The sequence below is a fragment of the Actinomyces sp. 594 genome, assembly GCF_019325145.1.
GTDB lineage: Bacteria > Actinomycetota > Actinomycetes > Actinomycetales > Actinomycetaceae > Actinomyces.
Genome location: NZ_PIZC01000021.1, coordinates 1 through 47715, shown reverse-complemented (window position 1 = coordinate 47715; position 47715 = coordinate 1). Strand labels below are relative to the sequence as shown.

General features: G+C 69.4%; 31 protein-coding genes, 1 tRNA gene and 1 pseudogene. 19 read left to right on the top strand and 14 right to left on the bottom strand.

Annotation, left to right across the window (positions count from 1 at the left end; translation table 11 throughout):
- Window positions 1-236: 236 nt before the first annotated feature.
- Together GZ998_RS03035 and GZ998_RS03030 are read left to right on the top strand one after the other, a co-directional pair.
- Complete coding sequence (locus GZ998_RS03035) at window positions 237-3332, top strand: alpha-L-rhamnosidase (protein ID WP_219108919.1); 3096 nt, start codon at window positions 237-239, stop codon at window positions 3330-3332.
- Between the two features lie 159 nt (window positions 3333-3491).
- Entirely contained in the window at window positions 3492-5066 is a 1575-nt protein-coding gene (locus GZ998_RS03030; protein WP_219108917.1) for a glycoside hydrolase family 43 protein, read from the top strand.
- A 270-nt stretch (window positions 5067-5336) separates the two neighbouring features.
- Here the strand turns inward: GZ998_RS03030 and GZ998_RS13460 are convergent.
- Window positions 5337-5441 (bottom strand): annotated as a pseudogene (locus GZ998_RS13460) (DUF5605 domain-containing protein); the annotation flags it as partial.
- Between the two features lie 259 nt (window positions 5442-5700).
- On the opposite strand from GZ998_RS13460, the gene GZ998_RS03020 reads away from it, so the two are divergent.
- The 4 genes from GZ998_RS03020 (at window position 5701) to GZ998_RS03005 (ending at window position 13702) form a co-directional block, all read left to right on the top strand.
- Window positions 5701-6735, top strand: a complete 1035-nt coding sequence (locus GZ998_RS03020; protein ID WP_219108911.1) for an endonuclease domain-containing protein — start codon at window positions 5701-5703, stop codon at window positions 6733-6735.
- A 691-nt stretch (window positions 6736-7426) separates the two neighbouring features.
- A complete protein-coding gene (locus tag GZ998_RS03015; RefSeq protein WP_219108908.1) occupies window positions 7427-10288 on the top strand; it encodes an alpha-L-rhamnosidase in 2862 nt (953 codons plus the stop codon).
- A gap of 94 nt (window positions 10289-10382) precedes the next feature.
- A complete protein-coding gene (locus GZ998_RS03010) occupies window positions 10383-12332 on the top strand; it encodes a CocE/NonD family hydrolase (RefSeq protein WP_219108905.1) in 1950 nt (649 codons plus the stop codon).
- A gap of 95 nt (window positions 12333-12427) precedes the next feature.
- Window positions 12428-13702, top strand: a complete 1275-nt coding sequence (locus GZ998_RS03005) for a glycoside hydrolase family 1 protein (RefSeq protein WP_219108902.1) — start codon at window positions 12428-12430, stop codon at window positions 13700-13702.
- Window positions 13703-13710: 8 nt separating this feature from the next.
- Here the strand turns inward: GZ998_RS03005 and GZ998_RS03000 are convergent, their stop codons facing one another.
- On the bottom strand, window positions 13711-15279 hold the full coding sequence (locus GZ998_RS03000) for a DUF1593 domain-containing protein (RefSeq protein ID WP_219108899.1): 1569 nt from the start codon (window positions 15277-15279) through the stop codon (window positions 13711-13713).
- 578 nt (window positions 15280-15857) lie between these two features.
- Here GZ998_RS03000 and GZ998_RS02995 point away from each other — a divergent pair.
- Complete coding sequence (locus GZ998_RS02995; RefSeq protein ID WP_308807143.1) at window positions 15858-18227, top strand: prolyl oligopeptidase family serine peptidase; 2370 nt, start codon at window positions 15858-15860, stop codon at window positions 18225-18227.
- A gap of 46 nt (window positions 18228-18273) precedes the next feature.
- Here the strand turns inward: GZ998_RS02995 and GZ998_RS02990 are convergent, their stop codons facing one another.
- Entirely contained in the window at window positions 18274-18882 is a 609-nt protein-coding gene (locus GZ998_RS02990) for a DUF1269 domain-containing protein (RefSeq protein ID WP_219108893.1), read from the bottom strand.
- Between the two features lie 155 nt (window positions 18883-19037).
- Between GZ998_RS02990 and GZ998_RS02985 the strand changes: the two genes are divergently transcribed.
- From GZ998_RS02985 to GZ998_RS02945, 9 genes are all read left to right on the top strand, one after another.
- Window positions 19038-20279, top strand: a complete 1242-nt coding sequence (locus GZ998_RS02985) for a CdaR family transcriptional regulator (protein ID WP_219108892.1) — start codon at window positions 19038-19040, stop codon at window positions 20277-20279.
- A 237-nt stretch (window positions 20280-20516) separates the two neighbouring features.
- A complete protein-coding gene (locus GZ998_RS02980; RefSeq protein ID WP_219108890.1) occupies window positions 20517-21113 on the top strand; it encodes a TMEM175 family protein in 597 nt (198 codons plus the stop codon).
- Window positions 21114-21268: 155 nt separating this feature from the next.
- On the top strand, window positions 21269-23020 hold the full coding sequence (locus GZ998_RS02975; protein WP_219108888.1) for an ABC transporter ATP-binding protein: 1752 nt from the start codon (window positions 21269-21271) through the stop codon (window positions 23018-23020).
- Window positions 23021-23022: 2 nt separating this feature from the next.
- Entirely contained in the window at window positions 23023-25029 is a 2007-nt protein-coding gene (locus GZ998_RS02970) for an ABC transporter ATP-binding protein (RefSeq protein WP_219108884.1), read from the top strand.
- Window positions 25030-25197: 168 nt separating this feature from the next.
- The gene (locus tag GZ998_RS02965; RefSeq protein WP_161923492.1) at window positions 25198-25482 is read left to right on the top strand and encodes a putative quinol monooxygenase; all 285 of its coding nucleotides are present in this window, start codon (window positions 25198-25200) and stop codon (window positions 25480-25482) included.
- A gap of 1272 nt (window positions 25483-26754) precedes the next feature.
- A complete protein-coding gene (locus tag GZ998_RS02960; protein WP_219108882.1) occupies window positions 26755-29085 on the top strand; it encodes an AAA family ATPase in 2331 nt (776 codons plus the stop codon).
- A 235-nt stretch (window positions 29086-29320) separates the two neighbouring features.
- Window positions 29321-31507, top strand: coding sequence for a hypothetical protein (locus tag GZ998_RS02955; RefSeq protein ID WP_219108880.1), 2187 nt, complete (start codon window positions 29321-29323; stop codon window positions 31505-31507).
- Window positions 31508-31844: 337 nt separating this feature from the next.
- A complete protein-coding gene (locus tag GZ998_RS02950) occupies window positions 31845-32321 on the top strand; it encodes a DUF2218 domain-containing protein (protein WP_219108878.1) in 477 nt (158 codons plus the stop codon).
- Between the two features lie 128 nt (window positions 32322-32449).
- Window positions 32450-32887, top strand: coding sequence for an organic hydroperoxide resistance protein (locus GZ998_RS02945; protein WP_202616245.1), 438 nt, complete (start codon window positions 32450-32452; stop codon window positions 32885-32887).
- A gap of 282 nt (window positions 32888-33169) precedes the next feature.
- Here GZ998_RS02945 and GZ998_RS02940 read toward each other — a convergent pair whose 3' ends face one another.
- The 5 genes from GZ998_RS02940 to GZ998_RS02920 form a co-directional block, all read right to left on the bottom strand.
- A complete protein-coding gene (locus GZ998_RS02940; RefSeq protein ID WP_219108876.1) occupies window positions 33170-34660 on the bottom strand; it encodes an MFS transporter in 1491 nt (496 codons plus the stop codon).
- Between the two features lie 10 nt (window positions 34661-34670).
- Window positions 34671-35453 (bottom strand): 2-C-methyl-D-erythritol 4-phosphate cytidylyltransferase, encoded by a 783-nt coding sequence (locus tag GZ998_RS02935; RefSeq protein ID WP_257504955.1) that lies wholly within the window; start codon window positions 35451-35453, stop codon window positions 34671-34673.
- Window positions 35454-35545: 92 nt separating this feature from the next.
- Window positions 35546-36040, bottom strand: a complete 495-nt coding sequence (locus GZ998_RS02930; protein ID WP_161923487.1) for a CarD family transcriptional regulator — start codon at window positions 36038-36040, stop codon at window positions 35546-35548.
- A gap of 109 nt (window positions 36041-36149) precedes the next feature.
- Window positions 36150-36854, bottom strand: a complete 705-nt coding sequence (locus GZ998_RS02925) for a response regulator transcription factor (RefSeq protein ID WP_161923486.1) — start codon at window positions 36852-36854, stop codon at window positions 36150-36152.
- The gene (locus GZ998_RS02920; protein ID WP_219108872.1) at window positions 36851-38158 is read right to left on the bottom strand and encodes a cell wall metabolism sensor histidine kinase WalK; all 1308 of its coding nucleotides are present in this window, start codon (window positions 38156-38158) and stop codon (window positions 36851-36853) included. The genes GZ998_RS02925 and GZ998_RS02920 overlap by 4 nt, the downstream gene beginning before the upstream one ends.
- A gap of 74 nt (window positions 38159-38232) precedes the next feature.
- Between GZ998_RS02920 and phoU the strand changes: the two genes are divergently transcribed.
- Window positions 38233-38892, top strand: coding sequence for a phosphate signaling complex protein PhoU (gene phoU, locus GZ998_RS02915; RefSeq protein WP_219109024.1), 660 nt, complete (start codon window positions 38233-38235; stop codon window positions 38890-38892).
- A gap of 153 nt (window positions 38893-39045) precedes the next feature.
- Here the strand turns inward: phoU and GZ998_RS02910 are convergent, their stop codons facing one another.
- From GZ998_RS02910 to GZ998_RS02900, 3 genes are all read right to left on the bottom strand, one after another.
- Complete coding sequence (locus tag GZ998_RS02910; RefSeq protein ID WP_219108870.1) at window positions 39046-39783, bottom strand: phosphoglyceromutase; 738 nt, start codon at window positions 39781-39783, stop codon at window positions 39046-39048.
- 144 nt (window positions 39784-39927) lie between these two features.
- Window positions 39928-40260 (bottom strand): Lsr2 family protein, encoded by a 333-nt coding sequence (locus GZ998_RS02905; protein WP_136194231.1) that lies wholly within the window; start codon window positions 40258-40260, stop codon window positions 39928-39930.
- 165 nt (window positions 40261-40425) lie between these two features.
- Window positions 40426-40498, bottom strand: a tRNA-Thr gene (locus GZ998_RS02900).
- A gap of 122 nt (window positions 40499-40620) precedes the next feature.
- Here GZ998_RS02900 and GZ998_RS02895 point away from each other — a divergent pair.
- Complete coding sequence (locus GZ998_RS02895) at window positions 40621-41703, top strand: asparaginase (protein WP_219108867.1); 1083 nt, start codon at window positions 40621-40623, stop codon at window positions 41701-41703.
- A 95-nt stretch (window positions 41704-41798) separates the two neighbouring features.
- On the opposite strand, the gene GZ998_RS02890 is transcribed toward GZ998_RS02895, so the two are convergent.
- Window positions 41799-43409 (bottom strand): alpha/beta hydrolase, encoded by a 1611-nt coding sequence (locus tag GZ998_RS02890; protein ID WP_219108865.1) that lies wholly within the window; start codon window positions 43407-43409, stop codon window positions 41799-41801.
- A 163-nt stretch (window positions 43410-43572) separates the two neighbouring features.
- On the opposite strand from GZ998_RS02890, the gene GZ998_RS02885 reads away from it, so the two are divergent.
- Entirely contained in the window at window positions 43573-44502 is a 930-nt protein-coding gene (locus tag GZ998_RS02885; RefSeq protein ID WP_161923481.1) for a helix-turn-helix domain-containing protein, read from the top strand.
- A 37-nt stretch (window positions 44503-44539) separates the two neighbouring features.
- On the opposite strand, the gene GZ998_RS02880 is transcribed toward GZ998_RS02885, so the two are convergent.
- Together GZ998_RS02880 and tmk are read right to left on the bottom strand one after the other, a co-directional pair.
- A complete protein-coding gene (locus GZ998_RS02880; RefSeq protein WP_162678893.1) occupies window positions 44540-45805 on the bottom strand; it encodes a DNA polymerase III subunit delta' in 1266 nt (421 codons plus the stop codon).
- A gap of 353 nt (window positions 45806-46158) precedes the next feature.
- Entirely contained in the window at window positions 46159-46836 is a 678-nt protein-coding gene (gene tmk, locus GZ998_RS02875) for a dTMP kinase (protein WP_219108863.1), read from the bottom strand.
- Between the last annotated feature and the right edge of the window lie 879 nt (window positions 46837-47715).

Here is a 47715-nt window from a genome sequence, read left to right as displayed (position 1 = left end):
ACCTTGGTGATACTCCACGACCTTGGTGCCTGTTCCACGACCACCCCGGGGTCGTGGAACAGGCACCAAGGTCGTTTAACGTCGCCCAGGGTCGTGCAGTACGCGGGAGGACACAAGCACCGCCGCCCAAGGCCGGAGGCGCTCGACCGCACATGCGCTACGGTTGACGAATCCCCGCAGCCCGCATACGCTCACCCCAATCCGTGAAACGGTTCAACGAAGACCCGGAGAGCCTCATGCCCGCACACCGTTCAAATCAATCCGCCTCCCCCGCCGGGGGCGCAGGCGGCAGCGCCGCATTCCCCGCAGGTGACAGCCCCACGTCCCCGTGGCGCTCAGCCGACTCCACTGGCACGGACATCAAGCGGACCGCGGCCGACAGTCCTGCCGGCTCCATCTCCCCCAACGCCGACCTTCTCACCGTCCCCGCGCCGGAGGCCACCGACCCGGTCGGCACCCTCACTGCTCCGGTCGGCCTGCGCGTGGACCACCACCGCCCCGACCGACCCGTCCTCGGCGGCACCGGCCCCACCCCGGCGCTGTCTTGGGAAGTGCCGTCCGCCCCCGCCGGCTGGGCCCAGGCCCACGCCGAGATCGAGGTGGTCCGCGGCCGCGTCGGCGCCCTGCCCGGAGCCCCCGAGGTGCTCGCCCTGGACGGCCCGGACTCCCTGTTCGTCCCCTGGCCCGCCCTGCCGCTGAAGTCGCGTGAGAGCGCCGCCTGGCGGGTGCGCGTTGCCGGGGAGGACGGAGTCTGGTCCCCCTGGTCGGCGCCCGCCGTCGTCGAGACCGGGCTGCTGGAACGCGACGACTGGACCGCCCGCCCCATCACCGCCCCCGGCAACCGGCGCACCGATCCGGCACCGGTGATGGTGCGCCGCATCACCGTCCCCGCCGGCACCACCGCCGCCCGCCTGCACCTGACCGCCGGCGGCACCTACGAGGCCTTCATAGACGGCGTCAAGGTAGGCACCGACGAGCTCGCCCCGGGCTGGACCGAGTACTCCCGACGCATCCTGGTGCAGACGCACGACGTCACCACCGTCCTGACCCCCGGTGAGCACGAACTCGCCGTCGTCCTGGGCAACGGCTGGTACCGCGGCCACCTCACCTGGAACATGCGCGAGGCCGTCTACGGCCAGGACCTTTGGCTGCTGGCCCAGGTGGAGTTGAGCGACGGCGCGAGCACGACCGTCGTCGGCACGGACGGCGGCTGGGCCTGGCGGCCCTCCAATATCACCGCCAACGACCTGTACAACGGCCAGTCCACCGACCTGCGCCTGCCCGCGCTGGGTGAGGCGGAGGCCGAATCCCCGGTCGCCGTCCTCGACCTGCCCGAGGCGGCGCTGGAGCCGACCACGCTGCCCCTGCCCACCGTCGTCGGCGAGGTGCGGCCCGTGGAGGTGATCACCACGCCGTCGAACAGACGCGTGGTGGACCTGGGGCAGAACCTCACCGGGCACGTGCGCCTGACGGTGCCCGGCGGCCAGGCGGGGGACGTGATCACCCTGCGCCACGCCGAGGTGCTGGAGCACGGCGAGCTGGGCACGCGCCCGCTGCGCAATGCGGAGTGCACCGACCGCGTCACCCTGGCCGGAACCGGCACCGCCGAACGACCCGAGATCTTCGCCCCCACTCTGACCCAGCACGGCTTCCGCTATGTGGAGGTCGAGGGCTTCCCCGGCGACGACGACGCGCTGCTCGCCTCCCTCACGGCGCGCGTGGTCTCCGCAGGCATGGATCGGTCCGCCTGGTTCACCAGCTCCCAGCCGCTCGTGAACAAGCTGGTGGAGAACACCCGCTGGTCCACGATCGACAATTTCATCACCGTGCCCACCGACTGCCCGCAGCGCGATGAGCGCCTGGGCTGGACCGGGGACATCGGCGCCTTCGCCCCCACAGCCCTGAGTCTGTACGACGCCGCCGCCTTCCTGAACTCCTGGACGAGGGACCTGGCCGCCGCCCAGACCCCGGACGGCGCCCTGCCGGTGGTTTCCCCCGATGTGCTGGAGGGCAACAAGCTCACGTGTGCCTGGGGCGACGCCATCACCCTGGTGCCCTGGGCGGTATATGAGGCCACCGGCAACCCGGCCGTGCTGGCCGCCAGCGTGGAGGCGATGAGCTGCTTCGTCGACGGCGTCGCCGCCGTGGCCGGGGACTCGCACCTGTGGCGGGGCGGCTTCCAGTTCGGCGACTGGCTGGACCCCGACGCCCCGCCGGACAACCCGGGCGCCGCCAAGGCCGACCCGGATGTGGTGGCCACCGCCTACTTCGCCCGCAGCGCGGACATCACCGCTCGCGCCTGGGCGATCCTCGGCAACGCCGAGCGCGCCGCCCACTACGAGGCACTGGCCGCGAGCGTGCGGGAAGCGTACCTGGACGCCTACGTCACCGCCGACGGGCTGATCCTGTCCGACTGCGCCACCGTCTACGCCCAGGCACTGGCCTGGGATCTGCTGGACACGCCGCGGCGCGTGACCGGGGCGGGGCAGCGCCTGGCGGACCTGGTGCGGCTGCGGTCCTTCCGGATCTCCACCGGCTTCGTCGGCACCCCGCTGGTGCCGACGGCGCTGGTCAAGGGCGGCCAGGCGGCCACGGCGGCCCGGCTCATCCTGGAGCGGGAGTGCCCCAGCTGGCTGTACCCGGTGACCATGGGCGCCACCACCATCTGGGAGCGCTGGGACTCCATGCTGCCCAACGGGGACATCAACCCCGGGGAGATGACGAGCTTCAACCACTACGCCCTGGGCGCCGTAACCCAGTGGCTGATTACGGACCTGGCCGGCCTGGACGTCGTCGGCGCCGGCGGGCGCGCGCTGCGGGTGACCCCGCAGGTGGGCCACGGCTTCACCTCGGCGAGCGTGGTGCGACGACTGCCGCTGGGCACCGCCCGCACCGCCTGGGAGCTCGACGGCGACGCGCTGCACGTGAGCGTGCAGGTGCCGGTGGGGGCGAGTGCCGAGCTGGTGCTGCCCGGTGTGGCGCCGGAGGTGCTCGGCCACGGGCTGCATGAGCGCACGGTGGCGTTGCTCGCGCAGCTGCGCGACGGCAACGGAGAGATCCGGACGGTACGGGACCTGATGGACGATGATGCGGCCTGGGAGCGCGTGGTGGAGGCGGTGCGCGGCAAGCACGGCGCCTACATGGCGGACCCGGCGGCCACGCTCACCGGATTCCTCACCCATGAGCTCGATTCGACGGCGCGGGTCGTGCCCGGAGCTGCCACCATGTACGGCTTCATTCCCGGCATGGAGGCGGTAAAGGCCGCGCTTGACGCCGTCATCGCCGAAGTGGCGCCGAACGCACCCCAGGTCCCCGCCGCCCAGCGCGGCTAACCCCCACTTCCCGCCGAGACCGGCACTTGTAACACACCGAGACCGGCATTAGTTACACACCGAGACCGGTAGATATGGCGGTGGTCCGAGGCGCCCCGTGCCCTCTCGGACCACCGCCCCCAGCGCCCGAAGTAGAACGCCGCGTCAAAGGAGGACACCGTGCCCACCCGGTCCGCCCGCCCGATTCTGCCGGGCTACTACCCGGATCCGTCCATCTGCCGCGTGGACGGAGCTTTCTGGCTGGTCAACTCCAGCTTCGAGTACCTGCCGGGCGTGCCCGTGCACCGCTCCGCCGACCTGGTGCACTGGGAGCAGGTCGGTCACGCCTACGCCCGCCCCTCCGCCCTACCGCTGCCGGGAGGCGACGCCGGCTCCCAGGGCACCTTCGCCCCCACCATCCGCCACCACGACGGCGTCTTCTACGTGATCGTCACCAATATGGGGCAGGACCCGCTGAGCCAGCGCATCGTGCGCACCACAGATCCCGCCGCCGGCTGGTCCGACCCGGTGGAAGTGCCCGACACCCCGGGCATCGACCCGGACCTGTGCTGGGACGAGGAGGGCGTCTGCCACCTGAGCTGGCGCGGAGTGTCCTTCGAGACCGGCACCGCGGTATCCACGCTGCGCTCGGTGCCGATCGACCCGGACACCGGCCGACGCCTGGGCGAGCCGGTCGAGTTGTGGCAGGGCACGGGCATGCGCGACGCGGAGGGGCCGCACCTGTACCGCCGCCGCGGTTGGTGGTACCTGCTGCTGGCCGAGGGCGGCACCGGCATCGGGCACTGCGTGACCATGGCGCGCGCCCGCGAGCTGACCGGCCCGTGGGAGGAGCACCCCGGCAACCCGATCCTCACCCACCGCTCCACCGACCATCCGGTGCAGGCCACCGGGCACGCCGACCTCGTCCCACTCGACGCCGACGGATGGGACGGGGCGCGCTTCGCCATGGTGCACCTGGGCATTCGCCAGCTGGAGCCCTTCCCCGGCTACCACGTCAACGGCCGGGAGACCTTCCTGGTCGGCGCAGACTGGGAGGGGGACTGGCCGGTCGTCATCGAGGACCGCTACGCGGAGGCGATCGCCGCGCGCGACGCCGCCTCCACGCACACCTTCACCGATGAGTTGCGCGGCAGGCCCGGACCAGTGGCCGACGCCGACGCTCCCTGGGATCTGCCCGACCGGTGGGTCTCCCCGGGCGGGCTCGCCCGTGCCGCACTGGCGCGCGACGCGGCCGGGAGACTGACGATCACTGCGCCCGGCGACGACGCCGCGCCGCGCCCGCTTCTGGCCGTCCGTTGCCGCGACTCCGCCTGGCGGACTGAGGTGGAACTGGCTGTGGAGTCGGGCGCCGTCGTCGAGCTGTGCGTGTACCTGGACCCCGGTCACCGGGCCGCCGTGCGCTGGGACGGGGACCGTGCCGTGGCCGTCGCGACCGCGGCGCCGTTTGAGCAGACTCTTGGCGAGTTGACGGCAGCGGACTTGAAGGGGCTGCAGAGACGGGCGTTGCGGATGTGGGTGAGCGCGCAGCTCCCGGAGTCGGGATTCTTCGGGCAGCGCGTGCCCGACGAACTGGTGCTGGGCGTGAGCGTGGATGGGCGAGACATAGAGCTGGGCCGGCTGGACGGCCGCTACCTGTCCACCGAGGTCGCCGGCGGTTTCACCGGCCGGGTTGTGGGCGTGCGCGCAGTGAGCGGCACGGCAACCATTGAGCGCTTCATTTACCAACCGCTGTAGACACGTCAGGCTCGGGCAGGATGAGCCCGGTTGACGGCTGTACGGCTGTGCACGTCTCCGCGAGGCCCATTCCTACAGTCCACACGATTCCGCGGTTCTACCGAAACCGTTAGCGGCCGTGGGTTGCCTCCTGTGTGCGCCGAGGTGCCCGTTGCGCACTGGAGCACTATCACCCAACTCCAGCCCAACTGACAATTCCGCGCAATACCAACAAAACGCGGATCTACCTGGCTCAGCCCGGCTGCTGCTGGCGCAAGAACACCCGCCGATTCAGTCGCAGCGCACCCGCACCGCCATCCAAGGGCGGCTCGGAAGCGGCACGTAGGCCCTGCCGTTCACCCCAGCGGCCACCTGCTCGATCGTCATGTTCCACGTGCCGACGACTCCCGCTCGCCGCTAAACGGCGCTCCGGCACCGTAACCGCGGTCCGAAAGGGCTGGGCAGTGCCGAAAGGTCGGCGGGTAGTTCTCCCCCCATCCGCGGCCGACGGCGTCGTGGAGGGCTGCGGGTCATCAGTCCGCAATACGCGCCGCCGGAGTCCACAATTCATCCTCGTCGCAGGGCTCGCCCAACACCTGTGGAGAGTCGGCGGTCTCCGCGTGCGCGAAAGCCGCAACTGTCCGAGCATCAGTTCATGGACACCATCCCCGCGCCACCCCCGCTGCCCACGATTGAGTTCACTTATGCCGGGCGCCCCAGCAGGTCCCGTGCCGGTGACACCCGTGTGCAGATCGCTCCCGGCGTCGCCTTGCTTCCGACTCCCGGGCGGGCGGTGTGGGCGCAGCAGCGCGAGGTCGGCCTGGCCCGGTGTGTGGCCGCCGTGCACTCGGCCAGATCCGCAGTAGTACTCACCCACGAGGCGGCGGCACTCGTGCACGGACTGTGGCTGCGCCATGGCGAGACCGATATTCGCATCGCAGTGCCCACGAATCCCAAGCGCACCCGGCTTCCCTTGGCTCCGGTCGCCTTCACGGACGGGAACCTCCCGCACCTTTCCGGAGCGGGTCGCGTCGTCGGCCTGCGGCGCCGCCGTTCCCGACTGCAGGACGAACATGTGGAGGTGGTGAACGGGCTTCCGGTTACGACTCTGCTTAGAACAGCGGTCGACTGCGCCTTCGACCTGCCTGCGCGAGAGTCGATCACAATCGTCGATTCGGCCATGCGTGCGCTGTGCCAACCCGACCGATTCAGCCCGCAGCAGGCGAAGGCAAAGTGGGAGCGCGTTCGTCCCCAGCTGCTGGCGGCGGTTGGGGCGGAAGGCCCACGGCGGGGAGCGGTGCGCGCTCGCGCCGTCGCTGCCATGGCGAGCCCATTCTCGGAGTCGCCAGGCGAGAGCCTGACGCGGCGTCTGGTCGTGGCGCTCGGGTTGCCCGGGCCGGAGTTGCAGCACGAAATCATGCTCGACGCCGACGGCCACCGCTTCCTCGATCTCGCCTGGCCGGACCTGCGGTTGGCGATCGAGTTCGACGGCCGCAGCAAGTACAGCTTGAATGACGACCTCTGGGAGGAGAAGCTCCGGCAGGACGCCATCGGCGCCATGGGATGGTCATTCATACGGGTGACGTACGCGGACCTCAACGACGAGGAGCGGCTGACCGCGAGAATCATGGAGCGCATGCCGCCGAGCGTGACGCTGCGTGCCCGCCGCGTTCCCGGGCTGTGGGAGTAGCGCGGGTCGAGTATCAATCGCGGCGAGCACCCGCGCGGGTAAAAAGGTCGTTCTCGGCCGGGCGATGACATGTTTGCCCGCCCGAGGACGTACTCGGGCGCCCGAGGACGTATTCGCCACGCCGAGGTCGTTTTGGGGCTCATGAGGACGTAGTCGAGCAAGCACACAGGGTCGTATTCGGGCCGATGAGGACGTATTCGGGCTCACGAGGTCGCACTCGACCACTGTTATGTCTCAGGACATCACAGTCGCACTCGACCACCCCACACCAGCCGAATACGACCTCGTACTCCCCAAACCCTCCACATCGTGGAGGGTTTCGGGCTGATGAGGACGTTTTCGCCGCGCCGAGGTCGTATTCGGGCCGATGAGGACGTACTCGCCGCGCCGAGGTTGTCTTCAGGTGAGCGCGGAGGTCGTCCTGGGGCTCACGCGGTCGTACCCGAGCCGCCGAGGAAGTCTTCGACCCGCCGAGGACGTACTCGGGAAGTCGGTGGTGGCGGCCGCGGACGGCTCGCCGTCCCCGTTGACTGCGCCCACCCCGGCAATTATTCTTTGAGTCGTTTCAACGCCCGCCCCTCGTCACCGCAGACGGAGCCACATCGTGTCAGTGCAGACATCGCAGACGTCCCCCGCGCCGCAGCAGCACGTTACTTCGGCCTCACCAAATGCCCCACTACCCGAAGTCTCGTTGTCCCAACCCGACGGCACCCTCCCCGCTGCCCACCCCTCCACCCCCGAGGCTGCGCTCACCGCCGCCGCCTTGCCCGACCCCGTCGGCGAGCTGACCGCCCCCACCCACCTCAAGTTCGAGCAGTACCTGCCCGGTGACGTCCTGGGCGGAGCCTCCCCCACCCCCCGCCTGTCCTGGGAAATCCCCACCGCCCCAGCCGGCTGGTCCCCCACCGACGCCGAGGTGGAGCTCACCCGCACCGATCCCGCCGGCAACCCACTCGGCAGCCCGCAAACGCTCCCGCTGGCCACCGCCGACGGCGTCCTGACCGCCTGGCCCGCCGTCGCGCTGGCCTCTCGCGAGCGGGTGGTGGTGCGGGTACGCGTGACCGGCTCGGTCGCCGTCGCCGCCTCCGCCACCACCCCGGCCACTGCGGTGCCCGCCACCACCGGATGGTCAGAGCCCGCCGTCTACGAAGCCGGCCTGCTGGATGCCGCCGACTGGCAGGCCCTACCGGTGGGCCCCGCCTGGCCCGAGAACCCCGAAAGCGACCGCCGCCCGCCCCGGGTGCGTCACGAGTTCACAGTCGACCGCCCGGTGGTTTCCGCCCGCGCCTACGTCAGCGCCCACGGGCTCATTCGCGCCGAGCTCGACTCTGCCCGCATCGGCACCGACGAGCTGGTGCCCGGTTGGACCGTGTACGGGCAGCGGCTGGTCGCACGCACCTACGACGTCACCGGCCAGCTGCTGGACGCCTCCCCCGCCGGCGATGGCGTCGGCACTCATGCGCTCGGCGCGCAGCTGGCAGACGGCTGGTACCGCGGACACATCGGCTTCGACGGCGGCTACCGCAACCTGTATGGCGACGACGTCGCCGCCATCATCCAGCTCGAGCTCACCCACGCCGACGGCAGCCGCAGCACCGTCGCCACCGGCCCCGAGTGGCGGGCCGGCGCGGGCGAGATCCTGTTCACCGGCCTGTACGACGGCGAGACAGTCGATGCCCGCCTGACCACTCCCGGCTGGTCCGCCCCCGGCTTCGACGACGACGCCTGGTCACCGGTAGCGGTGGGCGACTCCGACGCCGAGCGGCTGATCATGCCGCTGGATGCCCCGGTGCGCGCGCAGGAGACCCTGCTCCCGGTGGCGGTCACCGTGCAGGAGCGGCAAGCGATGCGCATCGGGGAGGCTGAGATCGAGACCTCCCCGGAGCGGGCGCTGATCGACTTCGGCCAGAACATTTCCGGCCGCCTGCGTATTCGCGTGGCCGGCCCGGCCGGCACCACCATCACCTTGCGGCACGCCGAGGTGCTCGAGCACGGCCAGTTGGGCACGCGCCCGCTGCGCGGTGCCGCCGCCACCGACCGCTACACCCTGGCCGGCGACGGCGTGGAGGAGTGGGAGCCGGCTTTCACCATCCACGGCTTCCGCTACGCCGACGTCTCGGGCTGGCCCGGCGGGGCGGCGGCGGCCAAGCGGGACATCGAGGCCGGGGCGATCACCGCCGTCGTCGTGCACACCTCAATGGAGCGGCTGGGCGCCTTCGAATGCTCGGACGCCAGAGTGAACCGCCTGCATGAGAACTCGCGCTGGTCCATGCGGGACAACTTCGTCGCCCTGCCCACCGACTGCCCGCAGCGCGACGAGCGTCTGGGCTGGACCGGCGATATCCAGGCCTTCGCCCCCACCGCCGCCTTCCACTACGGCTGCACCGGGCTGCTGTCCTCCTGGCTGGCGGACCTGGCCATCGAGCAGCAGGCGCATGGCACCGTGCCCTGGTACGTGCCCGTGATTCCGGGCGGCCTGTGGACGCCGCCGCGGCCGGCGGCCGTGTGGGGCGACGCCGCCACCGTGGTGCCGTGGGAGCTGTTCCGGGCCACCGGCGACCGGGACCTGCTGGCGCAGCAGTACGACTCCGCCAAGGCGTGGGTGGACCTGGTGGACTCCCTGGCCGCGGATGACCACGTGTGGGACTCCGGCATGCAGCTGGGCGACTGGCTCGACCCCTCCGCCCCGCCGGACAACCCCATGCAGGCGATGACCGAGCCACACCTGGTGGCCACGGCCTTCTTCGCCCAGTCGGCCCGGATAGTGGCCGGTTGGGCGCGGGTTCTGGGCCAGGAGGAGGACGCCGCCCACTACGCCGCCCTGGCGGACGCGATCGGGGAGGGCTTCCGCGCCCGCTTCACCGACGGCGCTGGGCGCATGACCTCAGACACCCAGACCGCCTACGCCCTGGCGATCACCTTCGACCTGACCGGATCGGAGGGCAACCGCAAGGTGGCCGGTAACCGCCTGGCGGAGCTGGTGGAGGCCTCCGGCGGGCATGTGTCCACCGGCTTCGCGGGCACGCCCGTGCTCACCGGCGCGCTTAGCGCCACCGGCCACGTCGACGCCGCCTACCGGCTGCTGCTGACGACGACGTGCCCGAGCTGGCTGTACACGGTGACCATGGGGGCAACCACCACCTGGGAGCGCTGGGACTCCATGCTGCCCGACGGGAGCATCAACCCCGGCGACATGACCAGCTTCAACCACTATGCCCTGGGCGCGGTGGCGGCCTGGCTGCAGCGCGGCGTCGCGGGCATGGCTCCCGCGGCGCCCGGCTACCGAGTGATCGAGGTGGCCCCGGCCCCGGGCGGGGGCCTGACCCACGCCGAGTCCGTGCACCGCACCCCCTACGGCTGGGCGGCCGTGGCCTGGCGGCTGGTGGACGAGGCCGGACACGAGATCACCTCGCAGGCGGCAGCGGCCGGGCAGGGGCGGCTGGAGGTCGACGTCGTCGTCCCGGTCGGGGCGAGCGCACGCGTCACGCTGCCGGGCCGGGAGGGCGAGGAACCCATCGAGCTGTCCCACGGCCGCCACCACCTGGTGGCCTGAGGCAGAGCCAGTGGGCCGGCGTGCGAGCCGATGCCGCTGCCACGCCGACCTCACCGGAGTAGCCGACAACCGACCGCGGACAGGAGTAGTGCTCATGACCGATGGCCCTGAAACCGATCGGGACACCGCCGCCATCCCGGACTCCGTCCGCACCACCCTGAAGCTGCCCGCTGCGGACGGACCCGCCTCCCGCGCCATCCACGAGGTGCTGGAGGTCCCGATGCCGGACGGGACCGTGCTGCGCGCCGACGTCGTGCGTCCCGCCGACGCCGCCGCCCACCCGGCGCTGCTGACCCGCTGCCCCTACTTCGGCGCCTGGCGCCCCATGGTTGCCGAAGTCACGGGCGCGGACCCGGCCACGCCCGGCCTCATGGCGGGGGTGCTGGGCATGCAAGCGGGCGTGAGCCTGGATCGGGCTGTCGCCGCGGGTTTTACGGTGGTCGCCCAGGCCTGCCGCGGCACGGACATCTCCGACGGCGACTTCCGCTTCTACTTCGATGAGGCCGCCGACGGTACCGCGACGCGCGCGGCGCTGGCCGCGCTGCCCTGGTGCGACGGGAGGGTAATCACCTTCGGCAACTCCTACCTGACCACCACCCAGTTCACCGCTGCCCTGGCGAGCACCGAGAACCTGGCGGGCATGACCGCCTGGGTGTCTCCCTCCACCTATGACGATGACCTGGCCATGCGCGGCGGCGTGCTGCTGGAGGGTCCGTCCTATGAGTGGGCGCGTCAGCAGGTGCGCACAGGGCTGTGGCGCGACGGTCGCGCGGACGCCCCGCAGGAGGCGCTGCCCGAGCCCGTGGAGGACTTCACCCCATATCTGAAGCGGGTCGGGATCGGGCAGGCGGCACGCGATCTGGCGGCCGCGCACCGGGCCGGCGGGCACCTGGTGGACTGGGTGAACCATCCGCTGCACGACGCCTACTGGGAATCCGTCGCCTACCCGACCGATGCCCTGGCCGACTTGGACGTGCCGACGCTGCACGTGTCCGGCTGGTACGACCTGTTCCAGGGCGGCACCCTGCGCAATTTCACGGCCATGGCCTCCGGTGCGGCGGCGCGGGGCCGCCCCGGCGACGTACGCCTGGTAATCGGACCCTGGACTCACCTGACCTTCGACGGGCACCTGGCCGGGCGCGACTTCCCCGGCGGCGGCATCGACGACGTCGGCCTGGGCGAGTTGAGCCTGGACTTCTGGAAGGCGGTGCTCGGGGACGCGCAGGCGGCGGCGCGGCTGCCCCGCGACCCGGTACGCGTTTACATCATGGGCGCGGACCGGTGGATCGACCTGCCCGCCTGGCCCGCCCCCGACGCCGTCGAACAGGCTTGGCACCTGGGCGCGGGCGGAATACTGGACGCCCCAGGAGAGGGGCGGATTGAACCCGCCGCACAGTCCGACGGTGTCACGAGCACTGCGGCCGATGCGGTCTCGCCGCGGGAACGCTCCGCCCATGAGGCTGCTCCGGGCTTCACCGCCTGGGTGCATGACCCCGCGGATCCGGTGCCCACCGCGGGCGGCCAGATGCTAATGGGGCCGCCGGAGAACGCCGGCCCGCACGACCAGCGCGATGTTGAGGCGCGCGGGGACGTCGCGGCGTTCACCAGTGCGCCGCTGACCGAGCCGGTGACGATCCTCGGGCCGGTGCGCCTTGAGGCCTGGGTGGCGGCCGACGCCGTCGACGCCCACCTGCACGCCGCCCTGACCGACGTGGCCCCGGACGGCACCTCCACCCTGCTGACCGACGGCGTGCTGCGGCTCAGCGCCCGCGCCGGAACGGGTAGGCGCGACCCGCTCACACCGAGCGAGCCCGTGGAGGCGAAGGTGGACATGTGGGCCACCGGCGTGCACCTGCCGGCCGGACACCGCCTGCGCCTGGACCTGGCCGGCTCCAACTGGCCGCGCTACAGCGTGGCCGACCCAGCCGACGGCGCCCCGGTGACCATGCGGGTGCTGCACGACGCCGCCCACCCCAGCGCCGTCGTCGTCACCACCGTCGACCTGACGGCCCACCCCGCCGCTCCCCCTCACCGAGGTCGGTAGAAGTAACGTGCCGAATTCGGTCGAAGCGGCGCAATGCGGTCCGCTCCCGTTGGACACTGACCACTGCGCCATTCACCTCAGCAAAAGGACCAGCCATGACCATCCTGCGCGACGACTTCATCTGGGGCGCCTCCACCGCCGCCCATCAGGTGGAGGGCGACAACATCGCCTCAGACTTCTGGGCCGTGGAGCACTCCCCCGCCGGTTTGCTGCCGGAGAAGTCCGGCTCCGCCTGCGACTCCTTCCACCGCTACCGCGAGGACATCCGCCTGGCCGCCGCGGGCGGATTGAAGGCTTACCGCTTCTCCATCGAGTGGGCTCGCATCGAGCCGGCCGACGGCGACTTCTCCCGCGCCGCCCTGCTGCACTACCGGGACATGATTGACGCCTGCCACGAGTACGGCCTGGAGCCGATCATCACCCTGCACCACTTCACCTGCCCGCTGTGGTTCACGCTCGGCGGCGGCATCCAGCGCGCCGACGCCGCCGACCGCTTCGCCGCCTACGTACGCCAAGTCTCCGAGATCCTGCACGACGTGCGCTGGATCATCACCATCAACGAGCCCAACATCCTGAACCTGATGAGCGGCCTGACCGCCGTGATCGGCGAGAACCCCGGGACGGAGCGCGCTCCGGCCGGGGGCGTGGCTGCTGGTAACGCCGAACATGGGGCCGACGACGTCGAGGCGGCCGCGCCCACCGAGCGGATGGCCGCCCTGCCCGCCCCGTCGCTCGAGCTGGCACCCAAGCTGATCGCCATGCACGCCGCCGCCCGTGCCGTGCTGCGCCAGACCGTGCCGCAGGCGCAGGTCGGCTGGGCGATCGCCGCCCAGGCCTTCACCCCCACCCCCGGTAATGATGAGGCGTTCGAGCGGGTCTTCCACCACTGGGAGGGCGTCTACCTGGACGCCACCGGCGAGGACGACTTCATCGGCGTGCAGGCATACACCTCCCAGCCGGTGGACGCCTCCGGCCCCGTCCCGCACCCCGACTCGCCCGAGAACACGCTGACCGGCTGGGCCTACCGTCCCGACGCGCTGGGCATCAACCTGCGCCGCTACTGGGAGCGCTACGGCAAGCCCCTGCTGGTCACCGAGAACGGCATCGCCACCTCCGATGACGCCCGCCGCATCGCCTACACCACCGAGGCGCTGCGCGGCCTGATCGCGGCCGTGGCCGACGGCGCGGATGTACGCGGCTACTGCCACTGGTCACTGCTGGACAACTATGAGTGGGGCCGCTGGGAGCCGACTTTCGGGCTGATCGCCGTGGACCGCGAGCGCGACTTCGCCCGCATGCCCAAGCCCTCCCTGGCCTGGCTGGGGCGGATCGCCGCGGAGAATGCCGCCTCGCTCGAGCCCGGCGCCTGACTCCTGGCTTAGCCTGCGTCCACGATCTCCAGCACCACGCGCTGGTAGCGGGTCAGCGGCGGGGTGCCGGTGTCGGTGCCCTCGACGATCAGGTGGATCGCCTGGCCGGGGCGCGCCTGGGCGGGGACGGTGACGACGGCGGTGCCGGCGCCGTCGTCCTGGATGCGCGGCGGCGTCGGGCAGGGATTCGGCCCGGCCTCCGGGTAGGCCCACCAGCGCAGCAGCACGTGGTCGCCGTCGGGGTCGGTGGCGGTGGCGGTCAGGGTGACCACCTCGCCGGGGCGCACGCGGCGCACCAGCCCACTGCCGCCGTCGGGGTGCTCGACGACGACGGCCGGCGGGTGGTTGGCGTCCTCGTAGCGTGGCGTCACCGACCAGGTCAGGCGGGCGGCGAACTCGTTCTGCAGGGCCCGCCACCAGCGGGTCATGTGGTACTCGGGCGGGGCGGAGCCGTCGGCGGCGTGGTCGACCACCTGTTGGGGGTAGTCGGGCTGGGGCAGGCCGGGCAGGTCGAAGCGCATGTCGGAGGTGAGCGTGTCGGGCAGCTGCGGGTGGGGGACCTGGCGGCCGCCCCAGCCGCCGAAGGTGGCGTCCTCCCAGGAGTGCAGGCCGCTGGGGATCAGCAGGGTGAAGTTGGAGGTGTCGCCCTCGGAGATGAAAGAACCCGCCTCCTGCACCGGGCACCACACCCGGTAGCCCTCCGCGCGCAGCTGCGCCTCGGTCTTGCCCGTCTCGCCGAAGTAGTCCTCGGGGTCGAAGTCGGCGGCCATGCGCCGCCCGTCGCCCCACACCCGGTAGGCGGCCCCCAGGGGCCCGCGGGCGCTGACGTTCTCGCGCGTCCACTGCGGGCCAACGAGCTCGAGGTCCGCGGGGAGCAGCACGTCCCGGGTGGTGTATCCCCAGGCGCGGGTGGCGACCTCGCGGTGCTCCAGGCCGGGCCAGCGCGGCCGGATGTATTCACTCAGGGTGGAGTCCTGCTCCCCGAAGGAGGACAGCACCACCCGGTCCAGCACCCGCTGCTTCAGCGTCGGCCAGTCCTCCCGGCCTCCGAGTTCCTCTTCCAGGGTGCGCAGGGCGCGGGCGAAGGTGGAGATGCCGCCCCAGGCCTGGATGAACAGGGGGCGGGCGGCGTCCAGCAGCGCGCCGCCCTCGCCGGTGGCGGCGTCCGGGGTCAGCGCGATGTCCCGCAGCAGATCGGCGATGAGCGTTGAGCCGGGGGTGTCTTCGTCCATCTCCCCTTCGGCGGTGATGTTGCCCATGCGCACCAGGGAGCGCAGGTGGGCGGCGGTGGGGAAGCGGGGGTCGTGCACGCGCAGGGTGTCCTCCACTTGGGCGTAGGCGTCGATGGCCTCGTCGATGTGGAGCCTGTCACCGGGGGCGGGCCAGCGGTGGGAGGCGATGCCGCGGGCGGGGTCGCCGGCGTAGTGGAACTTGCTGCCCGCGTACACCAGGCCGCACAGGTCGATCTCGGCGGCGTGGGTGAGCAGGCGGATCATGGAGTTCAGGTCATCCAGCTCAGGGTCGGTGGTGACCACGACGCGGGGCCAGTCGGCCCGCGGGAAGGCTTCCTTGCGCATGGCCCCAGCGTGCCACATGCGCGGTTCGCTGCGAGATCTCGACGACGCCTGAACGGCCCATTAGGACGCCCGCACCGATATGCGTCTGTGCCCGCAGTTACACTGAGCCCGCCTTCTCCGGCACCTTCTCCCGGGACACCACTGTCCTGACAGCCGGGGAAGAAGGAGGTTGGGGAGGAGGTGAGGGCCGTGTCCAAACCGAAAGGCCGACACGCCAAAGTCCGGAAGGACAGGATTACGGCCCGGCAGGTGAGCGAGATAATTAACGACATCGCTCGCCTGGTCCGGGCCGTAGGTGTCCTGACGGATGCCCTCAGTAAGTGGTTCGGCTGAGCCGCTTACGTCGGGGAGTCATCCGGGTTGCTGCCGGGTGGCTCCCCCCTATTGTGCCCGCCCGCGCGCTCGCCTGACAAGGCCGAGCAAGTGGGGGATCGGCGTCGGCGGGGTGTCCCGCTCCCCTTCCATCAGCTTCAGACGGCGTCCCGCTCGCCGCGTACATATGGCAGCGGTCGCCAGCAGCGCTCGCCCGGGCAGCGGGCAGGCTACGCCACCAGCCCGGGATGTGCTGCAATGGGCCGGTGGATCGCACCGACGCCCCGCCCCGTGCAGACGACTCCGCGCCGCCGGACCCCACCGAGGCGCGCGAACTGCCACCGGTGCCCGGCTGGTTGGACGAGCCAACCGGCGAGCAGGCCCTGGCCTGGGCGGCGGCACGGACGGATGAGACGGTCGCCGCCTTCACTGACGACGTCGACTACCTGCGCCTGACCCAGGACCTTCAGGAGATACTCGACTCCCCGGACCGCATTCCCGCAGTCACCGAGGCCGCCGGCATGGTCTACAACTTCTGGACCTCCCCGGAGCACCCCCGCGGAGTGTGGCGGCGCACCACCTGGGCGTCATACGCGGCCGGGGCCCCCTCCCGCCCGCCGCGCCCCGACGACGCCTCCGCCACCGAGTGGGAGGTGCTGCTCGACCTGGATGCTGAGCGCCGTCGGCGCGGCCACGACCTGGCCTGGGCGGGGGCGCAGGTGCTGCAGACCGGCCCGCTGGCAGGACGCCGCGCCCTGGTGAGCCTGTCCGACGGCGGGACGGACGCCACCACCACCCAGGAGTTCGACCTGGAAGAGCGGCGCTTTCTGGGGACGGCCGAGGGCGGCTTCCGCAAGCCCCTGTCCAAGGGCACGCTGACGTGGGGCGCCGACGGCGACACCTGCCTGCTTTCGGACGACTTCGGTGCCGGGTCGCTGTCGCCGGCCGGACTGCCGCGCCAGGCGCGTCGCCTGCGCCGCGGGCAGGCGCCCCGGGACGCCGAGGTGCTGATCACCGGCGCCGCGGATGCGATCGTCACCCGGGCCAGCTGCGATGCTTGGGGCCGCACCTGGCTCATGAGCATGGACGGCATGGGTGACACCCGCGTGTGGTGGCTGCCCGACGACGCCGTCGTGCCCGTCGGCGAGGCGGAGGCGCGGCAGGCGCTCGCGGCCAGGGATGAGACGGTGCCAGCAGGTGCGATCCGGATCGAGGCACCGCCGTCGGCCTCCGTGGGGGTGGGACGCGACTGGGTGACGATCCAGCTGCGTGAACCCTGGGAGGTGGCGGGGGAACGCTACGAGGCGGGCATGCTGCTGGCCGCTCCACTGGATCAGTGGCTGCGCGGGGAGCGCGACGGGCTGGAGGTGCTGTTCGCCCCCACGTCCTCGTCCTTCCTGTCCGCCGCCACCTGGACCCGCCACCACCTGGTGCTCACGGTGCTGGACGACGTCGCCGGTCGGCTGGAGGTGTGCACGCCGCCGTCGCAGCGTGAGCCGGAGGCGGGCGAGCACGCCGTCGGCCGGGGCGGATGGCACCACCACTGGATCGACCTGACGGGCGCCGCCTACCGCCCGAGTGAAGCCGAGGTAGCCGCGGCCCCGGACCCCACCGAGCTGCGGCCGGGCCGCCCCCTGCTGGAGGTGAGCGCGCAGGCGGTGCGGCAGCGGGACACCGACTACCTGTTCATCTCCGCCTCGGGGTGGACCACCCCGCCCACGCTCACGCTCGCCCGCCTGACCGAGGCGGGCGAGGTGACCGGCATGTCGGTGCTGCGGCAGGCGCCCGCCCGCTTCGACGCCCGCGGAGTGCGGGTCAGCCAACACGCTGCGGTCAGCGCGGACGGCACGCGCGTGCCCTACTTCCAGATCGGTCGGCCACGCACCGGAGCGGATGCAGGCGAAGGTGGAACGGCCCCAGGCCCGACCCTGCTGTACGGCTATGGCGCCTTCGGCACCAGCCAGACGCCCTGCTACCAGCCACTGACCGGGAAGGCGTGGCTGGAGCGGGGCGGCACCTACGTGGTGGCCTGCACCCGTGGCGGCGGCGAGTACGGTCCCGGCTGGCACCTGGCGGGCACCGGCCAGGGCCGGAGGCGGGTGGTGGAGGACTTCGCGGCGGTGGCGCGCTCCCTGATCGACCGCGGGGTGACCACCGCGAAGCAGCTGGTGGTGCACGGCGCCAGCGCGGGCGGGCTGCTCGCGGGTGAGATGCTCACCTGCCACCCCGAGCTGATCGGCGGGGCAATCGCGGAGGCGCCACTGCTGGACCTGGAGCGGTACACGCGGCTGCTGACCGGCGCCATGTGGCGCTCCGAGTTCGGGGACCCAGACAATCCCGACGAATGGGAGACCATGCGGTCCCTGTCCCCCTTCCACGCCCTGGTGCCGGGGCGGGAGTATCCCCCGCTGCTGCTGCTCACCTCCACCGCCGACGACCGCGTGCACCCCGCGCACGCCCGCGCCATGGCCTACCGGATGCGCGCACTGGGGCTCGCGGCCGGATATGTGGAGCAGAGCGAGGGCGGGCACGCCGGCACGGCGGTCTCTGCCCAGCGGGCCGCCACCAGCGCGCTCATCCACGCCTTCGCCTGGCGGGCGGCCGCCGGCGAGGACGTGCACCCCGGCTCGCAATAGGGCGCAGAGGAGTGCGCCCGGCACCGCCCTCCCTAACAGCAGGACATCAGTTCTTACGCTGGAAGCGCGCCTTGAGGCGGGCGACACGCTCATCCCAGGAGTCCTTGCGATCCTGACGGCGCTGCTCGCGCATGACGCGGCTGGCCTCCTTGTCCGCCGCCTCCGCGGCAGCCTCGGCCGCCTCCAGCTCGGCGAGCACGTCCACTGCGGCACGCCGCAGCACGACGCCGTCTTGGGACGCGGCCAACCCGTCCAGTACCTCCGGCGTCACCTCGTTCACCTCTGCGAGGATCGCCGTCGTGCCCGCGGGCAGACGGGAGCTAAACTCGCCGACGATGGTCTCGTTGCGGCCCAGCCGCTTGCTGTCAGCGATGGATCCAACCAACGCGCCGGTGCCCCAGCCGAGCAGCACGCCCAGCGGGCCACCGAGAATGCCGACGAACATGCCCACCAGGCCGCCGGTGCTTGCTCCGGCGCCGATGACCGCGTCGCTGCCCTCCGCCAGGTGCAGGCGGCCGTCGGGCTCGCGCTCCGCAATGATCGCCGAGGCGACGCCGATGCGCCCCTCACGGGAGGCCCCGCGCAGGTCGCTCAGCGTCTCATAGGCCTTGCTCGACTCCGTGAAGGTGACGACGGCGAAGTTATGGTCGGTCATGTTCTGCTCCTTCCGTGACGCACGGCGTCCCTCACCGCGCGTTCGGTGAACAGTCAACCGGCCGCATCCCGTAACAGCCATGGTCCCGCGACCAGAATTCGCCCATGCCGTCGTGCAACTTGCACAAGGCGCGCGTTGCGCGCACAGTTTTCGTCATGATTCCCGACGCCGCACCGGAGCCGCTGGGACTTCCCGAGCAGCTGCGCCACGAGTTCGTACGAAGGCTCACCAACCGTGCAGACAGCGAGGCCGCCGCAACTCTTAGACAAGTTGCACGCGACCTGCCGGACCTGGTGGTCGACGCCGAGCTGCGAAGACTGACCACCGAGGTAATCAAGGGTTCCTTTCAGTCACTCAGCACTACGCTTCTGCTGGAGACCTCCGGGCAGGACCCCTTGCTCGCCGCGACGGAGGAGATCGTCCAGCACTTGGCGGACCGGGGTGCCGCGGCAGACGTCGTCGAGTCCGTGTTCCTCAATGCCAGCAGGGTGTTCGTCAGGGATGTGGTGTCCACGGCGGTAGAGGTGCTGCCCGCCGGCATGACGTCGCAGGTGCTGCCGCCCCTGGTCGACGTCGTGCTGGCTCAGCTCGCGGCGCGGCACCGCAAAACGGTGGGAGCCTTCTTCGAACGGCGGCAACGCCGTCAGCAGCGCAGCGACGCGGCCCTCCAGGCACGTCTCCGTTCGGTCCTGGACGGTGAGGTCACCGACGGCGCAGTGGCCTCCCGCCTGCTCGGGTATCCGGTGAGTTCCTGGAATATTGCCGCCGTGGTGCGGACCAAATATGACTTCGACGAGGCGATCAGCGGATTGGAGCGACGGCTACGTGAGACGTTGCCGACCGAAAGGACGCTGGTCGTGAACTTGGCGGAGGACACGGCGGCCCTGTGGTCCTCCTGCCAGTCGCAGCCCGCCCAGCAGCACTGGGCGGAGCAGATCCGTAAGGACGAATCCCTGGTCGGTGCCTTCGGGCAGCCGGAGTGGGGCATCACCGGTTTTGTGCGAACCTATGAGCAGGCCACGGCGGCGTTCAGAGTGGTCAGCGCGTCGGGGAACGGACCCAGAGCGGCAGATTACAGCGAGGTAGCGCCACTGACCTTCATGCTGCACAGCCCGGAACACACCCGACGCTGGCTCGGAGCCACGCTCGGCCCACTGGCAGGCGGGACCGCGGACGCGGAGCGGCTGCGCTTCACCCTGCGCCACTATTTGGCAGCAGGTGAGAACGGAAGCGTCACTGCTGAACGCCTCTACGTTCACCGCAATACGGTCAACTACCGCATTGCCCAAGCGGTCGGCATGCTTCCGGACGGTTTAGAGGGGCACCGAACCGACATCGCCCTGGCACTCGACCTGCTGGCATGGATTCCCGATGCCGCCGACCCGGTGACGCCCTGACCGGCCACCCGCGCCGACTGGGACGACCGCGGCCGAGGACGGCGTTCATCGGACTGCCCGCCCCGAGTACTTCCGCTTAGCCGCCCCCATCCGCGCCCGTCGTCAGTCGTCTACTACGCTACTTCACCGTTAGGTACGCCGGTTAGACCTTTGCTGAACGGCCCATAGCCATTCAGCAAACCCCTAAGTGGCGTAGCAGACGGCGAACCGGCGCAGTAGACCCCCGGAGGAAATCGCATGGTCAAGAAGCCGCCCGTAACTATGGGCAAGGAGAGGCTCGCCGCCTTCATGGACGCGGTCCTTGCCATCATCATCACCATCCTCATCCTGGACCTGCCTCAGCCCGAGGTGGTCAGCCCTGCGGGGCTGTGGCAACTGCGCAACGAGTTGCTGGCCTATACGGTCTCCTTCGCCTGGCTGGGCCTGCTGTGGGCGCGCATTCACTACGAGTGGGACCCGGCCGTTTTGGTAACCCGCACGACAGTGGGCCTGAGCCTGCTGCTGCTCTTCTTCGCCTCGTTCTTCCCGTACACCACGACGCTGGTCGCCCAGAATCCGGGCAACAGCACCGCACAGGTGCTCTACGGCCTGGTCTTCCTGCTGACCTCCGTCAGTCGCGTCGCCGTGCACCATTCACTGCGGGCCGCCGACCCGAACAATCAGGCGCTGGTTCCGCTGCGCCGCGATCGCCGGGCCCTGGCGCCGGCGGAGTGGGCAATCCAGATCCTGGGGCTGGTGCTGGCCGCAGTCTGGGTGCCACGTGTGATGACGGTGGCGCTGCTGGGAGGCATCGTCATCAGCCTGGTCGCTTACCTGCAGCGGCGCGGAGACTGAGCGCTCATGCGGCAGCCCGCCGTCGCCACCTCTCCACCAAGATCGGTAGAACTTGCATGCCCAAGCCGGTAGCAGGATTGCCATTCTCCCCGTTGGCCACAGATCACGTCGATCGGCCACTACCTAATCTACCGGGAAGCTGGTAAAAGACCCCTGTGAAGACCGTACGTACCCTCCTGCGCAGCCTGCGCGAGTACCGCAGGCCATCACTGCAGGCACCGCTGTTCATGGTGGGCGAGGCCGGGCTGGAGTGCGTCCTGCCACTGCTGATGGCCGAGCTCATCGACACCCTCACCGGCCGCTCCATGGGCCCGATCCTGCGCATCGGCCTGGTTCTGGTGGTCATGGCACTCATCTCGCTCGTGTGCGGCGTCATGTCCGGCGTGCGCGCCGCCACGGCGGCCGCCGGCCTGGCACGCAACCTGCGCCAGGACCTGTTCTACCGGGTACAGGAGTTCTCCTTCGCAGACATCGACCGCTTCTCGACATCGTCGCTGGTCACCCGCATGACCACCGACGTCACCAATGTGCAGAACGCCTACCAGATGATCATCCGCGTTGCCGTGCGCGTCCCGCTGATGGTCATCTTCTCCATCATCATGACGCTCACGATCAACGCTCGACTGGCGCTGATCTTCATCATCATGCTGCCGCTGCTCGGGGGCGCGCTGATCGGCCTGGCCGCCTACGTGTTCCCAATCTTCAGGCGGATCTTCAAGAAGTACGACGCCCTGAACAACTCCGTGCAGGAGAACGTCTCCGCGATCCGGGTGGTGAAGTCCTTCGTCACCGAGGAGCACGAGAAGACGAAGTTCCGCGCCGCCTCCCAGCAGGTGCGCAGGGACTTCACCTACGCCGAGAAGATCCTGGCTCTCAACGGCCCGATCATGGTCTTCTTCATCTATGTGTCGCTGATGCTGGTCAACTACCTGGGCGCCCGGGTGGTAGTAGGCAGCGGCGGTACCGAGCTGACCACCGGCGAGTTCTCCTCGCTGATGACCTATGGCGTGCAGATCCTGGCCTCGATGATGATGCTCGCCTTCATCTTCGTGATGGTGTCGATGTCGGTGGAGTCCGCCAACCGTATCGCCGAGGTCATCGAGCACCGCCCCACCCTCACCTCCCCCGCCGACGGCCGCACCGAGGCTCCCGACGGCGAGGTCCGCTTCGAGGGCGTCTCCTTCCGCTACTCCGCCGATGCCCAGGCCGACGTTCTGCACGACATCGATCTGACCATCCCGTCGGGCTCCACCCTGGGGATCGTCGGCGGCACTGGCTCGGCTAAGACCACACTCATCCAGCTAATCTCCCGCCTGTACGACGTCACCTCCGGACGGGTGAGCGTCGGCGGCGTCGACGTGCGCGAGTACGACTTGGAGTCCCTGCGTGACGCCGTCGCCGTCGTGCTGCAGAAGAACGTCCTGTTCGCCGGCACCATCAAGGACAACCTGCGCTGGGGCGACCCGGAGGCCACCGACGCCCAGCTCGTCCGCGCCTGCGAGCTGGCCCAGGCCGACGAGTTCATCCGTCAGTTCCCCGACGGCTACGACACCCGCATCGAACAGGGCGGCACCAACGTCTCCGGCGGGCAGAAGCAGCGCCTGTGCATCGCCCGCGCCCTGCTGAAGAAGCCGCGGATCCTGATCCTGGACGACTCGACCTCCGCCGTCGACACCCGCACGGACGCCCTGATCCGCCGGGCCTTCGACCAGGAGATCCCCGACACCACCAAGATCATCATCGCCCAGCGGCTCTCCTCCGTTGAGCACGCCGATCAGATCATCGTGCTCGACGACGGCCGCATCCTGGAGCGCGGCACCCATGCGGAGCTGATGGCCCTGGGCGGCGAGTACCAGCAGATCTACGAGTCGCAGAATCGCACCAGTCAGGAACAGGAGGTGGCGTGATCATGGCGCGCAACCGCACCGACCGGCCCGAGGAGCGTCCCGACGCCGAGCAGCCGGAGGCCGTCGTCGAGGCCAGCGCCACCGCACAGCACCCCGATGGCCAGTCTGACCCGCACGACCTGCCGCACATCGACCGCCCGGCGCGTCGGCTGCTGGCCTACGTCTTCCACTACTACCCGTGGCAGCTGATCGTCGTCGCCATCAGCATCGTGATCGCCTCGGTGGCATCCACGGTCGCCTCCATCTTCATGCAGCGGGTGGTCGACGAGGTGATCACCCCCGGCCTGAGCGCGGGCCTAGACGCCGTCATGCCCACGCTGGTGCGGATTATCACCGCCATGGGCGTGGTCTACGCCCTCGGGGTGATCACCAGCTTCCTGTACTCACGCATCATGGCGGTGGTCACGCAGGGCTCGCTCAAGCACATGCGCGACGACATGTTCGACCGTATGCAGTCCCTGCCGATCAAGTACTTCGACACCCACGCCCACGGCGCGATCATGTCGACCTACACCAATGACACCGACGCCGTGCGCCAGCTGATCGGCCAGTCGGTGCCCACGCTCATTCAGTCCGGCCTGACGCTCGGGGCGATGCTGGCGATGATGCTCTACTACAGCCTCTGGCTGACGATCCTGGTGCTGGTCGTGGCCGCGATCATGGTCGCCGCCACCCGCAGCCTGGGCGGGAAGTCCTCGCAGTACATGGTCGCCCAGCAGCAGTCACTGGCCACCGAGGAGGGCTTCATCGAGGAGATAATGGGCGGGCAGAAGGTCGTCCAGGTCTTCAATCACGAGGAGGCCGCCAAGGCCGACTTCGACGTCCTGAACCGGCAGCTGTTCTCCGACTCGGAGAAGGCCAACCAGTACGGCAACATCCTCGGCCCCGTCATGGGCAACCTCGGCAACCTGCTGTACGTGCTGATCGCCTTGGTTGGCGGCCTGCTCATTCAGCTGCAGGTCACCAACATCGGCTTCGCCGGCATGGGCACCATCACCGTCGGCATCATCGTCTCCTACCTGACGATGGTGCGGCAGCTGTCCCAGACCATCAACCAGGCCTCTCAGCAGGTGGCGCTGATCGCCATGGGCCTGGCCGGCGCCGGCCGAGTCTTCGCCCTCATCGACGAGCAGCCCGAGCAGGACGGCGGGTATGTGGGCCTGGTCGACGCCGTCGAGACGGCCGACGGCGGTGTCCAGCCCGCCGACCGCAAGACCGACGTGTGGGCCTGGCGCCACCCCCACCAGGCGGATGGCACCGTCACCTACACGCGGCTGCGGGGCGAGATCGTCATGAAGCACGTGGACTTCTCCTACGACGGCGTCAAGGAGGTCCTCCACGACGTCTCCCTGTGGGCCAAGCCGGGGCAGAAGATCGCCTTCGTGGGCGCCACCGGCGCCGGGAAGACCACGATCACCAACCTGATCAACCGCTTCTACGACATCGACGACGGCAAGATCCGCTACGACGGCATCAACATCAACAAGATCGCCAAGGCAGACCTGCGCCGCTCGCTGGGCGTGGTGCTCCAGGACGTGCGCCTGTTCACCGGCACGGTCATGGACAACATCCGCTACGGGCGCCTGGACGCCACTGACGAGGAGTGCATCGAGGCGGCGAAGCTCGCGAACGCCGACGGCTTCATCCGCCGTCTGCCCCAGGGGTACCAGACGGTGATCTCGGGCGATAGCTCGAGCCTGTCCCAGGGACAGGCTCAGCTGCTGTCGATCGCCCGCGCCGCCGTCGCCGACCCGCCGGTGATGATCCTGGATGAGGCCACCAGCTCCATCGACACCCGCACCGAGGCACTGGTGCAGGCCGGCATGGACAACCTCATGCGGGGGCGGACGGTGTTCGTGATCGCCCACCGGCTGTCCACGGTGCGCAACTCCGACGCGATCATGGTGCTGGACCACGGCCGCATCATCGAGCGCGGCAACCACGACCAGCTCATCGAGCAGCGCGGCACCTACTACCAGCTCTACACCGGCGCCTTCGAGCTGGAGTAGGCCAGGACGAACTGGAGTCGCCCTGGAGCGGCAGGGGTAACCCCGGGGTGCCCCAGGAACCACCCCGCAGTCCCCCTTCACCGAGGTCGGTAGACGTTACGTGCCGAGGTCGGTAGTAATGACACAGCCGCACTGTCGGCAGCTGTACCCATGCACGAGGAGGCTCCCATGATCCACATCATCGCCACGTTCGCCGTCCGGCCCGACGCCGTCGACGAGTTCACCGCCAAGGCCCGTCAGCTTGTGGAGGCCTCACGCGCGGAGTCTGGCAACGTCTCCTACGAGCTGCTGCGCGCCCGCGACGACGCCACTACCCTCACCTTCCTGGAGACATGGGCCGACGACACCGCCATCGAGGCGCACAACGCCTCCGCGCACTTCACCACGCTCATCCCACAGCTGATCGCCCTAACGACCAGCGATCCGGCCATCGTCCAGTACGAGCCGGCCTGATTTCCATCGCCCCAGGGCATACGGCTCTCCCGGTTTGAGGCGTGATGGTGCCGGCTGGGGATTGACAATTGGTGGCCGTGTTCGGGCGCGGGGGGTCGTCTCGCGCTGATGCGGTCGTGTTCGGGCAGGCAGGAACGTCGTCGGCGCCGTTGCGGGTGCGGACGGCTCGTGTGTTTGGACAACGGTTCGCCAGGTAGCGGCGAGAACCGCAACCAGCCAACCCACCGCACTCGCCAACACGAAGAACCGGATGTGTCATGTATCCGTCGAACCCGGGCGCCCATGTTCTCGACCAGACTGATGCACCCCTCCAGGCCGAGGCCGCCGCGCCCGTAGGCGTCCTGGAGCGCATACAGGGCCACTGCGCGTTTGAGAGTCATGTTTCCGCCCTTTCTCCTACATGTGGGAAGTAAGGCGGTCGGGACCGGGCGCGCGGAACTGCGAGCGCGGACGACCGCGCAGTTCCGGGGGAATAACCCTTTCAACCCCGGTACCCGGGAATCTGCGTCGGCTCCCGGCCAGCCCGGTCGTCGCCGGTCCGGGGCGGGATCACCCCGACCCCGTCGACGACGACGCCTCTCCCGCCTCCGCCCCGGCCACCCCGCGCCGGGAACGCCTCTTGTCCCCAAGTCGTCAAGGATGTATAAATGGCCCGTGTTCTCGTCATCCTCAATGTCTCCAGCGCCGCTGCTCCATGTCAAGCGGCGCCGGAGTGACGTGCGCATTGCAGCCACGTGGGGACGAAAACCGTTGAATCCGCGACGACAGCGCAGTTGACCCGTTCCCCGGCCCCCGCACCGCAGGCGCCCACGCCTTGCGACACCGTGTGCGAGTGGCCGGCGGGCATCACACAGCAGGTCCCCCTGGGCGTTCCATCTTCCGTGAGTGACTGCCCTTCCGGGGGCGGCGCTGGTCTGTCGCACTGACGACTCCGGCGCCCGTGGCGTGGTCCCGAGCACTCCCAAGGCTCCCCCGGCCGGGGGCGGTGACGCCCGCCGACTGTGCGTGTGCCCCAGGCACCCCAAGCCCCAGAGCGGACCTGCGCGGCGCGAAACGGCGTCGGCGACCCTGCTCCCCGCCAGGAACCGGCAGAACCCGGCGCCCACACCGCCCGCAGCCAGCCGGTCCAGGGGCCTGCCCGGTCCCCGTCGGCCCGCAGGCCCTCCTGGCCGCGCGGGGGCACCGGCACAGGTACGCAGGCAGGCCAGCACGAACGGGTCGGCAGATAACAGGAAGTCGAGATGAAGTACCAACAGGAAGGAGAACAAGACAATGCGGCGGTTGCTGCTGATGAGAGGGGCGCCCGGGTGCGGCAAGACCACCTGGGTACGTAGCCACGGGCTGGAGGACCAGGTGGTCTCCGCCGATCAGTTCCGCGAGCTGGTGTACCCGCGCGCCATGACCCTGGACGGTGCCACCTCGCTGCTGGGTGGCGCAGACAAGATGATCTGGCGGATGGTGTTCGACGCCGCCGAGGCGCGTATGGCCCGTGGAGCGACGGTCGTCGTCGACTCCACCAATCTGAGCTCCAAGGAGCAGAACCAGTGGCGTGAGCTGGCGCTGCGCCACCACTACCGGGTAGGCCTGGTGGACTGCCAGGAGGGCATTAGCGACGCCGAGCTGCGTCGGCGCAACATCACCCGGGGGCCAGACCGGCTGGATGAGTCCGCCCTGGAGCGCATGCTCCAGCGCGCCCAGGGCAACGCCGTGGTGAAGGGCGTAGAGCGGATCAGCCCCGATGACCCGGCCGCTGTGGCCAGGTTCTTCTCCTACGCGGATGACGTAGCCGACGTCGCTGCCGCCCCAGCCACTGGCGCATCCGAGGCCACAGCCACCGGCACCGGTCTGCTCTCCGGGGAGGACGTGATGCTCACCGCGCGGGGCGTAACGGTTATCGGTGACGTGCAGTCGTGTTCCCGTGCCCTGTCCCGGGCGCTGGCCGACACCCCAGACGGTGAGGTTATCGTGTTCGCCGGTGACCTGTTCGACCGCGGGCCTGACGCACTGGGCGTATTCGAGCAGGTGCGCGCCCTGGATCCCACCCGAGTGGTGCTGGTCCAAGGCAATCACGAGCTGCGGATGCTCGAGCTCATCCGCCGTACCGGCAAGCCGTCCGCTCGGACCGGCACGAGCCACGAGCAGATCAGGACCCGCTACGGCGACCGTGACATCCTGGATCTGCTGCGGCGTACCGTGCCCCTGTGCACCTTCCGTGTCCACGGCTGTGACACCGTCTGCGTGGTCACTCACGGCGGTGTCACTCAGGCGGCGCTGGAGCGCGCCCTGGCGGGGAGGCAGTCGGGCTGTGGCCTGGCGCACCTGGTGGACAACGAGTTCGTCTACGGAACCTCCCAAAGGGCCCTGACCTACTCGGGTCGATCCACCTACGACCACGTCGATGAGCTCCTGGTCCTGGAGGGCGGGCAGGTGCTCCAGCTCCACGGGCACCGCAACGGCAAGCATGACAGCCAACCCGCCCCTGCCGACGCCGTGGCGGGCGTCTACAACCTGGAGAACCGGGTGGAGGAGGGCGGCGCGCTGCGCGTGGCACGCCTGCGGTCCGGGAATGGTGGCGCCCTGGAGGTCCGTGTCCAGGAGTACCGCGACTACGAGGACGCTCGGGACGGCGAGCGGCAGCCCAGGGAGCAGGCGCCCACGCCATCGGCAGGCGCACAGGTCGACGTCGTCGCCCGTCTGGAAGCCCACCCGGACATCCGTCGACGGGAAGGACCTGACGGGGTGGTGTCCTACATCTTCACCCGGCGGGCCTTCTACAACGGCAACTGGGACGAGCTGACCTCCACCGCCCGCGGGCTGTTCGTTCGCGACGGGAAGGTAGTGGGCCGCGGGTTCGACAAGTTCTTCAACGTCGGCGAGCGCGGCACCACCCTGGACGATCTCACGTATCCCGTGACCCTGACCCGCAAGGTCAATGGGTTCCTCGGGATCATGTTCGCCCTGGACGGGGACCTGCGGGTGTGGTCCAAGGCCGGGGACACCGGCTACGGCCAGGCCGCGGCCCAGGCAGTGGAGCGGGTAGTGGCCGGTGAGGCGCGTCGGCGACTCATCAACTTCCTATCCGATCATGACGTGTCAGTGGCACTGGAGGTCACGCTGGCCAACGACCCCCACCTTGTGGACGAGTCACACCGCCCCGGGGTCACGGCCCTGGCAGTCATAGACAACAGCTTTGCCTTCCACCGCCGCGACGAGCTGATGGGGGAGCTGGCCGGGCTCGGCCTGGCAAGCGTGGAGGTGCTCGCCACTGCGGGCTCCCGCGTCGAACTGGACCAGGTGCTACACGACGATGCGCTGGCCAGCCAGGACCACCCCGTGGAAGGTGTAGTACTCGCAGACGCCCGTCAGTACATGGTGAAGGTCAAGTACGACCAGTACCGCACCCGCCGTCGGCTGCGCAGCGCGCTGGAACGGGTCTACGCCGGAACGAGGGCCCGACTGCCCGAGGAGTTCGCCCACGTGCAGGCCGCCCTCGGCCCCGACCCGCAGGCCACCATCGCCGCGTACGTGGTGCGCACCCCCGCGGACGGGGTCGGCATCAACATGCCCGGGTTGCTGGACCACCTGGGTATAACCAACGTGTGATGCCATCCCGGCCTGCGGGCGCGAGCCCCGTGTCCGCAGGGCGCGCGCACCGAGCGCCGCGGCAGTGCAGAGCCCTTGCCTGCACTTCCGTAGGCGCTCGGGCCGCGGGGCCGGGGCAGATGGCGTGCCGGCGGCCGTGGGTGGCGGTGTCGGCCGCCCACGGCCGACTCGCCACGCCCGCCCGCGGGCAGTGCGCCCCATGGCCGGGGGCGGCGCCTCCTGCCACCCTGGCAGCATGCGCACCTCCCCCGCCGCCGACGACGACGCCACGCCCTCCCCGGCCAGGACCCGCTCGCGGTCCCCGCGCAGGAACCTGGTCCGAGGCCAGGCCCAGCGCACCGGCTTCCTGCGCGGACTGCGGGCCGGCGGATTACTTACCGCCGCCATCGCAGGGACTGCCGGAGTCTGGGCGCGCCGCGGGATCACCGTCAATACGGAACTCCCGGAGAGGCTGCAACCGGACGCCGGGCTCATTCCGGTCCTAATTCTTCTCGCCCCGGCCATTTGGATAACGATGAGTACGCTCCCAGAAGGCGGGCGAAGGCCATTCACCGGACGCAGCGTCCGGGCTGCGCTGCTGTTGGGCATGCTGCTTATCGTCGCCGCCTGCTGGTCGTTGATCGGTCTAATGCCCATTGATGACATATCCCTCATCCTGATCCTGGCAGTCCTCGCCCCGATCTTCTGGGCAGCGGCCGTTTCTATGGCGGAGGATCTTCGCGCGAGTCCTCGCTGGAGGCACGCACCCATGGCGCTCATGACGGTTCTGCTGGCGGCACCGCCCGCCATCAGCGCCTACTTGCTCGGCAGATCGTGGTGGCAGCAGTCGGAAGACATCGGGCTCCCTTACCCGGTGCTATTGCAGTATGCCGTCGCCGTCGCCGGACTAGGAGTGGGCGCAGTGGCCGGAGTGCTTCTGCGCGCAGCCAGTGTGGCGGCCCCCGGGGTACGGCGTCGCACACTCAGGCGCCCGCGCGCGGACTGGCCCGCGATGATCGCCATGATTCTGACTGTCGGTCTAGCGGTAACAGCCCTAGCGGCACCGGCCCGAGTCTATGTGTCGCAGTCGGTCCAAGTAGCCGCCGCGGCCGGACAGCCCGTGCCTGAGACGCTCGGCAGCCAATTCACTTGGCAACGCGTATTCGATCGTCGAGCCGAGGACCGGATCCACGGCATCATCCCGGGTTCGGCCGGGCCAATTGCCATCACCGAACACGGCGCCGAGGGCCTGGACCCCAGCACCGGCGAAACCACATGGTCCTACCGCCGCAAGGCGCATACCACGCACCTCGCCTTGAATGATCCGCCCTGCGGCGAAGAAGAGCAGGTGCATTGCCACGCGGCGCTGTCGCCGGATCGCGCCCACCTGGTGATCGTCTACGCCGGGGTCGACGGAAGCCTGTTCGTCTCGCTGGACACCGCCACCGGTGAAGTCGCCTTTGAGCGAACCGTTGTGGACTGGCGGGGCTCAGCGGTCCCATTCCAGATCACCGATCACGTAGTCACGGCGGGCGCCGAAGTCCTGTCCTTAAGCGATGGGAGCGTCGTGGCCGAGCTTCCGGACCGCGGCGCCGGCAGCGATCAGAGCGGCGCACAAAGGCCGGAGTATGCGCGCGGTTCGGGTCCCGGTACGCCCCGGATCGATTCGCCCTTCCTTCAGGGTGGGCACTCGACCCTAATTCTTGGAGCCAAGTGCACAGACCCCAGCACGATTTCTGAAAACGCCACGTGGTGCGAGGTAACCGTGGCCCCGGATACCGACCCCGGAGCGAGCAGAACCGTGGAAGGCATCGTTCCTGTATACAGCCACCGGGATCACACCGGCATCGCCATCGTGGATGGTTGGACCGTGCGCTTCAGCGATCCCGCGGCAGTCCGCGAGAGCCTTGGCACTCGATTCGACGCCGAATCACTCGGATACTCTATTGAGGCGGTCAGCCTCGACACCCTTTCCGGGGTCGATGCCGACACGCAGCCGGTGACGCTGGGGGACTTGGACCGCCCCATCTCCCCCAACGCCGCGAGCACACTCGGCATCCGCGATCCGGAGGCTTACGCCTACCGCTCTTACCGCCCGGCCCTTTCGGTCGTATTCGACCCCATGACGGAGCAGGTGTACTCCGCCGGGGACCTGACGGAGCAGGCCACGGGCCGCGGCTACTTTGACACACTAATCGTGAAGAAGAACCTTGAGCACTCGGGCCTGGACGTCCTCGACCTGAACGAGAAGGTCGTGCTGCACCTGGGCCTCGGCCAGGTCGCCTCCCCGGAAGACTTCGTCGCCGCGAACGATATCCCGCTTGTCAGCAGCGGATACCTGGTGCCAGCGCCCGGAACCGTGGTACTCGTCTACGAGCGCGACGCCGTGGACAGCGCCAAGCACCCAACCAAGGAGCAGCTCGTAGTGTGCGGCCTGATTTAGGGGCGGACACCGCCAAGGGGAGGCGCATTCAGTGGGCGGGCCGCCGCCTGCCCGGGTACACGCGGCCCCTGCGCGCTCGGCGGCCGCTCCACGCGTTCAGCGCGTTTACGTTTCCCATGGGCGCGACCCCTGCACGCTCGGCGGCCGCTCGGCGCCGGGGGGGGTCGCTCGGGCACCATCACCGACGCAGCCCCTGCACGCTCAGCGGCACCAGGCCGCGGCTATGAGTCCCTCGCCTGAAGTACTCGCCGTATTCCCGGTACGGGCCATCAAACCGGGGACTCAGCCGCGAGCGATAAGGCTAGGCGAGGCTAAGGCACGTGGCTAGCCTCGTCTCATGACCGTTAATTCAGTAAACGCTAATGGAACTCCCGATTTCGACTCCCGCTCCGTGGCGCGTGTAGCGACCGATAAGCCGGCAGACTACGGCCGCCGCCTGGTCAGCCATATGAGCCGCAAGATCGACGGCGAGTGGAATGGAGCTGACTCCACCGGTCACCTGGTGTTCAACCGCGAGGGGGCCGTGGCCGGCATCGTGGACCTGGCTTGCGAGGAGGGCGCACTCGTCCTGACCCTGTCGGCCTCGGCCCAGGAGCTGCCGCGCCTGGAAGAGGTTGCCGGTCGGCACCTGGCCCGTTTCGGCTACGAGGACGGGCTGGCCGTGTCCTGGAAGCGCCAGGACGGCTCCGACGGCACTACGCAGGGCCCCCTGACCAAGGAGGACCTGGACCGCCTGCGCACCGAGTACGAGGACCGTTCGGCGCGTGAGGGCGCATCCGACGCGGCCGAGGACTTCCCGGACCTGCGCGCCTGACGCCGACTCCGGGTTCCCGGGCGAAGTTCCCACCTGGCTTCCAACAAGCATCCATACTGTGGTGCCCATGCCCGGTCGGCTATAGGCCCGACACGGTCAAGCACAACTCCCACATAAGAAGGTCCACCATGTCCGACGCCATCACCCCGATTTACACCATCGAGGCCCTGGCCTCTGGCGACGGCCGCAACGGCCACGTCGCCTCCACCACCGGCCGCATCGACACCGACCTGGCTATCCCGAAGGAGATGGGCGGCTCCGGAGCCAACCTGCCCAACCCGGAGGAGCTGTTCGCCGCCGGCTACGCCGCCTGCTTCCACTCCGCCCTGCAGGGTGTAGCCCGCATGCAGAAGGCCGAACTGGGCGACTCCAGCGTCGGCGCCCGAGTCTCCATGGGCTCCAACGGTGAGGGCGGCTACGGCCTGGCCGTCGAGTTGGAGGTTGTCATTCCCGCCCAGCCGCATGATGCGGCTCAGGCTCTGGCCGAGGCGGCCCACCAGGTGTGCCCCTACTCCAACGCCACTCGGGGCAACATCCCGGTGACCATCACCGTCTCCGACGACTGACTCCGCCGCACGCTCAGCCCCCAGGACGGATCACTAATTCCGCGGAATCAGGCGGAAAACTCGATTGAGTCAACATTGTCAGTGCGCTCCTGCGTGCGCCGCCGACTGCGGCGCACGCAGGAGCGCATCCGCGTTTTCGTCCAAAATATGAGAACGTTGAAATGACGGGCAAAACTCCCCGTGGCAAGGAGCTGGTGGCACTCGTAAGCGTGCGGGGCCGCTCAGCCGGGACGACGACACCACTGAGAGTCTCAGGCCATGCGCGTATATGCGGGGGCGGCGTCACTCACCAACGCTGATGCGGCCCGAGGGGTCGTGCACTCGCAGCATGAGCAGCAGCCCCACAGCAAGCACCGTGACAATGCCGAGGATGCCCCAATAGCCGGCGCCGCCACCCATGATCCGGGTCCCCAGCCAGATCGAACCGCCGTACATCGCCGGCGCCATGAAGGACACCGCCCGCCCGGTGGTGGCGTAAAGACCGAAGATCTCGCCCTCGCGTCCCTGCGGTACTAGCCGTGCCAGAAACGAGCGCGCCGCCGACTGCGCCGGGCCCACGCAGCCGGAGAGCACAAGTCCCAGCACCCAGAAGACGCGCGCCCCCGCCGCGTGCAGCAGAAATACCAGCAACCCGGCGACGACCAAAATGACAAGCGCCCCAATGATGACCCGGCGCGGCCCCAGCAGGTCATCCAGTCGCCCGGCGGCGATGGTTGCAACACCGGCGACTACGTTGGCCGCCACGGCGAACACAATCACGTCCGCAGGGGAGAAGCCGAAGGTGTTCTGGGCAATGATCCCGCCGTAGGTGAAGACCCCGGCCAGCCCGTCACGGAAGACAGCGGCGGCCAGCAGGAACCACAGCACCTCCGGATGGGTACGGTACAGTCCCACGAGGGTACGCCACAGGTGCTTGTAGGAGGCCACCAGGGACTCGTGGCGCATAATCCGCGGCGGTGCCTGCACCGGGTCTGCCGGCTCGGCCTCCAGCCCGGCCAGCGAACGGGCCGCACCGTAGTCGGTGTCCTCGATAGCTGCCCACCGCCGCCAAGCCCGCTTGCCTGACTGGGTAACCAGCACCGGAATCGCGCACAGACCGAACCAGCCGGCGGAGACGAGCATCGACACGCGCACATCCATGCCGTCCTGGTCGGTCACCCCGAACCAGCCGACCTCCGGGCTGATAAAACCGACGTACAGGATCAGCAGCAGCACGATCCCCCCGAGGTACCCCATCCCCCAGCCGAGCCCGGAGACGGCACCGACCCGATCCTTGGTGGCAAGGCGCGAGAGCAGCCCGTTGTAGTTGACGGACGCCAACTCGAAGAACACGTTGCCGACCCCTAGCAGCGTGATGCCCAGCCACAGGTACCCAGGCTCGGGCAGCACAAAATACAGGGCGGCGCTGACCGCAACGACGATCGCCGTGTAGACGCCGAGCCAGAACACGCTGCGGCCGGCGCGATCGGAGCGCTGCCCGGTCACGGGGGCCAGCAGGGCGATGCAGGCTCCCGCAATGGTCAGCCCCACCGACAGCGCGGACTCACTATCAGCGGGGTCACCGAAGGGGGCACTGGTCAGGTAGACCGAGAAGACGAAGGTGGTGATCACTGCGTTGAAGGCCGCCGAGCCCCAGTCCCACAGCCCCCAGGCAAGCACTGGCCACGTCAGCAGTTTCGCACGCGCGGACGTGTTGTAGCCGCGACCCACTCCACCAGTGGAGCTGAGCGCCGAGCCTAGTTCTGAGTCCCGTCCCGGTACATGTGGCCGCATGCCTCCGAGCCTACGGCTGTACCGGCTCCCGGCGGGCGAGAATCCGAGCGAGGGCCAGATCCAGTGGCGTGGTCACTTTCAGGGCGAGCGGGTCTCCCGCCACGACGACGACGCGCTTCCCCATGGCCTCAACGAGGGAGGCGTCATCCCGTGCCGCCCGCGCCTCATCTTCGGCGACGTCGGCGCCCAGGCGGTGCGCCGTCTCCAGGGTGCTGCGCGTGAAGCCCTGCGGAGTCTGGATGGCGCGCAGCCGCGCACGGTCCGGCGTGCCGACGACGTAGTCGACCTCGATATCACGAACCGGCTCCCCGGCCGGATTCGGCCCAGCACCGTCGATCTCCTTGACTGTGTCGACCACGGGCAGGCCGGGGACGACGGCGTCGTGCCCGGCGCGCACGGCGGCAACGACGCGGCTAATCAGCTCGGGCGGTGTCAGTGCGCGGGCGGCGTCATGCACTAACACGACCGCGGCACCGGGGCGGGCTGCGAGTGCCGCCGCTAGTCCGAGCGCGACCGACGCCTGCCGGGACGCTGGTGAGCCGGCGACTACTGTGATCTGCCCGTCCCCGGCCATGTCCGCCACCTCCGCAGTGAAGCGCTCCACCTGGGTGTCCGGGGCGGTGATGGTGATGTGGTCGAGGCTCTCGGACTCGAGCAGGCCGCGGGCGGCGCGGTGCAGCAGCGACTCGCCGCCAACCTCCACCAGCGCCTTCGGCCCCCGGGCGCCTAGCCTGGTGCCCGAGCCAGCGGCGGTGAGTATGGCGACGGCGGATCCTGTGCTTGCGTCCGGCATGTACGGGACCCTACCAGCGGGCATCTTCCTCCCGGCGCATCAGGCAATGCCGATCCCGCGGGGACCGGCCCGCGCCGGGTGGAGTAGGAGCGTCAGGCGGCCGTGCCGGAGCCGAGGACCTCGTCAAGGGTGTTCTCGGCCTCCTCCTCGGCGGTCTTCTGCGCGAGGGCAAGCTCGGATACGAGGATCTGGCGGGCCTTGGCGAGCATGCGCTTCTCCCCCGCTGACAAGCCTCGGTCGGTGTCCCGGCGGGACAGGTCGCGCACGACCTCAGCCACCTTGATGACGTCACCGGAGGCGATCTTCTCCTGATTGGCCTTGAAACGCCGCGACCAGTTGGTGGGCTCCTCCGTCAGCGGGGCCCGCAGCACCTCGAACACGCGCTCCAGCCCGGACTCGTCTACCACGTCGCGTACCCCGATGAGGTCGACGCTGTCCGCCGGGACCAGGATCGTCAGGTCACCCTGCGCGACCTCGAGCTGCAGATAGGTCTTCTCCTCGCCCCTGACCTTGCGCTGACGGATATCAATGATCCGAGCCGCTCCGTGGTGGGGATAGACAACGGTCTCGCCGACTTCGAATGTCATGTGTGAGGTCACTCCAGATTAATCGCGGGGTAATAGTTTATCAGGTAATGACGCCCGAAGACCGGGGAGCTAGCTCACATGGGAGTGCGGCGCAACCGGTGGCGGCGGGTCAGGCCCCGGCAACGAGGCGGTAGCCCACGCCGCGAACCGTGGTCAGGAGCCTCGGGGAGCTCGGGTCCTCCTCGATCTTGGCGCGGATCCTTTTGACATGGACGTCAAGTGTCTTGGTGTCCCCCACATAGTTAGCACCCCACAGGCGCTCAATGATCTGGCCGCGGGTGAGCACGTGGTCGGGGTGGCGCAAGAAGAGCTCAAGCAGCTCGAACTCACGCTTGGGCATGGCGACCAGCTGCCCGTCCACGCTCACTTCATGGCGGCCCACATCCATGGTCACGCGCCCCGCAGTGAGCACCGACTCCTCCGGAGCCTCCTCCGCGGTGCGCCGAAGCACTGCGTGCACCCGGGCAATGAGCTCCCTGTAGGAGTAGGGCTTGGTGACGTAGTCGTCCGCGCCGAGCTCCAGCCCGGCGATCTTGTCCATCTCCGCGTCCCGCGCCGTGAGCATGATGACGGGGACGCGGGAGCTGCGCCGGATCCGTCGGCATACCTCCGCACCGGACATGCGCGGCAGCATGAGGTCCAGCAGAACCAGGTCGATGGGACCGGGGCCGTCCGGGCTCGCGGCGGATTCGAAGCGGCGCACAGCGGCCGCGCCGTCCTGCGCCTCCACCACCTCGAAGCCGTCGCGCCGCAGATTAAGCGCCAACGGCTCCCGGTAGTTCTCCTCGTCCTCCACCAGCAGGATGCGGGTCATCGACGTTCCTCCTCCGGTTCAGCGCCCGGCGTTGCGGGGGGTGGGGTGTGCGCCTCGCGCGGGGCGGGCGCGTCGGAGATCGCGGCGATAGCCGCGAAGGAGGCTCCGGCAGCACCCCTGGCCACGGCCTGGACCGCCTCGGGGGCAGGCCCCGCCACCTCCGCCGTGGTCCGGTGCCGCGGCAGCACCAAGGTGAAGGTGCTGCCCCTGCCGGGTGTTGACCACAGCTCCACGGTGCCGCCGTGATCGGCCGCAACATGCTTGACGATCGACAGCCCCAGCCCGGTGCCTCCGGTAGCCCGGGACCGGGCCTTGTCCACCCGGTAGAACCGTTCGAATACGCGCTCCTGCGCCTCCTTGGGGATCCCGATCCCCTGGTCGACGACGGCGATGCGCACCAGTTCCGGATCGTCAGTGTCCACACTCAGGCCCACGCTCACACGCGTGCGCGGGTCGGAGTAGCGGATCGCGTTGTCCAGCAGGTTGCTGACGGCGGTCACCAACAGCGAGGCGTCACCGAGTACGTGCAGATCCTCCACGCCGCCGGACACAAGGGCCACCTCCTTGGCGTCCGCCTCCACCCGCACCCGATCCAGGGCGTCCACCACCACCTCATCAACGCTGACGTCCTCGGGTTCGACCAGCGCGTCGCCGTCCTGCAGGCGGGAGAGCTCAATGATGTCACCCACCAGCAGCTCCAGGCGCCGAGACTCCCGGCTCATCCGCTCGGCGTAGTCGGCGACCAGCGCTGGATCGTCCGCGTTCTCGCGCACCGTCTCCGCCAGCAGCGAGATCGCCCCGACTGGCGTCTTGAGCTCGTGGGAGGCGTTGACGACGAAGTCTCGGCGCATGTCCTCCACGCGGCGGGCCGCCGTGCGGTCCTCAATCAGCACCAGCACCCGACCGCGGCCGATGCCGGCCACGCGGATCTGCAGGTGGAAGTTGCCCGCTCCGACGACGCGCCCGCGTGCCACCGTGATCTCGGCTTCAGCGGCCTTCCCGGTGCTGCGCACGCGCTCCACCATCTCGGCGACTTGCGGTTCACTGACCTCATCGTCGTGCACGATGTTGTAGGTGTAGGCGGCCGCGGAGGCGCGCAGGACCTCGCCGTCGTCGTCGAGGAGCACGACTACGGATCCCAGCGCCGCAAGGATGGGGATCAGGCCGTCGCGCTCGAGGGTGGATCCGGCGACTATCCCGTCGCCGTGGGCGTCACGGGTGGCGTGCCCCAGGGCGAGTCCCGCCGCGGCGCCGGCCGCGACACCCGCGACGGCAACCGCGATGATCAGCCAAACGGTTCCCACGCCCCCTAGGGTAGAGGTGTAGCCGGGTGCTCCGCGAGCCCGGCTCCGCGGCCGTGACGGGGAAGAGGCTAAACGTGCGCGACATCTTCAACCAGGAACTGAAACAGCTGGGCACGGATCTGGCGTCGATGGCGGCGCAGGTGGCCACCGCCATCGAGCGCGCCGCCGAGTCGCTGCGCACCGGGGACATCATCGTCGCCGAGCAGGTCATCGACGCCGACGAGCGCATAAACGACCTCCAGCGCGACATCGACGACATGTGCGTGATGCTGCTGGCCCGGCAGCAGCCGGTGGACCGTGACCTGCGCAATGTCATCTCCGCCCTGCGCATGGCCCAGACCCTGGAGCGGCAGGGAGACCTGGCCCGCCACGTCGCAGCCATCGCCCGAGGCCGCTACCCGCAGGCTCCCGTGCCCGAGCCCATCCTCGGCCTGATGGTGAAAATGGCCGACGCCGCCGTGCGTGCGGGCCGGGACGTGTGCACTCTCATTGAGACCCAGGACCTGGAGCTGGCCGCCGCGATCCAGCGCCGCGACGCCGAGCTGGATGCGCTGCACCGGGAGTCGTTCCAGATGATTCTCGATCCGGGCATCGAGCTATCCCGCCAGCAGGTAGTGGACGCGGTGCTCATGGGGCGCTTCCTGGAGCGCTTTGGGGACCACTCGACGTCGGTTGCCCGGCGCATGGCCTACCTGGTTTCAGGTATCACGGTTCCCGGCCCCAGCGAGGCGTAGGCGGCGGGGCGGGGACGCGCTAGTCGCGCCACCCGCCCCGCCGCCATTGCTGGTGCTCGGAATCGGATATTCAGAGTCAGATGCTCCAAGTCGCACGCGCGGAGCCGGATGCCCGTAGCGGGCTGCGCAGGTCCTAGTGGACGGCGCGCAGGCTCACTTGCCCTGGTTGGCTACCGCGGCGATCTTCGCCTCGGCCTCGGGGTCCAGGTAGCGTCCGCCCTTCTTGATGGGCTTCAGGGTCTCCTCGTCGAGCTCGTAGACGAGCGGAATACCGGTGGGAATGTTGACGCCGGCGATGTCCTCATCGGAGATGTCATCAAGGTGCTTGACGATGGCACGCAGCGAGTTCCCGTGGGCGGCAATCATGACCGTCTTACCGGTCTTGATCTCCGGGACGATGGTCTCCTCCCAGTACGGCAGCAGCCGGGCCAGGACGTCTTTCAGGCACTCGGTGGCGGGAATCGGCTCGCCGGCGTAGCGCGGGTCGGTGTCCTGGGAGAACTCGGAGCCGAGCTCAATGGCCGGCGGCGGCACATCATAGGAGCGGCGCCACAGCATGAACTGCTCGTCGCCGTACTGCTCGCGAATCTCCTTCTTGTTCTTACCCTGCAGGGCGCCGTAGTGGCGCTCGTTCAGGCGCCAGTGCCGCTCCACCGGGATCCAGTGGCGGTCAGCGGCATCCAGGGCGAGGTTCGCCGTCATGATGGCGCGACGCAGCACGGAGGTGAAGAGCTTATCGGGCAGGACGCCGGCCTCCTTGAGGAGCTCACCGCCGTGGACGGCCTCGGCACGCCCCTTCTCCGACAGCGCGACGTCCACCCAGCCGGTGAACAGGTTCTTAGCATTCCAATCGCTCTCGCCGTGGCGGAGCAGCACAAGGGTGTAAGCCATGAGGACATTGTGCCAGGACGGGCCGGGTGCCACCAGGCCCCTGGGTCCTAAAAAGGATCCAGGGGCCTGGGAACGTGCCTTCGGCGTCGGCGCCTGGCGAATACGCCGCGGCACCGCGCGCGGATGGGCGGTGAAACGCCCAGGTCAGCCGTTGTTGCTGGGGTTGTTAGCCGCCATGTAGGCCTCACGGACCGGGGCGGGAATACGCCCGCGGTCCGAGACCTCGTAGCCGTTGGCCCGCGCCCACTCACGAATCTTCTGGGTGACGCCCGTCGGCGGGCGACGGCGCAGCGTGCGGCGTCCGCCGCGGCGGCGCGCCTTCACGGTCCACTCCTCGATCGACTCGCGCAGGGCGGCGGCGTGCTCCTCGTTGAGGTCGATCTCGTAAGTGACGCCATCGAGAGCGAAGGTAATGGTCTGAGTCGCCTCAGAGCCGTCGATGTCATCCACAAGCACAATTTGGGTCTTCTGTGCCATATTGGTCCTCCTTGCCACAGACATATGCGGGCCCCGCCTCTAGCGCGGGATCATCCCGGGTAACAGGATAGGCATATATGGCCAATTGAAGCAAGGAAATCCAATAACCGGCAAGTCGGAGTATGTTTCAGCGTTGAACTAACTCCTGGGGAGGCGAATGCTCGGAGCCACCTGTGGGAATCGAACCCACGACCTATTCATTACGAGTGAATCGCTCTGCCGACTGAGCTAAGGTGGCCTGCCGCCGCAGCGGCGAGACGCACGCTACCGCGTGAAGGCCGGGACACGCAATCCGGCAGCCCAATCACGTGAGGTGGTTTGCAGCACAAAAGGGGCCCCAGAGCTGCGTACCCTGGCCATATGCACATCCACTTCACCTACGCCGGCGGCACTATCGGCATGACCGATTCGCCCCGCGGGCTCCAGCCCGGCGCCGACCTCGGAGGCTGGCTGCCCAGGCTGATTCCAGGATTCACCGAGACCGTATGCACGAGACCTCCGACCATCCCACCGTCACCACAATCACCTGCCCCGGGAACGTCGTCGGCGCCCGGAGCAACATACTCGCTCACCACCCTGCAACCCCTGCTTGACTCCGCGGAGACCACCCCGTACACCTGGCAGCAAGTCATTGACGACGTACAGCGCCACGCTGGCTGCGCAGACGCATTCGTCGTGCTGCACGGCACCGACACCATGGCCTATACGGCCTCTGCGCTGTCCTATGCACTTTTCGACCTCGAGCAACCGGTCGTGGTCACCGGTTCGCAGCTGCCGCCGGGCGCAACCGACTCCGACGCCGCCGCAAACCTCACCGGAGCCGTATACGCGCTCACCCAGGGCGCGCCCCGCGGGGTACACCTTTTCTTCGGCGGCCGCCTCCTGGCCGGGAACCGGGCCACGAAGACTTCCACCTGGTCGCTACAGGGCTTCGAGTCACCAAACACGCCCCCGCTCGCCGTCGCCGGCGCGCCCTGGCACTGGTCGCCCCGCGCCCCGCGCACCGGTGTCGGCTGGTCCGCGCCACTGCCCTACACTGCCCACGACGTGCCGGTAATCGACATGGCACCAGGGCTCAGCTCCGCGCGCCTGAAGGCCGCACTGACACCAGCTCCCGTGGCCGTGATCGTGCGCGCATTCGGCGTGGGGAACCTGCCCGCGGCCGCGGACGGCCCGGTCAACGTGCTGGCCCAGGCGGTCCGGGACGGGGTCACGGTGGTAATCGCCTCGCAGTGCCCTCAGGGAGAGGTGGCGCTCGGGCGCTATGCCGCCGGCGCGGGCGCGGCACAGGCCGGCGCCGTCGGCAGCGGCGACATGACGCTTGAGGCCGCCTATGCGAAGCTGCAGTTCCTCGCCTCCCAGGGGCTGCGCGGTGCCGAGCTGGGGAAGTGGATGGGCCGAGACCTGGCCGGAGAGCTCACGGCGCCGGCCACCCGCCACTGAAACGCCCGCCGCCAATGCGCCCCGGCCACCCGCCGTCGGCACTCTGGCACGCGGGCCTGCCCTGCCGGCCTGCCCCGCAGGCTCCCGGCAGGCGCTCAGCCGCAGGTCAGCCCCTCCTCCGGCAGGACGCCCGCCAGCAGGTAGTTGTCAACGGCATCGGCCACGCAGGCGTCCGCTCGCCCGTAGGCGGTGTGCCCATTACCCCTCCAGGTGACCAGATGGCCGTCCTCCAGCTGCTCACTGAGGGCCTGCGACCACGCATAAGGCGTGGCCGGGTCACCGGTGGTGCCCACCACCAGGATCGGGGCGGCGCCGGAGGCGTGAATCTCGGCGCGCTCCCGGCTGGACGCATGCCCCCAGACACGGCAGAACAGGTCGGAATAACCCAGGTCCGCGCCAAAGGTCGGAGAGATCGCCTCAAGCTGCTCGCGCTCCGCCTCCCAGCTGTCGGCGTCGCCGACCACGGGATAGTCCAGGCAGTTGATGGCATTGATCGCCTCATTGCCATTGCCTCTGTAGGTGCCGTCACTTTGCCGGGAGGCGAACAGATCGGCGACGCGCAGCAGCACCGAGCCGTCGTCATGATTCATCGCCTGGTCCAGCCCCTCACTCAGCACCGACCATGACTCCGACTGATACATGATCCCCAAAATCGCAGACTCCGCGAGCGAATAGGTCAGGGGCCGGTCCGGGTCGGAAGTCGGAATCGGCGCATCCGCAGTGACTTGCAGGAAGTCCTGGATCTGGGAGACGCCGGCATCAACATCGCCCCGCAACGGGCACTTATTGCCACTGAGGCAGTCCTCCACATAAGCGCGCAGCGCCTTCTCAAAGCCAGCCGCTTGCCCCAAGGTGACCTCCCCGGCGCTGAGAGTCGGGTCGATTGCGCCATCGAGGACCATGCGGCCCACGTTGCTGGGGAAGAGCTCGGCGTAGGTGGCGCCTAGGTATGTTCCGTAGGAATAGCCGAGGTAAGTCAGCAGGTCCTCGCCAATGACGGCGCGCAGCACGTCCAAGTCCCGGGCCGCAGAGACCGTGTCGACGTGGTCCAGCAGGTCAGCGGGAGTGTTCGCCGCGCACTTGCCCTCGTACCACTCGACATACTCCGCCACCGCGTCCTGGGCAGCAGCGGCGTCCGACGCCTCGCTGCCCGCACTCGCCTGGTCCCCCGACCCAGCGCGCTCCTCATCCAGCTCGGCATCGGTCAGGCAGTCGATGGCGGTGGAGCTGCCCACGCCCCGCGGGTCAAAGCCGATCACGTCGTATGACCGCATCAGGGCGTCTGAGAAGTAGCCCTCCGCGGACTCCACCAGGCTGACACCCGACCCTCCCGGTCCGCCCGGATTGATGAACAGGCTGCCGATCGCGGTGCCAGTGGCGGCACGGCGCTTCATCGCGATATCAATGCGCCGCCCGCTCGGATCGGAGTAGTCCAGCGGCACGCTCGCATAGGCGCAGGTGAAGTCGGCGGCGCCCTCGGCCTCGGCCATGCCCGTATCAACGCACGGATACCAGTCGACGTCTTGGGAGTAGAAGTCCTCCAGGCCGGCGGGCACCGAGGCGGCGGCGTCGGTCGCCCGGGCCGCCGCGGAGGGGCTGACATCAGTGGCGGGAAGCAGCACCGCGCACGCGGCCAGGCCAGTCGCGGTGAGGACGACGGTGAGAGCCGCGAGAACGCGGCGGGGGCGTCCCGAATGAGTACTCACGCGTGCAGCCTACGGTTACGTGCTCAAGCGGCCCTGACTGTGCAAGGTGGATTCCTCCCCATTGCGACCCAGCCGTTAGGCTCGCCCCAGCGTCGTGCCGAAACGCCTGACAGGGCCTGGGCGGGCCTGCCTCGCCCTACATCTGGCGTCTAACCTTGCTTGCATGAGCCAGTCGTCCTCCCCCATGCCCGCCGACGCCCGCGCTGAGTTGAAGGACTTCCTAACCACGCGTCGGGCCAAGGTGCAGCCGCAGATGGTGGGCCTACCCGTCGTCGGCGGGCGCCGCCGCGTACCCGGGCTGCGCCGCGAGGAGGTCGCCATGCTCGCAGGGGTGAGCGTGGACTACTACACGCGCCTGGAGCGGGGCAATGCAGCCGGCGCCTCCGATGAGGTGCTGGAAGCGCTCGCCTCCGCGCTGCTGCTGGATGACGCCGAGCGCCAGCACCTCATCGACCTAGCCCGCACCGTCACCCCTATGGGGCGGATACGGCGTCGGCGCGGGCGCGCCAACAGCTGCACCATACGGCCGGACACCCAGTGGCTGCTGGACGCGATGCCCATGCCTGCTGCGGTGCGCAACGGTTCGGGAGACTACGTGGCGGCCAACACGATGGCACGGGCGCTGTACCACCCCATGTTCGTGGACCCGATCCCGGAGGTAGCAGCCGAGCATCCGAGCATGGCCCGCTTCATCTTCCTGGACCCGCGTGCACGGGAATTCTTCCCCAACTGGCAGACAGGCGCAGAGGACCTGGTGGCGATGCTGCGGCTGCGCGCCGGCGAGGACCCGACCGACCCGTGCCTGCAGGCACTCATCGGGGAGCTGTCCACGCGCAGCCGGGAGTTCTCCGACCTGTGGGCGCGCCACGACGTCCGCTACGTGTGCCGCAACGAGAAGGTCGTGAACCACCCGATCGTCGGGGAGATTCACCTGTGCTACGAGTCCGCCGCCATGGCGACCACCCCCGGCATGAGCATGCTCGTGTACGGGGTGGAACCGGGCAGCGCGAGCGCGGAGGCGTTGCGGCTGCTGTCTTCCTGGGCGGCCACCGAGCTGGCGCCGGCGGATACCGCCACGGCCGAGCCGCGCTAGACCTGCCACGGGCGGAATCGGCGCGCCCCTGCGGTGCTCAGGCCTGGGGGCGCAGCTGCACCATGAGCGACTCGACCGCCAGCAGCACCGCGGCGTTGGACCGCAGCCGCTCACGGCACTCCTCAATGGCACCGATGCGCGCCAGCGACTGGCGCGGTACGGTAGCGGCGGCCACCTGTGAGACGGCCTCGGCAAGGTCGATGTTGACCTGCTCCACGTCGCTGCCAAGCTGGACCGCCAGCACGTCCCGGTAGAAGGACAGCAGGTCAATCATGGCCCGGTCGAGCACGTCGGTGCGGGCCCGCCGAGCGCGCCGCTTCTGGTCCTCCTCCAGCTGACGTACCTGGGCTCGCAGCGACGGCGGCACGCGCGCGCCGTCCTCCAGCCCGAGGGCGCGCAGCAGCGCCGACCTCTCGGCGGCGTCACGCTCAGCTGTGGCCGTTTTCGCCTCCTCCTCGGCGGCGTCCACCAGGTCCGCGGCGGCCAGCACGGCATCCCCTACGCTGCGCAGGGAGATGGGGGCGAGCAGCAAGCGGCGGCGCCGCTCCCAGGCGCCGGCGTCAGTGGCCAGGTGGCGGGCGAGCCCGATGTGGGACTGGCTGGCGCGGGCGGCGCGGGCCGCCAGCTCCGGGTCGGCGCCGTCGCGGCGCACCAGCAGCTCGGCCACGGCGTCGGCGGGCGGAACGCGCAGCGTCACCAGCCGGCAGCGGGAGCGGATGGTGGGTAGTACATCGTCGGCGCTGGGCGTGCACAGGATCCATACGGTCTGCGGGGGCGGCTCCTCAATGGACTTCAGCAGCACGTTGGTGGTGCGCTCGGCCATACGGTCGGCGTCCTCCACCAGGATCACCCGCCACCGGCCGGTCCAGGGACGGCGCTGCGCTTCCCCAATCAGCGTCTTGACCTCGTCCATCGTGATCAGGAGCTTCTCGGTGGCCATGCGCACCACATCCGGGTGGGCGCCACTCATCACGTCGCGGCAGGCCTTGCACACCCCGCAGCCGGGTACTTCCCCGGTGCACTGCAGGGCTGCTGCGAAGGCGCGGGCGGCGACGCTCCGGCCGGAGCCGGGCGGCCCGGTCACCAACCAGGCGTGGGTCATGGCCGACGTATCGACAGCGCCGGCCGAGTCGGTGATGCCGATTTCAGCGGGGCTGGAATCACCCCCCCGAGTACCAGCAGCCACGCGTGCGGCGTCGGCAGCCGCGCCGCGGGCGGCAACACTCATGCGTGCGGCCTCCGCGGCAGCTTGGAAGGCGGCGACCACCTTCTCCTGGCCGACGACATCGGCCCACACGCTCATCCGAGGCACCACCTGGTTGCGTTCTCCGCGGCGGGCGTCAAAGACTGGATCACGGCACCAGGCTAACGGCAACCGCCGACACGTTCAGCCACAAAGCCCGCCAGAGCACCTGCCTGCTCGCCCCGGCGGACAGCTCGACCTACCTTCACGTCCCGCGGAGCGGCCCGGGTGTCAAAATCGATGACAAACGACTCGCGTGGCCGCTCACAGCGGTTCGGCACCCGCATGGTTTCGCCATTTTCAAGAGCGTCGTGGACGTCGACGCCCCCGTTTGTCATCATTTTTGACGTTACGTCTACCGACCTCGGCACGTAACGTCCACCGACCTCGGCGGGAGAGGGCGCGGAAGGCCTTCAGCTGCGCCCCGCCCCATGGACGGCAATGAGCCGCTCAACTAATCCGCACACCTCGGCGGCCACCTCTTCCACAGGCCGGTCGGCGTCAACGACCTTGATGCGTTCGGGCTCCTGCCGCGCCAGTACCAGGAACTGCTCGCGCAGTGCGGAGTGAAAGGCGACTGGCTCCTGCTCCAGGCGATCGCTCGGCCCGCGCGCGCCGGCGCGTGCGGCGCCGACGAAAGGCTCGGCATCGAGCAGTATGGTCAGGTCAGGCAGCAGGCCTCCGGTAGCCCACAAGGAGAGGTCACGCACCTCCTGGGGACCGAGCGCCCGAGCGGCGCCCTGGTAGGCGATTGAGGAATCCAAATAGCGGTCGGTCAGTACCACCTCACCACGAGCGAGCGCGGGACGCACGACCGAGTCGACGTGGTGGGCGCGGTCGGCGGCATACAGCAGGGCCTCCGCCCGCGGGCTCACTTCACCGCCGTGGAGCAGCAGCCGACGGATCTGTGCACCGAGTTCGGTGCCGCCGGGCTCACGTGTGCGCCGGTGGGCGATACCGGACTTGCCCAGCGCCTCGCTCAGCAGCTCGATCTGGGTGGTCTTGCCGACTCCGTCACCGCCCTCGAAGGAGACGAACAGGCCGGGATAGGCGTGCGCAGGCGGCACCGGGGCGAAAGCGGACAAGTTCACGGCGTCAGGGTAGCCGCAGACCGTGCCAGGACAGGGCTGGTCCCCGCCCTGTCCCTGTCATAAAAGGCACCACTTTCCGACTGCGGATCCTCTTCCGAATCCGACAAACCGCACGATTCCGCGCACACAGCCAGCGGGACCGACGGCAGTGAGTCCCAAAGTGGTGCATTCCATGACACCAGCGCGTGCACGCTGGCGCGCCTCTACCGCTGCCGCAAAAGGCCGGCACGTAGAACTCCATACGGTGGCTGGGCTCACGCCGAGCCGCAAACCCCAAGCCTCGGACTCAAAGAGCCGCTATTGCAGCTCGTCCGGTGTGAGCGCGCCGGGAGTGAGGTCGGGCGGTGTCCAGGGCGCGGCTGCCTGGCCCGCGCCTGGCTGGAACAGCCATGTCTGTCTGAACCAGCCGCACCTACCTGAACCAGCCATGCCTCCCCGGATCTGCCCATAGGCGCACGCAGATGGTCCAAGTAGACAAGCGCGGTACTCGGGCCGACGGCTCCGGCCGTGTTGAAGGCATTGACAAATCGCCGAAATCATTGAGGCCATGCGGCACCTGGACCGGGGCGGCAACCGCTGACGGCGCCGGCCAGTAGCTCCAGCGACTCTGCTACCGCACCCCAGGCACTACGGGGAGGTGATCACCGGAGTGGAGCAGTACACCGCTGTGAAGGGCGCGGACCGGGCCGGTTCGTGCGTACGCCCCGCGCGACGCTTCCGCACTTCTCGCGACGGTTCGGCACTTCGCATGACGGTTCGTACCTTTGCACCGACGCTTCGTACCTTTCGGTGACTGTGCTGTCTCCACACTTCTGGGACGGTTGAGTCTCATGACTTCTGGGACGGTTGAGTCTCATGGGTTTTGGGACGGTTGGGAGC

Bases quoted from the DNA above. Each gene is read 5' to 3' on its own strand.
- GZ998_RS03035 (WP_219108919.1), top strand. From the start codon at position 237: ATGCCCGCACACCGTTCAAATCAATCCGCCTCCCCCGCCGGGGGCGCA.
- GZ998_RS03020 (WP_219108911.1), top strand. From the start codon at position 5,701: ATGGACACCATCCCCGCGCCACCCCCGCTGCCCACGATTGAGTTCACT.
- GZ998_RS03010 (WP_219108905.1), top strand. From the start codon at position 10,383: ATGACCGATGGCCCTGAAACCGATCGGGACACCGCCGCCATCCCGGAC.
- GZ998_RS03005 (WP_219108902.1), top strand. From the start codon at position 12,428: ATGACCATCCTGCGCGACGACTTCATCTGGGGCGCCTCCACCGCCGCC.
- GZ998_RS03000 (WP_219108899.1), bottom strand. From the start codon at position 15,279: ATGCGCAAGGAAGCCTTCCCGCGGGCCGACTGGCCCCGCGTCGTGGTC.
- GZ998_RS02990 (WP_219108893.1), bottom strand. From the start codon at position 18,882: ATGACCGACCATAACTTCGCCGTCGTCACCTTCACGGAGTCGAGCAAG.
- GZ998_RS02985 (WP_219108892.1), top strand. From the start codon at position 19,038: ATGATTCCCGACGCCGCACCGGAGCCGCTGGGACTTCCCGAGCAGCTG.
- GZ998_RS02980 (WP_219108890.1), top strand. From the start codon at position 20,517: ATGGTCAAGAAGCCGCCCGTAACTATGGGCAAGGAGAGGCTCGCCGCC.
- GZ998_RS02970 (WP_219108884.1), top strand. From the start codon at position 23,023: ATGGCGCGCAACCGCACCGACCGGCCCGAGGAGCGTCCCGACGCCGAG.
- GZ998_RS02965 (WP_161923492.1), top strand. From the start codon at position 25,198: ATGATCCACATCATCGCCACGTTCGCCGTCCGGCCCGACGCCGTCGAC.
- GZ998_RS02960 (WP_219108882.1), top strand. From the start codon at position 26,755: ATGCGGCGGTTGCTGCTGATGAGAGGGGCGCCCGGGTGCGGCAAGACC.
- GZ998_RS02955 (WP_219108880.1), top strand. From the start codon at position 29,321: ATGCGCACCTCCCCCGCCGCCGACGACGACGCCACGCCCTCCCCGGCC.
- GZ998_RS02950 (WP_219108878.1), top strand. From the start codon at position 31,845: ATGACCGTTAATTCAGTAAACGCTAATGGAACTCCCGATTTCGACTCC.
- GZ998_RS02945 (WP_202616245.1), top strand. From the start codon at position 32,450: ATGTCCGACGCCATCACCCCGATTTACACCATCGAGGCCCTGGCCTCT.
- GZ998_RS02940 (WP_219108876.1), bottom strand. From the start codon at position 34,660: ATGCGGCCACATGTACCGGGACGGGACTCAGAACTAGGCTCGGCGCTC.
- GZ998_RS02935 (WP_257504955.1), bottom strand. From the start codon at position 35,453: ATGCCGGACGCAAGCACAGGATCCGCCGTCGCCATACTCACCGCCGCT.
- GZ998_RS02930 (WP_161923487.1), bottom strand. From the start codon at position 36,040: ATGACATTCGAAGTCGGCGAGACCGTTGTCTATCCCCACCACGGAGCG.
- GZ998_RS02925 (WP_161923486.1), bottom strand. From the start codon at position 36,854: ATGACCCGCATCCTGCTGGTGGAGGACGAGGAGAACTACCGGGAGCCG.
- GZ998_RS02910 (WP_219108870.1), bottom strand. From the start codon at position 39,783: ATGGCTTACACCCTTGTGCTGCTCCGCCACGGCGAGAGCGATTGGAAT.
- GZ998_RS02905 (WP_136194231.1), bottom strand. From the start codon at position 40,260: ATGGCACAGAAGACCCAAATTGTGCTTGTGGATGACATCGACGGCTCT.
- GZ998_RS02895 (WP_219108867.1), top strand. From the start codon at position 40,621: ATGCACATCCACTTCACCTACGCCGGCGGCACTATCGGCATGACCGAT.
- GZ998_RS02885 (WP_161923481.1), top strand. From the start codon at position 43,573: ATGAGCCAGTCGTCCTCCCCCATGCCCGCCGACGCCCGCGCTGAGTTG.
- GZ998_RS02880 (WP_162678893.1), bottom strand. From the start codon at position 45,805: ATGAGCGTGTGGGCCGATGTCGTCGGCCAGGAGAAGGTGGTCGCCGCC.